The sequence below is a fragment of the Nonomuraea sp. ZG12 genome, assembly GCF_052068115.1.
In the GTDB taxonomy this organism is placed as follows: domain Bacteria; phylum Actinomycetota; class Actinomycetes; order Streptosporangiales; family Streptosporangiaceae; genus Nonomuraea.
The window spans coordinates 54275-108966 of sequence record NZ_JBQHCW010000019.1; the positions used below are offsets into that span (position 1 = coordinate 54275).

Below are 54692 nucleotides of genomic sequence, written 5' to 3' on the forward strand. Positions count from 1 at the left end.
GCCGTCCCGTGACCGCTCGACGAAGCCGTCGTCGATGAGCCGGTCGACGTACGGCCTGCCGTGGCTCCTGCTGACCTGCGCGCGCTCGGCCAGCGACTGGGCCGAGACCCAGTCCTCGCCGCCCAGCCTGGCGATGATCCACACCCCTTCGGGCGACATGCCCTCCAGCCCCGCCAGGTCGCCCATCCGCGTGTAGTACCCCTTACGCAGGTTGGCGTCGGCGAGCCGGACGAGGCCTCGCTCGACCTCCGCCAGCGACGACCGCTCTGCGGACGTGGCGCCCAGCCCTTCGCCGATGTCGGCGGCCTTGGTGGTCTGCCGCAGCCGCTGCTGCGGAATGAACCAGGTCAGGACGAACGCGGCCAGCATGATGGGCGCCGCCACCCGGAACACGGTGGCGACGGAGTCGGCGTACACATGCAGGAACTCCGCGGCCAGATCGGACGGCAGCCGCTGGATGACCGTGGGGTCCTGCTGGACGGTCGCCGGATCGAAGCCCGCCGGCAGCGTCGTCCTGGTGAGCACCTCGCTGACGTCGGCGGCGAGGCGCCCGGTGAAGACCGCCCCGAGCGTCGCCACCCCGAACGAGCCGCCGATCGACCGGAAGAACGTGGCGCCCGAGGTGGCGACGCCGAGATCCTTGAAGTCGACGGCGTTCTGCACCACGATCACCAGCACCTGCATGGTCATGCCCAGGCCCACTCCGAGCACCAGCAGGTAGGCGCCCAGGGCCGCCAGGCTGCTGAACTCGGTGAGCGTGGACAGCAGGAACATGCCCACGGTCGCGAACGCCGTGCCGGCGATGGGGAAATAGCGGTATTTGCCGGTCTTGGAAATGACCTGCCCGCTGATGACGGACATCGTCAGCATGCCCGCCATCATCGGCAGCAGGTACACCCCGGACAGCGTGGCGCTCACCCCGTGCACGATCTGCAGGTAGAGCGGGAGATAGGTGAGCGCGCCGAACATGCCGAACCCCACCACGAACCCGACGATCGACGACATCGTGAACGCCCTGGTCCGGAAGAGCTCCAGCGGCAGCACCGGCTCCCGCGCCCGCCGCGCCACGATCACCCACCCGGCCAGCATCGCCACGGCCGCCACGGCGAGCCCGGCGATCACCGGATCGCGCCACGGATAGACCGTGCCGCCCCAGGTGGCGATCAGCACCAGGCATGAGGTGGCGCCACCGAGCAGCACCACGCCGGCGTAGTCGATCCGGTGACTGGTGTGGGTCCTGTCGCCCGGCAGCACCGCGACGATCACGAACAACGCGACCGCCCCCAGGGGCAGGTTGACGTAGAACACCCAGTGCCACGACAGATGGTCGACGAACAGACCGCCGAGCAGCGGCCCGACGATGCTGGAGACGGCGAACACAGCACCGAAGTAGCCTTGGTACTTACCCCGGTCGCGGGCCGACACGACGTCGCCGACGATGGCCTGCGCCAGCACCATCAGCCCGCCGCCGCCGAGCCCCTGGATCCCCCGGAAGACGATGAGCTGCGCCATGCTCTGGCTGAGCCCGCACAGCGCCGAACCGGCCAGGAAGATGACGATCGCGGCCAGGAACAGGTTTTTGCGGCCGTACTGGTCGCCGAGCTTGCCCCACAGCGGGGTGGAGACCGTGGAGGCCAGGATGTAGGCCGTCACCACCCACGACAGGTGCGCCAGGCCGCCGAGGTCGCTGACGATGGTCGGCAGCGCCGTCGACACGATGGTCTGGTCGAGCGCGGCCAGCAGCATGCCGAGCATGAGCGCGATGATGATGAGCCCAAGACCCCGATGCCGCATGCGCCGATCATACTCTCTGTGCCGGAACGATCACTTTACGGAGTGAGGGTTGTCCACAGGCTGAAAAGTCGTTATCCACAGAACTCCGCTCGGCCCCTCCTGGCCCGACCACGATGCGGCTACCCTCTGCGCCATGGTTAATCGCGCAGATATCGGCGTCATCGGCGGTTCCGGCTTTTACTCCCTGCTCGACGACGCGGAGGAGGTCGAGCTCAGCACCCCTTACGGCCCGCCCAGCGATGTCGTCACCGTCGGGCGCATCGGCTCGCGCTCGGTGGCGTTCATCCCCCGGCATGGCCGCGACCACCGCTTTCCCCCGCACCGCATCCCCTATCGGGCCAACCTGTGGGCGCTGCGCTCCCTCGGGGTGCGCCAGGTGCTGGCGCCCAGTGCCGTCGGTTCGCTGCGGGCGGAGGTGGGTCCGGGCGCGATCGTGGTGCCCGACCAGCTGGTCGACCGGACCTCGGGGCGCGTCCAGACCTATTACGACCTGGGCGGGGCCGTGCACGTCTCGTTCGCCGACCCCTACTGCCCGTCGGGCCGCGCGGTCGCCGTGGCGGCCGCCCGCTCAGGCGAGTGGGACACGGTCGACGGCGGGACCCTGGTGGTCATCGAGGGCCCGCGCTTCTCCACGCGGGCCGAGTCACAGTGGTTCCAGGGCAACGGGTGGACGATCGTCGGCATGACCGGCTTCCCCGAGGCGGTCCTGGCCCGGGAGCTGGCCCTGTGCTACACGTCGCTGTCGCTGGTGACCGACCATGACGCCGGAGTGGAGGCCGGGCAGGGGGTCACCCACGAAGAGGTGCTGGAGTTCTTCGGCCGAAACGTGACCAGGATGCGGACCCTGGTGGCCGAGGCGGTGCGGGCGCTGCCCGAGCACCGGACGTGCGCCTGCGGCTCGGCGCTCGACGGCGTCAAGCTCCCCTTCGAGCTGCCGTGATCCGAATCTGGCTACGACGGTGCGAGCGGCGGCGCCGGCTCATCGCCGCCGCGCTCGCCGCCGTCGCCGTCATATCCGGATATTTGGCGCTACGTCCGGCGGTCGGCCCTGCGGTGCTGGTCGCCGCCCGCGACCTGTCCCCCGGCGTACTCCGCCCTGGAGACCTCCGCGCTGCCTCCCTGCCACACCCGCCCGACGGCGCCCTGCGCACCGGCGCCACGGGCCGTGTGCTCGCGACCGCGATGCGGCGCGGCGAGCCGCTCACGGACGTGCGACTGCTGGACTCCCTGCGGCTGCCGCCGGGGGCCGTGGCGACGCCCGTACGGATCGCCGACCCCGACGCGGTGCGCCTGATCTCCCCCGGCTCGACGATCAGTGTGCTCGCGGCCCACGAGGGCCGGCCCGCCAGGCCGGTGGCGGAGCAGGTCACCGTGCTCACCATCCCGGCCGCCAAGGACGACCACGGCGCCCTGGTGGTGCTCGCCACCACCCCGTCCCAGGCGAACGAGCTGGCAGGCGCCCAAGCCGGCGGCCACCTGTCGATCACGATCCAACCACACTTAAAGTGATCGATCATTTACCATCTGTAGCCATGAGTGGTTTCAAGAAGTTCCTCATGCGCGGAAACGTCATCGACCTCGCCGTGGCGGTCGTCATCGGAGCGGCCTTCACCGCCGTGGTCAGCTCCTTCGTGAGCAACCTGCTGACGCCCCTGATCTCGGCGTTCGGCGGGTTGCCCGACTTCTCGTCGCTGAGGCTCACCGTCGGCCGGTCCAACTTCATGTACGGCGACTTCATCAACGCCATCATCTCGTTCCTGCTGGTGGCGCTGGTGCTCTACTTCCTGATCGTCAAGCCGTACACACACTTCAAGGACCGCACGCAAGCCCAGGAGGAGCTCACCCACCGCGACTGCCCGGAGTGCCTGTCGGAGATCCCCCTGGCGGCCACCCGCTGCGCGTTCTGCACCACCGAGCTCGACGCCGCCGCCTAGGGCAGCTTGTCCATCTTCGGGTCATACTCCCAGTGCCACGGCTCGAACGGGCTGCTGTAGGCCCAGTCCGGGTGGAACCAGCCATACCTCTTGCCGTTCTTCTCCATCCAGTTGAACTCCGCCGACCGGAATCTCTCCACCCCACCGCAGAGGTCCACGGCCAGCCCCAGCCCGTGGTTGCTTCGCCCGGGCACGGCCGCGAAACCGGGCCGCCGATAGTAGATCGACTGCTGCTCGGTCAGGTTCCGGTAGGCGTCGGTCACGCAGATCGGCCGCCCGAAGGTCTGCTTGTAGGCCTCGTTCAGGCTGACGAACGCGATCGTGGCGTCGGCCCGCAGGCTGTGGCCCTTCTGCTGCAACGGGCAGAGCATCGCCCGGGGAATGAGCCCGTTGGGATAGTTACCGGCTGTCGCCGCCCTCAGCGGATTGCAGCCGAGCGCCGCCCGCCCCACCTTGTCAATCTTGATCCCCAGCTTCACCAGGGCCGCGGTGAGCGACTTGACGATCTTGTCCGACTGCTTCCTGAGCAGGTCCACCTCGGCCGCCAGCTGCGCCTCGGCCAGCAGGTTGCCCGCCCTGAGCTCCTGCGCCTCGCCGGCCAGGATCTCCGTCTGCTGAGCCAGGGCACTGGTCCGCTCGACCGCTTGCTGGCGGACCGACAACATGTAATTGACGCTGCCCATGGCCGGCAGCATGTCGGTGTCGGCGTCACCCGACAGGAAGGGCACGACCCCGTCGGCTCCGACCGGCTGCTCGTAGAGGAGCTCGGCCAGCTCCGACACCGGCTGGCGGATCCGCCCCAACTGCAGCTCGGCCTCCCGGAGGAGCCTCAGCTTGGTCGTGAGCTGATCCCGGGCCGCCTTGGCGGTGGCCTGCCGCTTCTCCAGCGCCTTGGTCGCGTCTTCGAGCTTCTTGGCGGCCTGCTCGGCCTCCTTGCGGAGCTCGGTGAGGTTCGAGGGGTCCTGCCGGCGCTGCTTCGCCGTCTGGCTCCGATCCTCGGCCTGGGTGTCGACCTGAGCCTGTGCCTTGTCGGGCAGCACGAACAGCGAAGTCATCGCCATGACGACCGCGATCAGACCTGCTGATCGAGGGGCTGGCACGTTCGACTCCTCCGTTTGCAAACTCGTGACCCGGGTCCGGCACGCACGTTACTACAGCCCTCCGAGTGTCCGGACCGAACTCCGAAGAGCCGTTAGGACACGAACGACGCTTTTGTACGGCTCGGCCGTGAAAGCTCCTTGTCTGCGCCCGTGGGGCCCTCTCGGGGGCTCGGCGCGGTTCATGTCGGCTCTTACATGGTCAGTACGGCTGGGAAGGTGGCCGGGTTCGTTCGCCCACTCAAGCTTTCGCTCGCAGGGCGGCCCTGACGGCGTATCTCTGACCCATGCCGCAGAGCAGGACGGCGTCTCCCTCAAAGCCCACCGAGCAATCCCCCAGACTCCCCCCGCCCGGGCCGCTGCTCATTCTCCCGGCACAACTCCCAGAGCCACGTGTCCTCCCACGCCCCCGGACACTGAGGCCGGGAGGTCGCAGACGCATCGGGACTCGCCTCCACGGTGGGAGTCGGCACAGACTCCCGCGCCGGCACGGACGGCTCAGCCTGCCGAGGCGCCGCGACCACCCGGACCACCGGTGCCTCCACCACCGGCGCAGGCACCGCGGCCACATACCGCCGGCTGGGATGAGCAGGCGCGGGCACGAACACGGGCTCGAACGCCACCCACCCCTCCCCCCTGGAGTCCAGCCGCACCTTCGAGCCCTCGTACCGGCCCGCCTCTCCCGCCATCAGCCCACCGGCGAAGATCGCCGGCGCCAGCAACGCCGCAAACAGCACGACGGGCCGCCTGCGCACCTGTGTACGTCGCCTCGCATCCACGGCGCCGACGGTACCCACCGGACACACACCGGAAGGTGATCACTTGTCATGGCTTTACCGCAGCTCACACCACCCATAACCAACGCCCTGGAACTCACCCCAGCCCGACGGCACACGCACTGCCGAACTTTCGCTAGGCTTACGTCGTCCGCCTCCGTAGCTCAGGGGATAGAGCACCGCTCTCCTAAAGCGGGTGCCGCAGGTTCGAATCCTGCCGGGGGCACCAGGTTCCATCAGCAGAAGTAAGCCCCTGACCAGTGGGAACGCCGGTCAGGGGCTTCGTTGTGTGTCCGACTGTGTCGGGCTATCACCGATCGTTCGCGGCCAGTCTTTCCCAATACCTTCCCGCAAAACCCAAGCACATCCGACCTAGAACCGGCCCGGCTGCACGGCATGGAAGGAGATCCCAGACAAAGAAGAGTCTTCTTCTCGTTCGGCTCATCCCTGATGTCATCACGACACGGTGCAAGCCCCCGGTAGGACAGGGTCTGAATGGCCTCGAAGAAGGGGCAGCGCGCTAGGGACATCGCGACGGGAGACCAGAACGATCTGCTGCTCGGCTCGCAGTGTGGCAGCCGGCGTCACCTTTCCTGCCACCATCGGCCACAGTGAGATAGCACCCGAACGCCGCGGCCGCAGCGAACGGGACACCCATCGGAAGCCCCGAGGCCGACCCCACCGCCTGGGCATGACCATATCCCCCCACTTTGTTGCTTCAGTAGGCGTACTGTCCTCGGACAGAAATAGCGGGAGGCTGTGAGAGAACCGACCGGCACAGATGGCAACGAGGTCGCACGATCACACTCTTCGCACACAGTTCTTACTAATCAGTCCGGCTCTTCCCGATCAGCACGAATCCACACCTGCAAGCCAAGTGTGCGCCGGTTCTCGTAAGAGTACTTCTGCACTTTGGGCACCAGATCTTATCCCACAGATCCAATACCACCTGCGCAAATTGCTGTGATTCCGTAAGAGTTACACTCTGGGCCCACTCGTTATAGTGGGCTCCTATGAGATTACGCAACGGGAAGTAAAGATCTACATTTTCGGCGAGCGTCGACGTGTCAAACCGGCGCAGGACCTTCAGAATTCCAGGCCAAGTATCACCGAGAGTATATTTATCGTCAGGCCTTCTGGTGACCGATGTTCCTAGAGACTTACTCAACCAATCGCATGAAGTCTCGAGCAGTAGGCCTGCTTGAGATGCAATAAGGGAGGGGGAATCGCTGCTCATGACCGATCTAGTGGCCATTGATATATCGGCCCCTACTTGAACCAGAATTGGTCCTTGACTAAACTCCCACTTCGTGATGTCGCGAACTGTTACTCTATGACCCTTCTGTGCACAGAGGGTACGAAATTGCTCACGCCAGAACCGATCATGAAAGGTAAGGATTAGTTGCCAATCACCAAACTCATCCAGTAGATATCGAGCTACTTGAAGCCTGATAGTTCCATCAACACTCTGCAGCACATCGTCGAGTATTAGTATCTTGGCCTGACCTCTACTCGCTGCCTCTCTCAGGAGCCCTAGAAATAGCAGGAGTGCCAGCAAATCCAGGCTGGCCTCACTAAGATAGTGCTCAACGGGAACGATCGAGCCATCGCCCAACCGCGCCTCAAGTATGATCTCATCCTGATTATCGCCAAGCGAAATGACTATGTCGCTAATAAAGCTGCTACTTGGGGATAGTCTCTTGAAATCACGACTTACCGTGCCGCTGATCTTTGCTACAAGGCGTGCAACCGGCTTGTACTGTGCTCGCTTTATGGCGTCGCGAACTGCAGCGACTGCGGCCTGGTGCTCCTTTGCACCTGCCGTGAGCTTATTCCTCAGATCGAAGAGTTCTTCTTCTTCTGGTTTGAGTCGAAGGCTTCTACGACGACGTTGTAGGGCATTGCGAATCAGGCCGCGCTCGACGAAAATCGAGTCAAGAGGGCTTTTGGGGTTTAGCGGCTGCAGGGTCTCTGCGTCAACCTTGAGAACCATAGATAGCTGCTTGGCGATCGCGAATTGCTTTACCCTAAGCTCTTCCGCTTTTATCTTGGCTGACTCTATAAGCTCCTCGTCATCCGCACTGTGTCCCTCAAGTGAAGCAACAGACCGAAGGAACGCGGCAAACATTTGGGTCCTTCGATCTGCAGATGCCCTCAGAAAGCTCAGAATGTCCTCGCGTCGAAGCGCAAAGCAAGCTCCTTGAAAACCTGGAATCGCGTCGGGCGACGATGACGCCCAGTGCCCCCGCGAAGGATCCCACTTAACTTCCCTCATGACTAGGGATTTGTCGGAAAGCCGAACCTCCGCCATGCATTTCCCTGATGCTTTGAATGCCAAATTTGGGAGGCGACCAATGTTTGTTCTTGTCGAGACCCCAAAGAAGGGATGCACGCGACCCTGCAGAGCGAACTCAATACCATCTACAATGGATGACTTGCCAGTCCCATTGTCTCCAAGAATCAGACAGCTCGAAGGCCTCTCACCGTCCGCATTCGAGAAGCTGATACGCAGCTCCAGCGGGACTGCCCGGAACGATCTGAGCCTCAACTCTGCAATCCGAAAATCCACCATGGCCTTTCTTTTCCCGGAAGCCTTAGCCGTGTATAGATTCCCAAGTATAGTGCCGCAGGCACCCGACACAATCGACTTAACCAAGGAAGTTCGCGATCGTACAGTGTCGCCACACAGCTGCACTGGCCTGCTCGGGATGCCGATCCCGAGCAGGAGAGATATACCTGTGTCGACTGCGCGCCCAAGCAGACTGTGACTACCACGCCCTTGACCTTTCCACGTTCGCCGAGCGATTCGGTCCGCCACAATAGTTCGCTCGAACATACGTGCTACCGGAGAAGGTCGACGGCCGCGACGCCGCGAAGCCTCTCGCAAGCGGCTTAGAAGGCACCGCTGGTCGGCAGCTCTGCCTTCGACGACTCCTACTGCCGCAAGCGCGGCGAGCACCTGTTCATTCCCGCGCATGCAGTTGGGTTCGAGTTCAAGTTGCGCCGTATTTCTCGGTCGCTGCTTACCAGAGGACCGTACTCCACCTGCGTGACACTCCGCACGAGGTGTACGGGTAGTCACATGCAGTGTGGATCGTTTAGGTTGGGTGAAGTTCACGGCAGGGCAGCTCGACGATGAGTACGCCAACGACGCCTACTCTGGAACACGCGAATATGGATCTCGAAGACCTGTTTCGACTCATCAAAGGGCTTCGAACAAAAGGACGAGTCACAGCCGATAGAGACGACGGCTTGAGGAGGACCTCATGGGCGCGCCATGGGACTGGGTCAACGATCGCTCGCATATAGAGCTACTGTCCGAGATAATTGGTATTAAGCTTGGCCTAGCAGCCACCAGCGATCAAATAAAACAAGCCACCAAAGAGAACTTACATCGAATAGAGCCCCATCTGGGGACCAGTGCTGAATATAAGGCCGTGAACTCCACACTAAGGGCGGCGGTGCTGGAGAAATTTGGATACCACGGTGCCCTGCGAGCAACCGGCCAACCGATAGTCACTGGGATTAATGAAAGGCTAAATAACCTCGATCTAGCTATCCAAGCTGCGGAGTTCATGATTGGGCGCATTTATTACCCTGTCGGGCAGCCTCACCCAGTAGACCTGGGCCCATCGCCGCTAGCTGCTTACATTACTCCGATCCATGTCGAACCGGACCGCACTCGCGAACTCGTCGAAGAAGCCCGAAAACTTGCGGGTCAAGCGCTGGCGGATGCGGTCGCGGTGGCACTGGACGAGATAGCGTTTCGATACGCAAGAGGAGTGATCCCATTAGGTGCCTCTGAAAGAGCTTGGGAGAACTCGCTAGAACTTGCCGAGCTATTCAAATCAGAATCCGCCACAGCAACGTATGGGCGATTCTTCGATCAGCGCTTTATAGATTACCTGGCCGCCAACTTTGACCAGCTCGGGCAGATCAATTGGAGGAAGTTTGAGGCCCTCACGGCCGAACACTTCCATCGACAGGGCTTTGAGGTTGAACTCGGTGCGGGAAGAAATGACAACGGCGTTGATTTGAGAATATGGGAATCCGGGGCACAAGGGGAGGATGCAGCACCAACAATCATCGTGCAGTGCAAGCGCGAAAAAAAGAAAATTGAGAAAGTTGTCGTTAAAGCACTAGCGGCGGACGTGGCATGGGAAGGAGCTAGGCAAGGACTGCTGGTGGCTACGGCTGAATGGTTACCCGGAGCGAGGGAGGTCGTAAAGACCAGACGCTACCCAGTTAGAGAGGTCAATCCAGCTGCTCTGAAGGAGTGGCTGATGACAATGAGAAGTTCCGGCAGTGGTATCTGGTTGCCGTGATGAGCGAGAATGCGACATTTGTAGGCGTGAGCGAGGCGGGGAGCCCGAAACTTCCATCGGACTCCCCCTCCCCCAGCCTCATTCGGCAAGGGCAACAGCGATTCGACACTTGGCCGCCTCAGCCTGGCCGACGATACACTTGGCGTAGATGCGCAGGAGTACATCCACGCTATGTCCCGCCCATTCGGCTACTTGAGGTGCGGGAACTCCGACGTTGAGCCACATGGACACGCAAGCGTGGCGCAGGTCATACGGCCGAGCGGCCAGCGGTGAGGCGATCTCCTTCTCTGTTAGGACTGTCTTGCGGGCGGCCTTCCAGGCGCGGCGGTAGGTGATGAACGGCAGTTCGCCGGCCTTAACGCCGTAGAAGAGGCGTCCTTGCGATCCCTTGTCGAACATTGCGAGGTGAGCTCGCAGGATGCGCACCAGGGGTGGCGGGATCGGCACACTCCGGCTGTGGCCGACCGCCCGGTGCTTGAGCGCGCGTTCCTCTCGGGCCTCGCCACTGTCCGTCCAGTCCCGACCGGCGTACGGCGCGGCCTTGAGGAGGTGTAGTTCTCCCCAAGCGTTGGTTGGTTCCTCCATGTGCCCGGTCTCTGTGTTCTTGCGCAGGGGTGGAAGGGTGACGTTGTCTCGGCGTAGGTTGACGACCTCCTCGGGGCGCAACGCGGCGTAATACATGAGGGCGAAGAACGCCACGAGTCGCTCGCCGCTCGGCTTCTGGGCAGCTACGGCCGCGAGCAGGGCTTTGGCCTGCGTGTGGTTGATGACGCTGCGCCGGTCCACCTCGTAGGCGTTGGCCGGCGGCTTCCACTTCAGCGTCTTGAGCGGATTTGCGGGTAGGAGCTTGAGTTCCACGGCGTAGTCGAGGGCGTTGGACAGCAGCATGCGGTGCTTGCGCACGGTGCTGGGAGCGGCGCGGGTGCCGTCCAGCAAGGACGTGGCGGACTCCAGCAGGTCACGAACAAGGCCAGCGTCGTCAATGAGCGCCGAGACGGGCTTGGTGTTGTCGGCCAGCCAGCGCAGCATGGTGTCGGTCTCCTCGGGTGCCTCCTGGCGTTGCTTGGTGTTGAAGCCCCAACGGTGCATAGCTGAGCGCAGCGCGCGGTCATCAGGCTTCCCACGTGTGCTGGCGTACATAGCGGGTGTGGCGGCGGTGAGGGCGCGGGCGATGTCCTGGCGGTACTTGGGGGCGGCGTTCTTCCATTTCATGTCGGCGAACTTGCAGGCGAATTCGTACCAGCTCATCTCCCGGCGGTCGGTGCGTCCCCAGGAGACGGGCTCACCCGTGAGCGTGCTGAAGGCTTCGCCGCTCCGGGCAGCGGTGAGCAGGGAGCCGCGGAAGGTGTCGGCCTGGGCGGCGTTCTTGAACGAGCGCTTCCAGGTCTTCGTGGTGGTCTGCCAGGCCACGCGGTAAGAGGTGACCTTGCCGGCCGCGTTCTTGCGCGTCTCGATCGCGTAGACGCGGACGTTGTAGGTGATGTCCTTCATCAGGCGGCCTCCTCCATCGTGGCGAGCCAGCGGTCCAGGTCCGTGCGGCGGATACGGAGATCGCCGTTGGGCAGCTTGAGGCAGCGCGGGGCGCGGCCCTTGGCTCGCCAGTCGTAGAAGGTCGAGCGGGAGATCTGGAGTTCGGTGCAGAGGTCGGCGAGGGTGAGCATTCCTCGTTGGGTGGTGCCGGTGGCCAAGTGCGGCTCCTTGCGGATCAGGACGGTTGGGTGTGTTCGGCCCCGTGCTTGGTGGCTGTGGGCCGGATGGTGATCAGGACGAAGAAAGAAGAAAGAACGGGCCGGTACGTGCTGGGGCCGGGATGGTGGCGATCGGCTTTGTTTGTTGTCGACGAAAGAAGATCGGTCCTGCCGCGATCGCTTCTCTCCCGCTGAACGCTGGGCTGTGCCGGTCATGAGAGCTTGTTTCTTCTTTCTTCGTCAGGGCTCGTGCGGCGGTAGCGGACGGACGGGCGTCCGCCGGTGGGCGTGGTGAAGGTCTCGTACTGGCCGGTGGCCGTCAGGCTGGTCAACAGCTCGTCGAGGGTCTGCTTAGGCACGTTGCGCGAGAACAGGGCGGAGAGCTCCGAGCGGGTCAGGCCGGTGTCGGCGGCCTGGTCGAGGGCGCGGCGGATGCGGTCGATCTTCGGGTCGCGCATCTGCTTGTCCAGGACGAACACGGCTGAGGCGATGGAGTAGCGAACCAGCGCGGCGGCGGCGCCGAGGTCGGTGGTGGTGATGTGGGTGCGGGCGTCGAGGGCGGCGTACAGGGCGGCGATGCGCAGGCAGTACGGAGCGGAGCGGCGGGTGAATTCGGTCCAGGCGTGGTCTTCGTCGTCGGCAGCGGTGAACTCCTCGTACAACTCGGCCGACCAGAAGGCGCGGGCGTTCTCGTCCAGGGCGATGCGCCTGATCTGACGGGCTGCCTTGACGGCGTCGTGCAGCCTGCCGCTGAGGCTGGCCAGCAGGTCGGGGGCGACGCCTTCCGGGATGGGCAGGCGCTTGGACCGCTCGACGTAGACCGGGAGGAAGCGGTTGTAGGAGCCGCCGGCCATGTCCGCCTCGGCCACACGCAAGCGGAATTCTTTGGGCGTGATGTGGCCGATGATCGCGATGTGTGGGTTGGATGCTCGATAGGCGTTGCGGGTGAGCACGGCGAGCGTGCGACCGTCCCATGCCTGGCGGAGCATCGTGCCGAGCGTGGAGCCCTCGCGCTTGGCGCGGGCCATGACGGTGGAGAACTCCGGCTCGGTGACCGATAGGCGCTTGTCCATGGTGCCGCCGGGGTCGTCCGGGCTGTCGGGGTCACGGATGCGTTCGATCAGCCCTTCGCCGGATGACAGGCCGGTGACGCAGAGGTCGCCGTAGCCGATGCCTGCGTGGTGCAGGAAGATCTCGGCGGTGTCGGTGGCCTGTCCCTTACGACCAGAGCCGGTGCGGCCGAAGAGAAGCGGCCAGATCAGCAGCGGGTGGCGGGTGTTGCCGATCTGGACGAACGGACCGGGGCCGATGACCGCGCCGCAGGCGGACAGGGCCGAGACCAGGACACCTACGGGATCGGCTTCGGTGGACGGGTCGGCGGCTTTCACCAGTTCGCCGGGCAGGCCGTAGAACATGGCGGGGTCGGCGGCCGGTGGCGGGACCGGTAGCCCGATGGTCAGGTCGCCGGACTGGTCGCGGTGCAGGCGGGTGATGGCGGCATGGGCGTCGAGGTTCTCCAGGATGGCGTGGGCGTCGAGCGGGTTGGTCATGCGATCCCCCGGCGTGGCTGGCGTGCTCCGGCGGTCAGGCCGGAGCGGATGGTGGCGGTGGCCTCTCGGGGGGACAGGCCGATGGCGCAGGCTGCGGTGTGCAGGGCTTCCTCGGTGAGTCGGTGCGGCAGCAGGCCCGTGGCGATGAGTTGGCCGAGGGCGAAGGCGGCGGCGTTCAGGGTGTGGTTGCGGGTGCCCGGCGTGGCGTCGAGGACGTGCTGTAGCTCGTTGTGGAGTGCGGTCAGGACGTAGCCCGTGGACTGGTTGCCGAGCGTGGCCAGGACGTCGTGGACGGAGGCGCGGACCGGCTGATGGTCGTGGTCGGATCGTACGAGTCGTTCGGCCAGCCACGCCGGCAGCAGCGCGGGTGCGGTGGTGTGGATGGCGTCATACGTTCCGGTGCCGTCCGGGAGGTCGACAAAGCTGCCCGGCGCGACGACGTAGCCGCCGCTGGCGCGGGTGTCGATCAGCCATCCGAGTCCCTGGCCCTTGGCACCGGACGTGTTGCCGAGCGTCATGCCGTGAGGTGCGGTGAAGTACAGATGGGTTCCGCCGCGCCGGGTGCGGACTTGGAAGGTCTCCAGGGGCAGCGACTGGCCGGCCTGCTCGCAGAGCAGGGCCAGAACGTCGGCCCCGTCGTTGACTCCAGGGCGGTTCCACGGTGGTGGAGGCTGCTCGCCGTTCTTCGGGGTGTCCAGGTCGATCACGACCAGGCTGGACGGGCCGGTCGCGATGCCGATGTTGTACGGGGTACCACTCCAGAAGCGGCGGATGGTGTCGGCGTCGGTGGTGTGGTGCTCTTTCCACTTCCAGCCCTTGAGCGGCACCTTGTCCCCCGGAGTGAGCGGGAAGACGTGCCAGCCTCGGGCGGCAGCGGCCAGCGCGTAGGACAGCGTCTGGCGGGGTGGATGAGGTGTCATGCTGATGGTTGCTCCTTGAGTCGGCCTTGCGGGGCCGGTGATCGGTTGGGGCAGGGCCCCGGCGTCGTGCTTGGTGACTGTGCGCCGGGGCCGTTCTTGGTCAGCGGCCGTCGTGGTGCAGGCGGCGGACGTAGTTCCAGGCGTGACGACCGAGGCGCAGGCGCAGGCCGGTGGCGTCGCAGCGGCGGCAGTATCGGGTGCCCCGACGATGCGGGATGCGGCCCTTTCCCTGGCACTTGCGGCAGCGTCCGAACGGGCTCGCGTAGCACTGCGAGGCGTAACAGAGAGTTCCGATGATCGTGGCGATAGCGACGAGCAGGGCAGGGTGCACAACAGCCTCCTGGGCTGGATTCCGGGCGTGGTCGATTAAGGCCGCTAGCGCGCTAACGGCCTGGCCAGGGCTTGTTTCTGGTGCTAGCGGGGGTGCTAGCGATAGCAGGGTCGGCTGCTATCGCTAGCACCCTGTGACGGGTCAGCCGGAGCGCTTCTGACGGTTACGTTCGGCGATGGTCTCGGTGAGGTCGTCCAGGCGGATACCGCGCCGGGTGACGGGCTTGCCGTCGATGCGGCGGCCGATGTCGCTAACGCGCAGGCCGTGCGGCTTGAGTGCGCTGGTGAGCTGTTCGGACTTCCAGCCGGTGTAGACGTCGGGCCGTAGTTCGGCCAGGCGGTTGCACAGGGTCTCGTTCCATGCCGCGTTCTCCCCTGCGGGCCAGACCTCGGCGAGGTCGGCCAGGACGTCGAAGACGGGCGCGTCCTCGCGGGCCTGGGTGCCAGGCTCGGGCAGGGTTCCGGCCAGGCCGCGGAGCCGCTTGGCGCGGGCGATGACCTTGTCGGCGTCGTTGGTGTCGAGGTAGTACGAGCGGCGGGCGGCGGGCTTGCCGAGGCCGGCCAGGATGCCCCATCCGGCTTCCACCACCGGCTGGAACACCGTGGCGCGGTAGCCCTGCTTGTACATGGAGGTGCCGAGGATCATGTCGTTCGCGGTCTGGTCGGCGACGCTCATGCAGTAGCGGGTGTTGACATTGCGGGTGATGCCGGTCGGCAGGCTGTCTTTGTCCGGGATCTGCGTGCCCAGGAGCAGGATCACGCCCAGGGCACGGCCGAGCTTGATGACCTTCTCGCAGATCTCTCCGGCTTCCTTGCCGTACTGCGGGTGCAGGAAGAGCTCTTGGATCTCGTCCACGGCCACGATCAGCGGGTGCAGTCCAGAGCCTTTGAGCGAGGCCAGCTCAGGCGTGACCTTGTTCTCCGGGGCCTTGCCGAGGGCGTGGTAATGGGCGATGCGCTTGGAGCGGCGTTCGCACTCCTTGTACAGCCAGGCGAACATCGCGGCGCAGCGGGCGATCGTCTCGTCATCGAAGCCGTTGCCGTACTCGGTGCAGACCGGTTCCAGGACCTTGAAGTCACCTACTCCCTTCAGTTCGTAGATGCGTAGCTCGGCGCGCGGGTCGAGGGCAGCGGCCAGGACCGCGAGCCTGAGCCCGAACGTCTTGCCGGAGCCGGGCTGTCCGCCGACGAGCCAGTTACGGAACACCAGCTCGGCGTTGACGGTCTCCATGCGCGGGGTCGTAGCGAACGGGAACGGCTTGAACACGTCCACCTGGCCGTCGCGCAGCAGCGGCCAGGGCGGCTGCTTCATCTGCGAGGCGGGCTCGTACCCGACCCACAACGCGAGGCGTCCTGGGTGGCCGGCGGCCGGTTCCGGCCAGACCTGGTCCAGTGGGAGCCGCATGGCCGAGGCGAGGCGGCCTCGGCGGGCCACTACCTCGGCGGCCTCCACACCGAACGGCAGGTCGATGATGGCCAGGTGGCCGGGACCGTCGCGGTGGATCTCCTGCGGGAAGCTGATGGCGTTCGGGTCCTTGCCCACGGCCTGCGTGATGCCGGAGATGCCGCAGGACAGCAACGCCCGGCGCACCAGCTCAGCAGTGAGTTTGCGATAGCGAGGGGCCTCGCTCACGCGGTCGGTGATCGGCCTGTCGGTCGGACGTCCAGCACGGGCCAGCAGCGGGACGGCCAGCACGAGCGCGCCGAACCGGACCCAGACGGGGACGTCGGCGACCAGGAAGGCCAGCAGACCAACGAGGGCGACGATGGCCAGCACCAGCACGACCGACCAGCGCCAGCGGGACTGGCGTTGGCGCTGCCTGTCGAGCTTGAGCCAGGTCTCGGCATCGTTGCGGTCGGCGGCGTGCTGACGCAGCGCCCAGTTGCCCTCTTCCGCCGTCGCCCAGAGCAGCAGCCGGCCGATGGACTTGAAGACGCCGGGGATCGCGTACCAGAGCGCCTTGGCCAGGTACTTCGGTGAGCGCACGGCGTGGTAGCCGAGGACGTACGCGACATCGCGGGCCTGCCAGGCGACCATCGCGCGGACGGACTGCCACGTGCGCAGCCACGCCGGGATGATGGGCGCGCGGCGGCGCGCGGTGCCGGTGGTGACCGGTACGGCGTCCTCGTCGGGCGGATCGACCGGCGGACCGATGACCTTCTCCTCGGCGGCGATGGTCTCGCGGTCAAAGTAGTCGTCATCCAGGTCCGTGGGCTCGTCGCCCTGGCGGGCGCGACGGCGGGAGTCGAGCGGTACGACTTCGGCGTCGCTGCCCTCCTCCTGGGCGCGCTCGGTCCAGTCGAAGCCGTCGAGTTCTCGTCCGAGCGCCGGACGGCGGTCGGGCTCGTGGGGGTCGTGGGTCATGATGAGTACACCTCGTGTGCCTTGGCGGTAGCGGGGTGGCGGGGCGCGGCCACTGTTCTTGGCGGAGTGGAGGCCGTGCCCTGCTCGTGCGACAGTGCGCGGTCGGATCGCGCTTCGTCCGGTTGTTCGTCCGCGGTCGCGTCCTGCGGTCCGTCCGTCTCGGTGATGGCGGTCGGCCCGGTGGTCGCGGTCCGGTCCGGTGGTGCTTCCGTCCGCAGGCGGGCCAGGAGCGCTCCGGCGCGGTCGGTGGAGACGGACTGGCCGGTCTGCCTGATGGCGTCGCGGAGCCGGTCGCGGGTCAGCGGGACGTTGCGTGTCTTGTGGTCGGCGACGATCCGCCAGCCGAGCGGCATCAGGTCGTCCACGTCGACGCGGGGTCGTTGAGCGGGCCTCTTCGTAGCTCTGCGCTTGGGTGCCGGCAGCAGAGCGGGGCGCTCGGGCGGCGGTGCGAGCTGGACGCGGTCAGGAGCCAACTCGCCGAGCCGGTAGAGCGCTCGTTCGCGGCGCGTGGCCTTGAAGCGCCACAGCCAGCCGTACCGGTCCTGCAGATCGGTACGGGCGAGAATGCGGTCACGCTCGCGGCCAAGAGCGTTCGGGTAGGAACGGATCTCCCACAGCACCATCCGGCGCCACAGGGCGAAGGTGGACGGGAGGGCCAGCAGCCACCGGGAGAGCCGGATGGACTCCATGCGGTCGGGCTTGGTCAGGTCCGCGCGCTTGCGGATGGCGTACGCGCCGACCTCCACCGCCACCACCCACAGACCGGGAAGCATCGCGTGAGCGACGATCCCGAACAGGGTGTCCTCGCTGGCCACGTTCAGATAGACCGTGGCGGCCGTCAGTGACCAGGGCACCACCCGGAGGAGGCGAAGGCGCATGCCGAGCCGGGCCAGGACGATATCGAGCGCCGAGAAGACGGCGATGCCGAGGTCGATACCGAGTGGAACGATCCAGGCGAACCAACCGAAGGATGGTTCGGCGGCCTTCGCCACCGTGGCGAAGCTGATGACGAAGCCGAGCAGGCCGAGGCCCGCCACCGCAGCAGCGGTGACTGAGACGGCGGTCTGCTCCCCTTCGGTCAGGGGACGGGGTCCGTAGATGGCGGCGGTCATCGGCCCCACCGTCCCCAGCATCGCGGGCAGCCGGGACGGTCGCACCAGTTCGCGCGGCGGCTGGACCAGATGCGGAGCACCATGTCCGGTGAGCCGGCGGCACCGACGGAGAGGCGTACGGCCTGACGGATGCGGAAGCGCTCTTGGGCGATCCGCACCAGGTCGCAGGCGAGGAACCCGGCGGCGAACACCACCAGGTAGAGCAGTACGGCGATCATGCGGTCCTCCTGAGCGGGGCGTGGGTCTCGTGGTCGAGTTCGGCGGCGAAGACGGTGCGGCGGCACCGGGCGCAGAAGTACTGAACAGGGCCCCCGTCGAGCCGCGCCTTACAGCGCGGGCAGCAGGCGAACGGCCACGGCGATGGGTGAGCGACGATCTTCATCTGACCTCCCTTCAGGTACCGGACTGGGAGCGGACGAGGATGCGGCACACGCGGCAGTCGGACAGGCAGCGAGTGCCGTGCGCCGAGCAGATTTCGACCTGGCGGCGGACGCCACAACCACGGCACCGGAACGCGCTGCGCGAACGCTTGCCACAGTCGGAGCACTGGAAGCGGGCCATCAGGCGGCCACCTCCCGCATGTCGTGCAGTTCGCCTGCGGTCAGGCCCGCCCAGACGCCGGCCTCGGGCAACACCGCCAGGGCGTAGGCCAGGCATGCGGCGCGAGCAGGGCAGCCACGGCACACGACTTTGGCCTTCGCCTCGCGTGCCGCCCGTTCGTCGTCCGGCTCGTGCTCGAACAGGTCAGGGCCGGTAAAGAGGCCGGCGTCGCCGCTCTCACAGGCCGGGTTGGCGTTGAGCAGATCATCGCGGAGATCGGACAGCGTCTGGTCGCTCAGGACAACGGCGGACGGCTCGTTCATCGCCGCACCGCCCGCAGGGTGGAGACGGCCTCGGCGACAGCGAGCTGGTGGCAGGCCGGGCAGATCGGCGGAGTGGGAGCCTCCTCCTCCGGGGCGATCTCCTCGGCCCCACCGCAGACGAGGCAGAGCCACTGCACGGACGTCCACGTCACCGGGCGTGCGGGCAGGCCGAGGTCGTGGCTGGACTGGGTGTTGCTGGACCCGTGGGTCATGATAAAGACACCTCTTCTAAGGGGTGCCGGGGCGCGGATCAGGTTTGGCGACTTTGGGCCGCACCCCGGCTTGTTCTGGTTGGCGGGTCAGCCGAGACCGTTGCTGAACGTGGTCAGGGCTTGGGTGATCTTCTGTACGGCGTCCACGGCGGTGTTGACGGTGACCGCGGCCTTGTGCGGCTGAGTGACCACGAAGAAGGCCACGAGGATCATCAGCACCGTGGGCAGGAAGCGACGGGGTCGGAGAGCAGGCATGGGGTGGTGATCCCTTCTGGTCGTCATGGGGCCTGTCTCTCCTGGTGGACCGGCTCTCTCGCGAGAACCTGTCCTGTACAGGTATAGAACAGGCTTGGCGGCTCCGTCAAGCTCCTTTCGGGAGTCGCCGTGTTCGTGGCACCAGAAAACCGCGCAGGTCAGGGGGTACGGCAGCGTTCAAAAGACGGTGCAATTGAGCGGTTGGGGGTGCACGGCGGCCGGGAGGGGGTGCAAACTGTCGGCGACATCTTGATCACCTAGGGTCACAGACCCGTTTGCGCGCCGGGAGTCACATGAAGCTCCAAGAGCCGAATCACCAGCTCGCAGCGGTCATGACGAGAGCCACATGCTCCAACAAGGCACTCGCCCGGCGCGTACAGGACGTAGCCGCGAGCCACGGCGCGGACGTTCGCTGCGATCACGTGTCGGTGAAACGCTGGCTAGACGGAATGCACCCCCGCGGATTGACTCCGCACTTCATCGCTGAGGCCCTGAGCCGCAAGCTCGGTGAGCGGGTGAGCGTCCGCGACATCGGCATGATGTACGCCGAAGCGACGCCGTTCGCCCCTAACTCGCGCAAGCAGCAACAGGCCGACTGCCTGGCCGGCGGGGTGACGGCGCTCGTATCAGGCGACCTCTCGGCCAATCCTCAGGTGGTCGAGAGCGACGTCTCGGCGGACTCCTGGAACGACTCCATGGTCACATGGCTGGTGAACCCCGTACCGATCCCGAAACTGACGTCAGAGGGACGACTGGTCACCGCTTCGGGCGTCGAGGCCGTACGCGAGACGACGGCGATGTTCGCGAAGCTGGACTACCGGTTCGGCGGCGGTCACGCCCGATCCACCGTGGTCCAGTACATCGCCATGGAGGTGGAGCCACTTCTCAAGTACGTCAGGCCGGACACCGCACTCGGCAAGCAGTTCCTCTCCGAGACGGCTGCCATGCTGCGCCTGGCGGCTTGGATGGCGTACGACACCGGTCTGCACGGCCTGGCCCAGCAGTACATGACGAAGGCCCTTCACCTGGCGCGCGAGGCCGACAACCGAATGCTTGGCGGCCGCATCCTGGCCGGCATGAGCCACCAGGCCAACTACCTGGGCCACTACGGCATGGCGGTCAACCTCGCGCGGGCCGCCCAGATGGGCGCCATGGGTGCGGCCACGCCTACGGCCATGGCGCTGTTCAGCGCCATGGAGGCGCGGGCCCTGGCTTCCCAGGGTGACGAAGCCGCATGCAGTCGAGCGCTCGGGGAGGCCGAGCGCTGGTTCGAGCGACGGGCACCCGAGGACGATCCGGTGTGGCTGCGGTACTTCGACGAAGCCGAAATGGCGGCGGAGTTCGCTCACTGCTTCCGCGACCTCGGCCATCACCACCGGGCCCGCGACAGGGTCCTGGAGAGCGTGCAGCTCTCCGAAAGCCTGTACGTCCGCAGCCTGTCTTTTGTGCGGACCATCCTGGCCACGAGCCACGTGGCCGGCGGCGAGTTGGAGCACGGGCTCGCCATAGCGCGCGAGGTCGTGACCACGGTGGCCGACCTGCGATCGGCCAGGACGCGGCGCTACATGCGGGACTTCGTCAAGCAGCTCGCGCGCTTCGGGAACGATCCAAGGGTGCGCGAGTTTCGGTCGTTCACTGAGACACGGCTCGCCCGAGCAGGCTCAGAGGCGAGTGCGACGCGGTAGCCGCTCAGAACGGACTCCAGACGCGCGGGAGAACGTCGTGCCGCAGCGACGCCACACGCCGATCGAACTCCGCGCGGATCTTCGGACCGTGATCCACGTTCTGCATGAGCCACGTGGTCATCGTGGTCTCTCGGATCCTGCGCAGGGTGTGGAAACCTGGCCACTCGGTGACATCGAAGCCGTACGCGTCCACAGCCTGTGCGTATTCATCCGGCGCGACCCACCGGAATCCTCTGAACGGGATGCCGATCCCCGTGCAGAGATCCCACTCACGCGGCCCCCAGGCGAACGCCTCGAAATCGAGCAGGATCACACGCCCATCCGTACGGCGGAGGAGGTTGCTCTTGTGCCCATCTCCGTGGATGTGGCCGGCGGGCAGAGCGAAGTCGAGGGCGCTGTACTCGGCGTAGAGGTCCTTGACCCGCTGACGCAGGAACTCGATGTCCTCGTCCGCGACACTGGAGGCGCTGTTCAAGCGATCCTCCACGCGGGCCAGCGGGTCGAACAGCGGCAGCAGCAGGTCCATGGGCTTCGGGACGTCGTGCAACTGCCTGAGCATGGCCGCCATGTCGGCGAACCCAGGAACCGGCCCACCGCTGTCCGTGTACAGCCAGAACGTCACCACGCGACCGTCACGGACGATCGCCTGGGGGCAGTCCGGGAACAGGCGCACACTTGGAAAGTCGGCTTCTTCCAGCCACCTGGCGACCCCCACCTCCTTCTGGACATCGGACAGGCGATCCGCACTCCGCGCGATCCGCACCACCACCGGATCCGACACGAGCCGGTACAGCGCGTTCTCCCCTATCCGTATCGGCACGGCCGCGCGGCTCTCCAGCCCGGCATACTCGCAGGCTGCGACAAGCGCTCGGTGCGCGTCCTGCTGGCGGAAGCCTTGCGTGGTGGGGGTCTCGGTCATGGATCAGCCCTTCTGCTCGTGTTGCTCGGTGGCGAACTGGTGGCCACGAAACGGCCCTTGCTGGGGATGACGGTGATCAGGCCCTCCTGCTGAAGCACTTCCAGGGCCTTGCGTACCGTGATGCGCGCCGTACCGAACCTCTCGGCGAGGACAGGTTCACCAGGCAAGCGCACATCGGGAGGGAACTCGCCGGCCTCGATGGCGGCGCGAAGCTGGTTGGCCACGTCCTCGTAGCGGGTGGCCGGCTTCGCATCCGCTGCGGCCTGCCCCTGCACTCTGCGACCGCGGCCCATCTGGCTGACGACCAGGCCCTCTTGTTCCAACTTCACGAGCGCCTGACGTACGGTGCCGCGAGCGACGCCGTACGTCTGCATCAGAGCCGTCTCTGACGGGATCATCCCGCCTGGCGGATACTCGCCGGCAGCGATCCGCTGACGGAGGTCGTCTGCCAAGGTGGCGTAAGTGGGCTGAGCTTTGCCGCGAGTCATGAGGCTCCCTTGCCGAGCAACAACGGACTCAAGGCTAAGACGAGCGCTCATGAGCGGTGACGTGCGCAACCTAGATGAGCGGCGATATCTGACGCTCGTTCGGCCGCCGGCCCGGGGCCGGAGGCGATGAGACTGTGGCTTCTGCAGTCCTCGTAACCGAATAGTTTGCATGCGAGGCGACACCATCAGCGCGCCTCGCCCTTGAGGAGCAGGCGCCACATCTCCTCAGCTATGGCGCGCTGCCATGGACCGGCGTAGGCGACGACCTTGGGCGTGCTCCTGCGTATGCGCCGGAAGTGATACTTGCCTCCGATGCTCAGCAGCTCATACGAGGTCTCGGAGCAGGCGCACGTGTAGGCGAGGACTCGCTGCCGCTCTGAGCGATGGTGCGTCGAGCGGTCCTCGTGATCCCAGGTAAGAGAGACCTTCGGAGGTCCGGCCTGGTCGGAGGGATGAGCAGTGAATCCAGGACATGGCCACTCCTCCCTCTCCCGGTCTGCCGCTTCGGCCATTGACCTGCCCTCCTGCCTAGCGATGTGGCAACGTTCCTGCACGTAATCGCTTATGAGCATATGCCTACCAGAGCACATGAGGTAGTGAGGTTGTGATGATGATCTGCTGTGATCGACTTCGGTTCCGATCGACCGGTGCACCGCCAGCTCGCCGACATCATCCGCGCGGACATCGCAGCGGGCCGGCTGAAGCCTGGTCAAGCACTCCCTTCAGAGACTCGGCTGATGCAGCAGTACGAACTTGGCAGGGTCGCCGTACGGCAGGCGCTCGGGGTGCTGCGCAGCGAGGGACTGGTCGTCACCGTGAAGCGTGAAGGCACCTACGTCCGTCCACAGGTGCCTATTGAGCGGGTTGCCGTAGAGCGCGCGGCAGAGGTCACGGCTCGCATGCCGTCACCCGACGAGCGCAAGGAGTTCCACATTCCCGAAGGCGTGCCCGTATTCGTCGTCAAACAGCCAGGTAAACGCAACCAAGTCCTGCCAGCCGATCGAACAATACTCGTCTGGGCGGTAGAAGAGCACTAAAGCCCGCCCAACTGCGCTACTACACGCCCCAAGACGGAAATAACCTGCCGCAGAACGATATCCGATGCTTCAGGCCACACCAGCAGCATCAAAGTACGCAGGGTCGCCCATGGCCGTCTAGAACAATATGCGGTACGGCAGCAGCGTAAATACGAAGAAGATAATTGCCGTTGCCACCACAGCCCAGATCAGATGAATCGGACGCGGCAGTCCGGCTCGCTCAAGACGTCTGACCCCGAAGGCAAACCACACGGGAATGACAAGCCCTACCAGAGTGGCGATACGCAGCGGCACACTATTTGCCGAAACCATCTGAAACATCAGGCCCAAGTACGCAGGCCAGGCATACAGAATCAGTGGCCCAATGCACATTCCAACTATGCCTCCCCATCGCAGCCTACGATTATCTACGTAGGCAGCTATGCTTTGCGGCAAGTTGAGATCCGGCCTGCCTACCATATCAGCTACCAGGACATACACTCGCTGCGCCTCTACGAGCGCGCCCTCGAGCTCCTGGCATCTCTGTTCTGCGACTTCCTTGGCCGCTTCTGCTTCTTCCAAGTTGGCCCTCAGGCGATCAATCTCTTCCCTGATGTCCTCCTCCGTGCGAACGAGTGCTTTTCTGTCGACTTCGAAACGAACGAGTTCAGTCCGAGGAGCAGCCCTTATGGCTCTCTTTGACCACGAACTTTCTAGCGCACGGGTCTCCCCTTTCACAAGTCCCATTTCGTCATCGAGAGCTTCCATTAGATCGACCACATTTTGAATGCGTTCGTCGATCTCCGTCTTCTGAGCTTCGGCGATTTCTGCCTGGGCCTGAATTTCCTCTACCTTCAAACGAGCGTGCTCCACAGCCCGGAACGCCTCAAGCCTTACGTTTTGAGCCGCCCTCACTTCGTCTAGCCCTAGAGCTCTGCCTTGCTTCTCCGCCGCATGTGTGAGCAGCTTCGTAACAAAACCCGAAGGAGGGATCTTTTCCCCATACAAGTAGCGGCGAATCATTTTTGCATCTGTGCCAGATAGCCCAGCATAGTTACGTATGGAATCTTCCACCTCCGCGAAACGCTCCCTAAGATAGATCGCCAGTAGCCGCACTTCCTCCGGAAGATCATCGGTAAGAGGCTTCAATCGCGCAGGAGGCATACTTCACTCTGGCATGTACTCACATGCACTGCTAGAGGCGATCTCACTCGCCGCCCCAACCGCCCCAACTGGAACGGACTTCACACACATCCCATCCACAATGAAACATATGCCCCTTGCGCCATACAACAGGCTTCCCTCAAGACGCAAGCTTGCTAACTATCTTGATCTTTCGGACGATGTACGTGTGGTCGCGACTCCCGCCCCTCAACCGACCGTCACAGTTACGGAGACTGTGGCAGTGACACCGCCGGCACCCGTGATCCATGTCCAAGTTCCAGCCGAGCCATTCGACCTATGGAAGGACATCATTTTCAATGACTTCGGAGGAGCCTTCCTCGGCGTTCTCGGCGCAGCAACCGTTGCTTGGTGGCTAACACGCCGAGAGCGAGAAGCCCGGTTGGACGAGAGAAGGCGAGATCAGACAGCCCAACTATCTACCGGGCTACGCAACCTCTGCCATGCGACAAGTGAGGCCAACCCCGAAGTCGTGGTGCCAGCGTTAGAGGTTGTTGCAGGGGCTGCGGCTCCCCTACTTGCTCGCGTCAAGAAGGCCCCACATGCCGATTTCCAGCACTGGCTCGCCGCACAGATGGCTCTGTTACCAACGACATGGTTCGAGGAACTCCAGGCAACCAAGCGGCTAGAAACTCAGGGAAGAGCCAACAAGCGTAGAGAACTAGCAAGGCAGATCATCCGCCTGCAGGTGACCGTCGAACGGTGGGGCGTCGATCCCAAAGGCTGGCGCCCTGCGACGACAGATGACGACCTTCCTCGTACTGTGGGAGGCCGCCCCAGGAAGGGGCCTCGTCGTTGATCAACCACACCCATGGTGCTGTCACGTACCCGTCATCTCGTACTTGATCGTTCCCAATACCTTCCCGCGAGCCCTGGCTCGTCGCTCGACGTAACGCCAACACCCCTGGTCAGCAACACGAGGAGCGCTTCATGCTCATCTGACTCCTAAAGCGGGTGCCGCAGGTTCGAATCCTGCCGGGGGCACTCATCTCCACCAGGCTTTCGTACGCTGACCTGCGGTTTCTTGGCCGCAGGTCTTTGCTTTGTGTACCTTGATAGGCAGCCGACGGTGCCCGCATGCAGCCGTGTCACTCAGCGCCTCGCGCTATCGGGACCGGCACACGGTCTCCCGCAAGAAGTCCGACCGGCAAGACGCCGTCGTCCTGACCAACATCCTGCGCACCGACATGGCGTTGCACCGGCCGCTGCCCGCCGACAGCCATCAGGCTCAGGCCATCGCGGTGCTGGCGCGCGGCCACCAGGACGCCGTCCGGCGCATCCACCGCGTCGGCAACGAGCTGCGCTCGCTATTGCGGTAGTACTACCCGGCCTTCCTGACACTGTTCGCCGACCAGGAAGGCGGCATCACCTGCCGTGAAGCCCGCGCTGTACTCACAATCGCCCCCACCCACGCCTCGGCGTGCTGGCTCAGCATCGCGGAGCTGGGGGCCGTGCTGAAGATCTGCGGCCGCATCTACCACCTGCGGACCTGGGCCGAACGTCTACACGCCGGCTTCCACGGCCACCAACTGCGCCAGCCAACCCCGATCGAGGAGGCGATGGGCCGGCAGGCACTGGCGTTGATGGTCGTTCTCGATGCCGCCTGCCAAGCCGCAGCCGACCTGCACCAGGCCACCGTCACAGCCTTCCGCGACCACCCCGACCACGACATCGTCACCAGCTTCCCCGGCCTGGGCGAGCTCACGGCGGCCCGGCTGGTTGCCGAGATCGGCGATGACCGCACCCGCTTCGCCGACGCCCGCGCCCTCAAGGCCTACGCTGGAGCCGCCCCGATCACCCGCGCCAGCGGACGCAGCCGGGCCGTCGTCCACCGCCGGGTCAAGAACCGCCGCCTGACCGCCTCACCCGGCGCCCGCGTTCACTACGACCGACGCAAAGAACACGATGATCGACATTCAGCCGCACTGCGCAACCTCTACAATCGCTTCCGCAGCTGCCTGTTCCACTGCCTGACCACCCGCCAGCCCTACAGCGAACCCTTCCTTTCCCGCCGCAGACCCTGGGGGCTCCATCGCGGGCCCCGAGCTCGTGGGCGTCGCCTCCCACATTCAAAAGTCGTTTCCCGGTGGACCGGCCACGCCGAACTGGCCGAGGCCATACGCGCTGAACGCCTGATGGTGGCACATCTGCTGGAGTCGCTGGCGGACCCTGAGTCCCGCATGTGACCTCGTCGCTGCTGCGGGCGGCGAGACATGCCATGAGGGCCGGGTCACCCATGGGTGACCCGGCCCTCCTTGTTCTGTCTGTGATCTAAGTAGGGCACGCTAGGTCGCTGATCGAAGCGATCGGGAGGCGGCTGTGGGGTGGCGTATCGCAGTCCTGATCGGCGTGGGTCTGGCTGCACTTCCGACGATTCCGGCAGCAGCACCAGTCGGCGTATCCTGCCTGATGTCGGTGTCATATACGGACAAGTTGATAGATGCCTGGATCGCTGAGAATGCGCCAGCGACAGTGCGGCAGCCCGCCCCTGAGATCACCCCGACGTTCTCTCCCTACAGCGACGTGAAGGTAATGGAGGGGCCGCCTCCCATGGGGGAGGAAAGCGTCACGACGGAAGAGTTAGCGCGTTACGTGGTGGCGCTGAAGGGGTGCAACAACGACACATGATCCTGCTAGCAGGCAATCGTGAGCGGCAGGTTCTCGGGCGCTGACTCCTAGGTCCAGCGGACTGGAGGAGCGGGTGGACAGCACGACCCGCCCTGCCAGCCGAACAAGCCCCGAGTTCAGATCACAATTGTCCGGGGGCTCGGCCCGCCAGGAACATGTCGAGCACGGGTATGAGAGCCGCCGCGGCCGCTGGTGGCCGAACCCAATGCCCCGGCAGAGGAACAGCCTCCCGCCTGGGTCTTCAACGAAGCGTATCGTCAGGTCCAGGTCCCTCCTTCCTGCGCCTCGTCTGAATGATCCTCTCCTCATCCTCCGCCTTCTCCGCATCGGTCGGCCTGAAGATAAGGCGGGCCGCTTCCGTCAATGCCTGGTAGGACACCGCGGCATGGTCAGAAATGTCGCCCATGAAATAGTCGGCGACCTGATCGACCTTGCTCGTCATGATCCCCGTAGGGGTGAACTGCGGGTCGTAATTCCCCATGGCGGTTCCGTCGCTGCCGCTGTAATACAGGTCACTGGTGTCTTCTGGAGCGGCTTCGGGAATCCACGAGAAGAAGGAGGTGAAAGCGGATCTGGCATCAGAGCCCGAATCCGCAGTCAGCGACCTGATCTCGAGGGTGTAGAGGGCCCTGCGGCAGTCGTCGCCCGGAAGACCGGCGAGGAACGCGTCGTGGGACGAGGAGGGGTGACGATTCTCGGAAATCGTCACCATCGTCGTCAACCCGGTCGGCGATGCGACGCAGCCAGGATCAGGACGCGGTCCCGCCCCCGGCCCGTCTGTGCAGGTCGGACCACGCCGGGCTGGAGGCGACCTTCTCCGTCGCTTCCGCCAGCGAGCAGCCCAGCAAGTCAATGACCGCGCGGATGCAATCGACCGGCGTAAACCCGTTCCTTCTCATGGACCCGATCAGCACGTTGACATCGACGCCCGCCTCCAATTCCTTCTTCGCGTTCGCGAGGAATTCGGCATGCTGTTCCTTGGAGAGCATTCTCTTCGCCTAGCTGTCTGCGCCCGACACCTTGAATTCGAGATCCGACCGGGCCCGTGACGCGTACTCCGCGAATTGGCAGGGACTTGAATCCCTGAGCGCCCAGCGCCGGATGGAGGACCTTGCGTACTTCACGGAGTAAGAGGGCCGCGTCTCCCGATCCGAGCGATCCACGTGCCATTTCACTCGTCATGCCAAAGATCGCGATGTCCGACGCCCATTGTCGATAGTTACCGTCGCCAACATCTCGATCTTGCCTTGAGGCGTGTCGATGGTGTGGTACAGCATCTTGCCATGGGCGAGGTTGCCGATGCCGCGAAGATCGTCCTTGTGGACGAGTGCGTCGGCGCCTCCGACGGCTACGTGGTAGGTGGGGGGCCGGCGACATCGAGATTGTAGACACGCTGACCGCTGTTGGAGCTCTTGGAGACGGCGCTCACCTGCACGTACGTACCGGTGCTGGTACGCAGCCACGAACCGGCCAGCAGATCCCCCGCCTCGACCCGGACGTGCAGGATGAATTGGGTTCGGGCGCGTGGGTTCGTCCGGCACCGATGTGGTGGAGCCGGCCGCCCGCATCGTGGGCAGCGGGAGGTGGCACCCAGATCGGCGTCACTAACTTGATCAGCAAAAGCAAGCGGCCCTGAGCCACTTGTGGAGCCGTGTCAGCGGTCGCGTCAGCCCGGCGACGGCCCGGTATCAGAGCGGTCGGCGATCGTAAAGGCCATGAACGGCGCAGCGCCTGCCCGTTCCACCGAAACGCTAAGGAGCACCCCCATCATGGCCATCACCCTCTCCGACCAGGACCAGCTCACCCTCCGCATCGGCGGCTGGGGCGCCGTCTGGCTGATGTCGGCCGCCGGCGCCGCCGGCTCGGCCCACAGGGCCGCCACCGGCGGCTCCATCGCCCTGACCTCCGCCACCGGCCTGGCCGGCCACGTCCTCGCCAAGGCCCCCAAGGGCCTGACCGGCAAGACCACCGCCGCGCTGGCCGACCGGGTGCTGCCTGCCCTGACCGCCTCCATCACCCTGCTCAAGCAGCAGGCTCCAGAAGAGGCCGGCAACTTCCGCCGCACTGTCACCGTCGCCGTCGACGCCGCCGTTCAGTCCCAGAAGGGCGAGCCCAGCCCCACCATGACCGAGATGGCTCGTAAAGTCACCGAGGCCCTCGACGCCGCCTGATGCCCCCCAAACTCCAGCACGCCACGGGGTCCCCTCCGGACCCCGTGGCACTCCTTGATCTCGACCCGGCCGGTACACAAGCGTGAGAGCTCAGTTGCCCACGCCGAGGTCGGGCAACCTCGAGCCTGAGGGCTTCGCCTGGCCGGACCCCGCCGGCTTCTACATCGACGTCGTCACCGTCCCGGACCCTGAAACGGTGAAGTACCGCGTGCACCTCGATCTCGCCACCACCTCTGCCGCACATCAGGCGGAGTTGGTCGCGCGCCTGAGGGAGCTCGGTGCGACGCCGGCCGATGTGGGCCAGAGCGACGTCCCGTGGACGGTTCTGGCCGACCCGGAGGGCAACGAGTTCTGTGTCCTCGGACGGGGCTGACGCAGAGCTTCTCACCGCCGCGAACGGGCGTCTCCACGTGCGCCTCGCGCAGCCCCGGGCGCAGCGTCGAGGTTGAGGCGTCCACCGCGACACGAACACCAGCAGGGCGCCCGCACCCTGGAGAGCGGAAGCATCTCGCGGCTCTTCCACCGCAGTGTCGTTCTGACCAAGCGAAACAGCAGTCAAACGGTGGATCACCAACGATCATCGACTCAGGGGCGGCACGCACCGAACGACCGCTACACATCCCTTGTTCCTAGGCGTACTGGAACCTATTCAGCTCGAGCTCTCCTGAAGAGGTCCTAACAGATGATCTGTGTTGTGCATTGATCGCACGAGAAAAGGCCTGCTGCGCGTTCTTCGCTTTCGACGTCACCGCTGAGGGCGACCAGGTGATCTGGGACTCCGTCCGCTTGTGGACTGGGCCTCAGTACGTGTGCGGTACTCCCGGACGGTCAGGGCGGCCGAGATCGTCGGGGCGGCAGCCTGCAGTTACGACGCGGGCGAGTCACGGCTTAGACCGCCGCGCCACCTGGACGCGGTCGCCCACGGCGCCGGCAGGGCGCTGACGTTCACCTGTTCCCGCGCGATGCGCACCGCGCCCATAAACGGCATCAGGTATGCGAGATGACCAGCACACCAGCCACGGTCATACGGAATCGGGCACCGCAAAAAATAGCATTTCCGGAAGGAGGTAGAGCAAGACATTATCGATGGCTATTGACGGCTCTCCTTCCCCTCGTCCACACTCCTGATGGATTGTCGAACGGCGTCGGCGCGCGCGTTTTCGTAACTCACCGTTAAAGCAATTGAGCGAATATCCGAACCGATGCGGAGCAACACCGGAACGCCTAATAGAGGGAGGATAAATGCGATTACCGACAGCCGTACGGCGGAGATCAGGAAACGCTCCACAAAGGAGCTGGTGGTCCGTTCTCGCGGCGGCTCTACTGGTCTGCGCCATCGTCCCGGTTATCGGGTCACCCGCCTGGGCCCGGACTGCAACCACCGGATACGCCTACGTCTGGGCAGACCAGCCCACAGCGTCCTCCTACACTCCCGCCGCCGCCTACAGCGCCAACTCCACGAACGCCACCAACACCGTGACCCGCACCGACGTAGGGCGATACAGCGTCACCATGCCCAATCTCGGGCTCAACGGGGGGATCGCCCATGTGACCAGTGTGGGTTTCGACGCGACCACCTGCACCGTGCAGGACTGGGTCCCCTCCGAGACCGCCCAGCTGGTCCGCGTGCAATGCTTCGACCCCGGCGGGGTGTTCGCGGACTCGATGTTCACCGCCTCCTTCGTCAACCTGGCGAGCGCGCAGCGCCACATCGCCTACGTCTGGGCGGACCAGCCCAGCGCAACCACCTACACGCCCAGCCCGGCGCACCAGTTCAACTCCACGGGGGCCACCAACACGGTGAATCGGGTGGGCCCCGGCTACTACAGTGTCCATCTGCCCGGCATGAAGGACGTCGTGGGCTACCTCCAGGTGACCGCGCAGAACACCACCGCCGGCCGGTGCAAGGCCCACTCGCAAGGGCCGTCGCAGGACTCCGACGCCATGGTCGTGGCCATCTTCTGCACGAACCTCAACGGAGCCATGACGGACACCGCTTTCACTTTTTCCTACAGCAGGAACGCCGGTTTCACCGACACGTTGCCGGCGGCGTACGCCCTTCCCAACCAGATCGACGCGGTCACCCCGTACGCCCCCACGCACCGGTTCAACTCCACCGGGGCCACCAATACCGCCACCAGGTTGGCGCCGGGGATCTACCGGCTCGCCACGCCCAACATGCCTCTGGACGGCGGTCACGTCCAGGCCGTCGCGTACGGGCCGGGCGGCGACGGATTCTCGAACTACTGCAAGGTGATGTTCTGGACGCCGGACTACATGCCGGGCAGCGGCCTCTACGTCGCCTGCTTCACCGTGGACGGCACCCCGGCCAACGGCTCGTTCAACGCCGTCTTCCTCGAGTGAGGACATGAGGTCGTAGGCTGCGGCTCCCTCGAGGCGACTCCGTCGAGAGCCGTGCGTCGCCGACAACGTCATGGGAGGAGGGGAGTTCGCCCGCGTGATCTCCTCTCCTCCCGGCGTTCAGCTCATGATCACCCAGTCAGGTGCGGGAGACCGCGTGGACGCCGGGTGGAGTTGTAAGAGCACGAGTCCACCAGGCGGCCGTTCGGGCGGCGCCAAAGCCTTTCGACAGCAGGCTCTAACCGGTGGCCGAGACCCGCCTGGCCGCTGCCATGACCGCGGCCGCGGCCAGGGTGGTGAGGGACGCCAGGAGAGCGGCGGCGGTCAGAGTCAGGGCGTCGGGGTGGATCAAGGGCTGGGCGCGCAGGGCCTGCCAGGTGACCAGGGCGATCAGGCCGGTGTAGCCCGCGGCTGCCACGTCGATCAGGCGAGCGCGGGTCCGGTCGTCACGTAAGAGGGGATAGCGAGCAGCCAGCGCGGCCAGGAGCAGGGCGGCGATCAGCATGACCTGCAAGCCGTGCAGGCCGACGAAATGGGGGATCCTCAGGTCGCCGCCGGTGGTGCTCCACTGCGTCAGCGGGAGGCCGGGGCCGCCGTCGGGTACGCCCACGCTGTGACCGCTGCTCAGGACTACCCTCTCACCGCTGGTGGTCAGCGCTGTCTCCGCCTTCCCCTGTATGGGGATGAGGAAGCCCAGGGCCATGCCGGCGACGGCCAGGGCCAGGCCTGTGTGGATCGCCCGGCTCATCGCACGGTCGGCGTGGACCCGCTGGCAGGCCAGGATGATGGCGAGCGCGAGGTTGGCCAGCACGATGCAGAGCACGGCATTGCCGAAGATGACCAGCATGATCTTCTCGGCCGCAGCGGTGGACTTGTTGAAATGGCTGAAGGTGCCGCGGGCTGCCTGGATCGCGACGATGACGGTGTCGACGAACCCGGTGACGGCGAAGACGGTGGCCAGGCCGGAGGTCCACTTCCTTCCTCGGTGAGGCAGAGACAGCATCCAGGCGAGGGTGGTTCCGTAGACGGCCATCGACACCGCGAACTTGAACGGCTTGAGCCAGACGGGGGCGCCGAGAAGCACCCGGTCGTCGAGCACGAGCCCGACCGCCGAGACGACCAGCAGAAGCAGCATCGAGGCGACCATCAGCATCAGCGGTCGATGCCACCCCATCACTCGGCGACCCGACGCACCAAGAACACTGGACACGGAACCTCCTGGAAACGACCGGAGCTATGGCCCAGACTCCCGGTCGCCGGCCGCGGCCACATTGCCGCACACCCCCTTGTCACAGGGAGGTCAGCCCTACCGCCCCTGCGTGTGCTCGCCGTAGTCGCCACCCATGCGCCGCCGATGAACAGGTCTTGGAACGGTTTCAGCCCATTGAACCTGTTTCGCCGTGGACGCGCCGTTCATCCTCTACGCACCACTTCCGCGATCGACGCCCAGTCGCGGTCGGCCATGCCCTGGTCGATCGCGGTCTGGAACGTCCGCTGCAGGGCGGGCATGGTGGGCAGTTCCAGTCCGATCTTGTCGGCGGCGGCCGCGGCCAGATTGAGGTCCTTGTCGCCCAGGACGGTGCGGAAACCGGCCGGCAGATACTCACGGTCCACGATCGCCTTGCCATAGCCCTCGTACACCGGCCCCGTCAGCAGGGTCTCCGTGATGAGCTCGTGCAGCTGGTGCGGGTCGATTCCGTGCCGTTCCGCCAGGGTGAAGCCCTCGGCCATCGCCTCCAGCGCGTGGATGATCAGCAGGTTCATGGTGATCTTCACGATGTTGGCCTGCCACGGCGGTTCGCCAACCCTCCAGGTACGCCGGCCGAGCGTCGAGAACACCGGCTCCAGGGACTCGATCACCCCGCTGTCACCGGCGGCGAGCAGGTTCAGCTGTCCCGCCTCCGCGGCGGACGGGCGCCCCAGCACCGGGACGGCCAGATAGCCGATGCCGGCGGCCTCGTGCCGCTCGGCCATGACGCGGCCGGCGTCGACGGAGATCGTCGACATGCTGACGTGGATGCCGTCCCGGCCCGCCGCGGCGAGCACCGCGTCGTCGAAGACGGCGGCGACGGCAGCGTCGTCGGCCAGCATCGACAGCACCGGCCCGGCGGCGAACAGGTCGGCGACGGACGCGGCGCGCTCGGCGCCCAGCGCGACGAGTTCGTCGACGGCCGCGGGAGACCGGTTCCAGACCGTGACGCCGTGTCCCTCCGCGAGCAGGCGGCGGACCATGCTCTTCCCCATGTTGCCGAGACCGGCGAAAGACACTCGTGCCATGCGATGCTCCTTCCTGATCGTTCACATCAAAGGGCCAGGTACGCGGCCCGCTCTGGGCGTACCCAGCGGCAGTGAGCAGCACCGAAGGGCCGTTCCCGGTCAAGGGCAGGAACAGCCCTGGGTTAGGTGTACTGACCACGGCCGGCGCGCGGCACATCGCCGATCCGGACCTGACGGTCTGCCTCAAGAAGGGCGCCGACCGAAGCCGAATGACAGCTTTGCCGGAAACCGGATGCTTCCTATTAATCCCGGCAACACTGTGGGCTTTTGTTATGAATGGCCGATAAAAGTACGCCCATAACCCTGCGAGGGCGGCAGTTGATAACTCTGCAAACGCCTGTTGATCGGGCCGCTGAGCTGGCGCGTGTAGACGAAATGTAGCTGGAATGAAGCCCGCGAGCACTGAAGCACACGAGACGGCACAGCACAAGAGGTTGCTTGCCATTCATCAGCGTGAGTAACTGTCGGTCAACGCCCGGCAGAGCCGGGAAGAAGATCCATGAGCTGCACGGACGGGTGCCGCGACCAACGATCCCCGTCCGTGGAGCACCCTTCGATGCAAAGGGAGCCTACCTGCAATGTTGCTGAAACGCACGCTCTGCGCATCCGTGCTCATGGCGCCACTCACGGCGCTGGGCGCGACTCCGGCCTTCGCCGACGACCCTCAGCCCATTCCCGATAATCCAGACATCGTCATCGGCTACGAGAACGAGACGGAGACTTTCCGCGCCAAAGTCACCCCTCCCCTGGTGACCATGGCCTGCCGGCCGGGAAACGTCTCCTACCGGGTCTCCAGTTACAGCAACAGCCACAAGGCGGTGGGCCCGACACAGTCCAATCACAACGGGACTTCCCGCACCGCGACATCGACCTTCAGCGCCACCGTCTCGGGAACCATCTCGATCGCCTGGAACGTCTCCGGCAGCCTGAAGGTGGACAGGCTCGTCGCGGGCGCCGAGGTGGCCACGGGCGTCAACCTGTCCGCCAGCCTGACGGCCTCGTTGGGCAACAGCATCGCGGTCCCGACGCCGGCCCGCAGAACGACCACCGCCACGTACGGCGTCTGGCGAAAGAAGACCAAGGGCAGCTACCACGTCTGCCCCCAGAAGCCGAGAAAAGTGACCGCGTGGACTCCGTGGCGCGTCGGCTGGTACGTCAAGCAAAGGTGATCTCAACATGACAATCCGACGGGTGGCGCTTCTCCTGATTTCCACCGGCCTCTTAACGGTGGCCTGCACGGCCGGGCCACCGGCCGACCCGGTCACGGAGCCGCGAGGCGCCACCTCGTCGGCCGCCCCGACGGAGCCTCCCACCGTGGTCCCCACCCAGACCCCCACCGAGACCCCTGCCGAGACCACGGTGGCCACGCCATCACCCGAACCTTCACGACTCCGCCTGCCGGGCATGGACGCCGGCACGAAGACCGTCCTCAAGGCGGGGCCGAGGAAAGGGTCCATGGTCGTCGGGGATGTCCCACCCGGCAAGGACGAACTGTGGGTCCTGTTCAAGTGCCGTGGACAGGGCAAGGCGGAGATCATCCTGGAGCCGGGCATCAACATGCCCTTCACCTGCCTCGACGACGTGATCAGCCCCATCATGAACCGCCTCGACCTCGGCGAGCGAAAGACCCTGACGGTACGCGTCCAGGCCCCGGACACGGTCGAGTGGGCCCTTCGCGTCACTCGCTGAACGGCGATATCAGGAGCTACGCGGCACGACCAGACCGGATTCGTACGCCAGGATCACCAGCTGGGCGCGGTCACGGGCATGCAGCTTGGCCATGGCCCGGTTGACGTGGGTCTTCGCGGTCATCGGGCTGATCAGCATCCGGGCCGCGATCTGGTCGTTGGACAGGCCCTGGGCGACCAGGGCGACGGTCTCGCGTTCGCGGTTGGTCAGCTCTTCCAGGCCCCTGCCGGTGCCCATGGTGAGCGGCTGGGTGACGTACCTGTTGATGAGTTTGCGGGTGATCGACGGGGCGAGCAGCGCGTCACCGCGCGCGGCGACGCGTACGGCGTGCAGGAGGTCTTCGGGCACGATGTCCTTGACCAGGAATCCGGCCGCGCCGGCGCGCAGGGCGTTGAAGACGTATTCGTCGAAGCCGTAGTTGGTCAGGATGACGACGTGAACGGCGGCCAGGGCCGGGTCGGCCGCGATGCGCCGGGTCGCCTCGATGCCGTCGACGACCGGCATTTGGATGTCGACGAGCGCGACGTCAGGCAGATGTTTCCTGGCCAGCGCCACGCCCTGCAGCCCGTCGCCGGCCTCGGCCACCACCTCGATGTCGTCCTCAAGGTCGAGAAGCGCGCGGAATCCGCTGCGGATGAGCGGCTGGTCGTCGACCAGCAGGACCCGGATCACGACGTCCGGTCCACGGGGAGTTCGGCCTGGACGGTGAAGCCGCCCTCGTCGCGCGGCTCCGCGCGCAGGCGGCCGCCGAGTGCGGTGACGCGTTCGCGCATCCCGAGCAGCCCGACGCCGGGCACCGGGGCGGTGTCCGGGCCGGCCTTGCCGTCGTCGTCGACGCGGATCGCGAGGGCGTCCGGTCGGCAGTCGATCCGGACGGACGCGGTAGCGGCGGCGGCATGCCGGGCGACGTTGGTGAGCGACTCCTGAACGATCCGGTAGACGGTCCGGCCCACCGCGGCCGGCACGTCGTGTGTCTGGCCCTCGATCGTCAGCGTCGCGTCCAAGCCGATGGCACGCGCGCGTTCCACCAGTTCGGGGACGTGGTCGAGCCCGCGTGGCGGAGTCGTGTCGTCGTCGCGCAGCGCCTGCAGGGTGGCGCGCAGCTCCCGGGTCGCCTCGCGCCCGGCCGCCTGAATCGCCAGCAGGGCCTCGGGGACCTGTTCGCCACGCCTGCGGGCCACGTGGACGGCGACTTCGGCCTGCACCTTGATGATCGAGATCTGATGGGTGAGCGAATCGTGCAGTTCGCGCGCGATGTGCAACCGCTCCTCGTCGGCGCGGCGGCGCGCGGTCTCCTCCCGGGTGCGCTCGGCCTCCTCCGCCCGCCGCTCGGCCTGCCGCAGCGCTTCGCCCGCGGCGCCGGCCGCGACCAGCCAGGCGATCTCCAGAGCACCTCGGGCCTGCGCGAACGCCTCGCCCGTGTCGTGCAGGCCCGAGGCCAGGGCCGCGAGCGGGAGGGCGGCCAGCATGGTCACGCTCGCGGCCACCGTGATGACGCGATGCCCGGCCCGTACGGCGGCGTAGACCGCGAACAGGTACGCGACGGCGGGCACGTCGAAACCGGCCGCCTGGTAACCCACCGCGCACAACCCGGTGACGATCAGGACGGGGACCGGAGCCCGGCGGCGCGCGGCCAGCGCCAGGCCGCCCGCCGCCAGCAGCGCGTACCCGAGCGGGCCTAGGTCCGTGCCGGAGCTCTGCCCGGACAGCCCGGTGACCAGCAGGACCGCCGTCACGCATGCGGCGATCGCGCAGTCGACGACCCAGGCCCGTCCTGTGCTCATGCGCGCACCTTAGCCGGATGCCCGCGCGGGCGAATCCTGCGGACGGATGACGGGCCGGATACCGCACCCGCGGTACGTCGGCGGATCATGCGGCGTTCGCGGCAGCCGGCTACGGCGTCGGCGGCAGCCCGAATCACCCACGTCCGCCGGACGACCGGCGACGGGTCCGCGGACATGCTCAGGTGCAGTCCCCCAGACCCCCAGACCCCCAGCACTCCAGCACTCCAGCACTCCAGCACCCCAGTCCACCAGCACAGCAGCCAGCAGCCAGCAGCACAGAAGTCAGCAGTCCAGTCGCAGGAGGAGAGCCTCATGTCAGTCAAATCAGTGCTTGTCGCAGTCGGTACCGGACCGGTGGTCGCGCACGTCCTCGCCCAGCCGGACCCGGTCAGCGCCTACTCCATGACCGCCGGCCGCCTCTGGTCCCTGGTGGCCGCGGGGCTGGGGCTGACTGGCGCGGTGATCGGCGGGCTGGCCCTGGCCCGCGCCGCCCGGCGTACCGGCCCCGGCAGAAAGGGAGCCGTCGCGGCCCTGGTGGCGGGGCTGGCCGGCGCGGTCATCGGCGCGCTGGTCGTGGCCGCCGCCGAGGGTGGCCCCGGCACCGGCTACGGCATCGTCGGGGGCTACCTGGCCCTGGCGGTGGGGCTGATCTCCATGGCCCTCGGCGGGCTGACCCTGGCCCGCTCGCGCCGCACCGGCTGAGGCGCAACCCTTCGCCAGTCCGTATCATCTCGGCATGGTGCTGCTGAACCCGGAGCCCTGGCTCAGCCGGCGGGCGGTGCTCCTGGCCGCCGGCGGGTTGCTCGCCGGTTGCTCCCAGCGGTCCGAGGTCGGCGAGGTCCGTCTGCGGCTGGCCACCGGGCCGGCGGGGGCGGTGTACCGGCGCATCGGCGGTTCGCTGGCCGAGCACATCTCCGAGCAGGTGCCGGGCGCCACGGTGAGCACCGTGCCGAGCGGGGCGTCCACCGACAACATCCGGATGCTGCGGGCCGGCGAGGTGCATCTCGGGCTGACGAGCCTGGACGCGCTGATCACGTCCGACGGCAGCGCGCCCGAGGGGCTGTCGGCGATCTGCCGACTCTATGACAGTCACCTGCATCTCGTGGTGATGGCCGGTTCGGCGATCGACGCGTTCGGGGACCTCAAGGGCAAGCGGGTCTCCCTCGGCGCCCGCGACTCGGGCACGGAGTTCACCTCGCTGCGGGTCCTGGAGCTCGGTCTGCTGGACGCGGACGGCCGCTACCTCAGCCAGGCCGCGTCGGCGGCGGCCCTGCGCGACGGTGAGATCGATGCGATGTTCTCCCTGACCGGCGTCCCGACCCCCGCCATCACGGACCTGGCGCAGCGGCACCTGATCCGGCTGATCCCGTTGGAGGAGCAAGCGGACGGGCTCTTCATCGCGTTCCCCGGCCCTTACACGCCGGCCATGATCCCCGCGACCGCCTACTCCGGCGTCCCGGCCACCCGCACCGTCGCGGTGCCGAACGTGCTGCTCGCGCGCAGCGACCTGCCCGACGATCTGGTGTACGCCGTCACCGACACGATCTTCACGCACACCGGTACGATCGCGTCCGCCTGGCACGACGAGACCGCGGCCGAAGCCGTTCCCGAAGCGGTTCCGGAGGCATGGCACATCAATGTCCGCACCGGGATCTCCACCGCGTCGATCCCGCTCCATCCGGGCGCGGCCGCCTGGTTCCGCGACCGCAAGCACTGACAGCACTGACCCCGAGCCGGGTCCTCAGTCGGGAGCCACCGGTAGGACGACCACCGCGGCGAATCCGTGCCCGGAGCCGTCCGGACGCGGCAGCCCCTCCTCCAGCCGAAGCTCGCCCCCGGCCGCCCCGACCAGGTCGGCGCAGATGGCCAGCCCCAGGCCGGTGCCGGACACGTTCTGGTGCCGCGGCGACCGCCAGAACCGCTGCAGCGCCTGGGCCCGCTCGGACGCGTCGATCCCCCGGCCGTCGTCCCGCACAGAGATCATGACCACGCCCGGACCGTCGGGGACCCGGGCGGACACCTCCACCACCTCCGCGTCCGACAGCCGAAGCGCGTTGCTGATCAGCTCGTCCAGGATGCTGCCCAGCCCGCCCGTCGGCTCCAGCAACCGCAGCCCCGGCGGCACGCCGACCGCCAGTGTCTGCCCGGCCGTCGCCGTCAGCGCCCGCCACCGGTCCACCCGGGTCGCCAGCACCGCGTCGAGATCCACCGGCGACGCCGTCCGTATGCTCTCCATCCGGGCGCTGGCCTGCAGCGCGTTCAGCAGCCGCTGCATCGCCTTCAGCTCGTCGACGGCGACGTCGTACATCTGCCGCCCGTCGCCGGCCGCGCGCAGATGCGGCTCCAGGCTCTCCACGGCGAGCCGGAGGCTGGTCAGCGGGTTGCGCAACTGGTGCGACGCGTCGGACACGAACGCCCGCTGCCGCTGCACGGCGTTCTCGACCGCGTCCATCATGGTGTTGAACGACCCCGCCAGCCGGCGCAGCTCGACCGGGCCGGCCTCGGCGTCCGCCCGGATGGTGAGGTCGCCCTGGGAGATCCGCGAGCTCGCCGCGTCCAGCTCCCGCACCGGCCGCAGCACCCAGGCCGACACCGGCCAGGCGACGGCCACCAGCGCGATCAGCGGCAGCAGGCCGAGCGCGGCGAGCCAGGCCCACAGGACGAGGATGCGCCGGCGCGTCTTCGACAGGTCGGAGATCGTCACGACGGCGCCGACGACCTCGCTGTCCCGGCCCACCGGCTCCGCGACGACGAGCGCGGAGTCGTCCCACGGCGCCCATTCCCCGGACGGTTCGGGCCTCGTGCCGGCCAGTGCCGCGGTCACGATCCGGGGCAACGCCGGCTCGTCCCGCGCCGCCCGCTGGTAGGCGCCTCCTGGTCCGAGCAGCACCGTTCCGGAGGTGTCGATCACCGCGACGGGGATGCCGTACAGCTCGTGATAGCGCGCCAGCTCCTGCTGGAGCGCCTCGATCCGCCCGGTGGACAGCGCCGTCTCGGCCAGCGACGCGAACCGGCCGACGTCGTTGAGCCGGTCGACGTACGTCTCCTGCATCTCCCGCTCGGCCACGGTCACGCTGAGCGGGACCCCGAGCGCCGCGACGAGCAGCACCGCGAGGGGCACCAGGACGATGAGCAGGCGACGGTGCACGGCTGCGTCAGCCGATCAGCTCCGGCCGGTCGGCCAGGAGCCGATAGCCGACCCCGTGGATCGTGCGGATGAGCACGGCCGGCCCGAGCTTGTTCCGTAACGCCGCGATGTGGGTGTCGAGGGTGCGGCTGGAGGACTCCCAGGTCGCGCCCCAGATCTGGTCGAGGATGACGTCGCGGCTGACCACGTTCGGCGCCCGCCGGGCCAGCAGCAGGAGCAGTTCGAACTCCTTGCGGGTCAGCGTCACGGGCGTGGTGTCGACGGTGACCTCGCGGGTGCCGACGCCGATCCGCATCGGGCCGAGGACCAGCGGCTCGTCCGGGTGGCTCAGCGCCCGGGCCGCCCGGGTGCGCCGCAGGACGGCGTCGATCCGGGCCAGCAGCTCCGGGACGCCGAACGGCTTCACGATGTAGTCGTCGGCGCCGGCGCGCAGGCCGCGGACCCGTTCGTGCTCCTCCGAGCGCGCGGTCACGGCGATGACGGCGGTCTCCGGGCGGTCACGCAGCTTGCGGATCACGTCGAGCCCGTCGCCGTCGGGCAGCCCCAGGTCGACGAGGACCACATCGGACGGGGCGGCACGTACGGCCTCGGCGGCGGTGGCGAGGCGGTGGACCTCGAAGCCCGCCTGGACCAGGACGCTCACCAGACCCCGCGCGACGCGGTCGTCATCCTCGATGATGGTGATCCGCATACCGGATTGTACGACCCGGATCGACGCGCGCGTCACCCCTGGAGTTCTTGGGATTTCTCTGACGTTCAGCGCATTCCTTGGGATTCCTCTGACACTATCCGCGCCGCCGCCAGCCCAGACTTAGGCCGCGCACACACGAGGAGGCCGCGATATGAGAACGCCCAGCAGGTACGGGACCACCGCGCGGATGATCACCGCGATCGGCGTGGTGTCGCTCGTCGCCGCCTGTGCCGGAAACGGCGGCACGACGGGCGCGGGCCCCACCGGCGAAGGTTACCCGGACCAGAACATCACGTTCGTCGTGCCGTTCAGCGCGGGCGGCCCCACGGACACCGTCACCCGCATGATCGCCGCGCCGATGGCCGCCAAGCTCGGCGGCAAGGTCGTCGTCCAGAACGTCGAGGGCGCGGGCGGCACGGTCGGCGCCGGCGAGGTCGCGCGGGCCGATCCCGACGGCTACACCGTGCTCATGCACCACATCGGCATGTCGACGGCGCCCTCCCTGTACCAGAACCTGGGCTTCAAGCCGCTGGAGAACTTCGAGATGGTCGGGCTCGTCACCGAGGTGCCGATGACCGTCATCGCCCGCAAGGACTTCGCCCCCGCGACGCTCCAAGACCTCGTGACCCACGTCAAGGCGAACGCCGCCAAGGTCACGATGGCCAACGCCGGCATCGGCGCCGCGTCCCACCTGTGCGGCCTGCTGTTCCAGACCGCCGCCGGGGTCAAGCTCCAGGAGGTCCCGTACGAGGGCACCGGCCCCGCGCTGACCGACCTCGTCGGCGGCCAGGTCGACTTCATGTGCGACCAGACGACCAACACCAGCGGCCAGATCGCCGCGGGCGAGGTGAAGGCGTACGCGGTCACCACTCCGGAGCGGGTGAAGAGCCTGCCCGACCTGCCCACCACGACCGAGGCGGGGCTGCCCAAGCTCCAGGTCAGCGTGTGGCACGGCCTCTACGTCCCGAAGGGCACGCCGCAGGACGTCGTCCAGAAGCTGTCGGAGGCGCTGAAGGTGGCGCTGGCCGACCAGAAGGTCATCGACCAGATGGCCAAGCTCGGCACCGCGCCGGTCCCGGCCGAGGACGCAACGCCGGAGGCGCACCGTACCAAGCTCGAAGAGCAGCTCGTCACCTGGGCGAAGGTCATCGCCGACGCCGGTGTGAAGGCCTCCTGAGGTGGAGCGCCGCCGGTCCTTCCCGGACGTCCTGGCCGGGGGGCTCTTCATCCTGATCGGTGGCGCGTTCGTGGTGGGGTCGCTCGGCTACGAGCTGGGCACCCTGCTGCGGATGGGCCCCGGCGCCTTTCCCCTGCTGGTCGGCACGCTCGTGGCCGGCCTGGGGCTGGCGATCGTCGTCAAGGGACTCGTCGCCGGCGAGGTGATCACGTTCGGGCCGATCCCCTGGCGCGCGGTCGCCGTCATCGTGGTCGCCGTCCTGTTCTTCGGATTCACCGTACGGGGCCTCGGATTCGTCCCGACGTCGGCGGTGACCGCCCTGCTGACCACGCTGGCCAGCACCCGCGTACGACCGCTCATGGCCCTGGCCGTGACCGCCGGGCTGACCCTGGCGAGCACGCTCATCTTCGTCGTCGGACTGCAGCTGCGGATCCCGCTCTGGGGCCCTTGGCTGGGGTTCTGACACGGCATCTGACACGGCATCCGGATTGAGGCATGGAACTTCTCGACAACCTCGCGCTGGGCCTTTCGACCGCCCTCCTCATCCAGAACGTCCTCTACTGCTTCCTTGGAGTGCTGCTCGGGACGGCGGTCGGCGTGCTGCCCGGCATCGGGCCGACGGCGACGGTGGCGATGCTGCTGCCGATCACGTTCAGCTTCGAGCCGGTGACGGCGCTGATCATGCTGGCCGGCATCTATTACGGCGCGCAGTACGGCGGCTCGACGACCGCCATCCTGATCAACCTGCCGGGTGAGTCGTCGGCGGCGGTCACCGCGCTGGACGGGCACGAGATGGCCCGGCAGGGCCGGGCCGGCGCGGCGCTGGCCGCCGCCGCGGTCGGCTCCTTCATCGCGGGTACGATCGCCACCGTCGTGCTGGCCGTCGCGGCGCCACCGCTGGCCCGCGTCGCGTTGCAGTTCGGGGCGGCCGACTACTTCTCGCTGGTGCTGCTCGGCCTGATCGTGTCGATCGCGCTGGCGCGGGGCACGGCGCTGAAGGCCCTGGCGATGATCTTCCTCGGCGTCCTGTTCGGCACGGTCGGTCAGGACATCTACACCGGCACACCCCGGTACACGTTCGACCAGCGCGAGCTGTACGGCGGCATCGACTTCGTGTCGGTCGCCGTCGGCATGTTCGGGTTGGCCGAGATCCTGCGCAACCTGGAGAACGAGCAGACCCGCACGGCGATCGTGAGCAAGGTGAAGAACCTCTGGCCGACCCGCGAGGACCGGCGCCGCATCGTCGGCCCGATCCTGCGGGGCACCGGTCTCGGCGCCGCGCTCGGCATCCTGCCCGGCGGCGGCCACGTGCTGGCCTCGTTCACCTCCTACGCCGTCGAGAAGCGGATCTCCAAGCGGCAGCAGGAGTTCGGGCACGGCGCGATCGAGGGCGTCGCCGGCCCCGAGTCGGCCAACAACGCCGCCGCGCAGACGTCGTTCATCCCGCTGCTCACCCTGGGCCTGCCCGCCCACCCGGTGATGGCGCTGATGGTCGGCGCGTTCATCGTCCACGGCATCACCCCCGGCCCGAACGTCATCACCGACGAACCGGAGCTGTTCTGGGGCCTGATCGCGTCGATGTGGGTCGGCAACGTGCTGCTCGTGCTGCTGAACCTGCCGCTGATCGGCATCTGGGTCCGCATGCTGCGCATTCCGTACCAGATGCTGTTCCCGATGATCATCCTGTTCGCCTCGATCGGCACGTACTCCCTGGGGTTCAACGCCTACGACGTCTACGCGATCGTGTTCTTCGGGATCCTTGGCTACATTCTGATCAAGTGCGGCTGTGAGCCGGCGCCGCTGCTGCTCGGCTTCGTCCTCGGCCCCCTCCTGGAGGAGAACCTGCGGCGGGCGCTCATCATCGAGCGCGGCGACGCGTCGGTCTTCTTCACCCGCCCGATCTCCGCGGTCCTCCTGGCCCTGGCCGCGGCGGCCCTGGTCGTCGCCGTCCTCCCGGCGATCCGCAAGCGCCGCGAGACCGTGTTCACCGAGGAGGAGTAGGAGGCTGTGCGGACACGTGGTGGGCCGGTCAGTCTCCGTGGCCGGTGATGGCGGTGACGCGGATCTCGACGCGCATGTTCGGGGCGCCGAGGGCCGGCACGCCGATCTCGGTCCAGATGGGCGAGCGGCCCCCCATGCGCTTGCGGAACTGCTCCACCATGACCCGGTTGTGGACCTCGCCGATGAAGTCGGCGGAGGTGGGGATGTGGTACGAGTTCACGGCGATGACGTCACGCCAGGTGGCGCCGGCCTCGGCGAGGGTTCGCTCGACGTTCTCGAAGGCCTGGACGATCTCGTCCTCGAGGGACTCGGGGAAGTTCCAGTCATCGTCCCATCCGCCTTGACCCGAGGTCTCGACGCGGTCGCCGACTCGAACCGCCTGGTTGTAGTGCATGTTGGCTAGCTGCGTCTCGCCGTAGCCAGGTGTGGCGAAGAACTCCGGCTCGCTCATGCCGATCCCCTCAGGTTGACTTCATACTTGAAGTCAACGTATCAGGCTTTCACTTCACGCGTAAAGTCACGAACGCTCGGTAGGGTGAACCCATGGCCATCGCCGCGACCCCGAACCCCGGCGGGAATTCTCCCGAGGAGACGTTGTGGCTGACCTCGGACGAGAAGGATGCCTGGACCGGGCTGGTCTCGCTGGTCCTGCTCCTGCCGGGGCGGCTGGAGTCGCCGCTGCAGCAGGAGTCCGGCCTGACCCTGTTCGAGTACCTGACGCTCAGCCACATCTCGGAGGCCCCCGAGCGCCGCCTGCGGATGAGCGAGCTCGCCTACCTGGCCAACGGTTCCCTCTCGCGCCTGTCCAACGTCGTCAAGCGGTTCGAGCAGCGGGGCTGGGTGGAGCGTTCGCCCGACCCCGACAACGGCCGCTACACCATCGCCGCCCTCACCGACCTCGGCTTCGAGGTGGTCGTCGCCGCCGCGCCCACACACGTGCGCGCGGTGCGGCAGTTCGTGCTCGACCCGCTCACCGCCGCCGACCAGCAGGCGCTGGCGCGCATCGCCGCCAAACTTCGGATACGGCCCGTCGACCTGGCCTAGACGGACGGCCCCCTACCGAGCATGCGCTGGACAACAGTGCTGGGCACGCCGAACAGCTCGGCCAACTCGGTGACGGAGAATTCTCCCGTACGGTGCATCCGTACCAACTCCTCCTGCCGGATGTCCGTCGCGTTCGAGGACCTGGCGCGGGCCGGCCCGTCCACCTCGGCGAAAGTCCTCAGCACGTCCAGGATCTCCTCACCCGAGGGCCCTGCCACGGTCATGCGCACCGAAAGCTGGATCCGCTGTGGGGATTGGTCGTCCGGCGGGGGTGCGGTGTCGCCAGGGGGCTGGATGGTGAAGGGCGTCTGACTGTCGAAGGCGGGCCACGCGGTCCCCAGCCTCAGAAGGTTGGGGCTCTGGGTCGGGGGCAACTCCTGCCGGATGGCCGCATGCAGGGCGGTGTAGTCGCCGCTGAACGCGCCCTTGTCCCAGTGCTGGAGCAGGGCCGCGGTGAAGACGCCGTGGCCGTCGAGTTCCATGGATTCCTGGTTGTCCTGGCAGCCGGAGATCAGGATGACGCTCGCCCGCATGGTCACCGTGTCGCGAGCCGGCGTGCCGGCCTTGATGCCTTCGTACAGGGCTCGATGGTTGGCGAGCACCTTTCGCTGGATGATCGCGGGCGCGCCGCGGAACCGGGGCGTCCTGGTCGCCCGTTTCCGGGCCCGCCCCCTGCTCGGCAGGCTCGGCGCGACGCGCTCGTACGCTTTCCGCACGTCCGGAGCCTCCTCAAGGCTTCGGAGGTAGAACGCGCGGACCACGGTCCCACTGTGGCAACTGTCCGAGATCACGATGACTCGCACCCCGGCCCCGAAGGCGGAGAGGGCGACGTGGATCTCGTCGTCGAGGACTTCGCGGTCGAAGAGCAGCCAGGTCTCGTCCCTGCTGTCGGACTCGTCCGCGCCGAGGTCGTCGAACTGGCCGCCGTGTCCGGCATAGGTGATCACGCAGATGTCGCCGTCCCGCAGGGAAGCGGCCGCCGCGGCGATGGCGTCGAACACCGCTTCGGCGGTCGCCTCCGTGCTGAACAACGTTCTGGTCTCGTAGCCCAGCGCGCCGGTGATCTCCTCCATGGAACGGGCGTCGTTCTCGCAGGCGTCGAGAGCGCCGTCCCAGCCCACGTACGCGCCCGGGTCGACGTGGTTCAGCCCGATGTGGATGGCGATTCCCCTGGCCATGTCCCGCCTCAGGCGAACGTGTCGGTGACGATGCCCGGGCAGCGCAGGCACGCGGCCGCGCCCTCCTGCCGGTGCCATCGGCACGTCGGCCGGATGGCACAGTCCGGCAGGGCGTCACTGACGGCAGGCGCCTCTTCCACGATCCGGCGGGCGAGTTGGCAGGACTCCTCCGCGAAGTGAACGCATGCCGTTCTGGCGCATGGTGCGGCGAACCGGAGGAACTCGGTGAGACGCGCAGGACGGGACGTGTCGTCCAGTCCGCGGATCTCGGGAGTGACTGGAATCGGGTCCGGCAGGAAGGTGACCTGGCGCTTCCCCTGGTCCTCCCCGACGATCCCGATGACGGCGCTCCGGGCGATCTCTGGACGGGAGCTCGGACAGGTGGGCTTGGCGGGACGCACGGCCGGCCTCAATCGAACTCGAAGACGAGCGTCGCGGCACCCGATGTGTGGGTTCCCTCATGATCGGATCCCACCTCGAATTCCAGCTCTAATTTGTCCGGAACGTACCACGGATTGCGCGAACGCCGACCATCTCGTGATCTCCTGGAATTGATCACGAAGTTGATGGAGCCGAGCTCGTCACGGAGTAGTTCCAGCTTCTGGACGACCTTTCCGAACGCCTTCAGGGATTCCGGGTCGACTTCGCGGAGAGATTCGCGCCGCTCATCATCGAGCTCGAACAGGGCATCCCAGGTGTCCGGCCGCTGCGAGAGGGACTTCAGCAGCCGGAGTGCTTGGGGGACGTCCGAGCCCACTTCGTCGTTCAGCCGGCCGATGCTCTCCCGCGAGATGCCCGAACGAGAACCCATGCGCTCAAGATCAGCCCTGGGCAGCGGCGTAACGGAGGACCTTGACCTGGTGGAATACTCCTCGGATAGCGCGATGACCTCGGGCCGGTCCGGATTGATCACGATGCCGACGGTGATCGCCAGATTGTCCTCCGGCCCCTCGGAGCGGCGCGCCGGGCGGGCGTCCATGGCCTTGACCAGCGCGACGGCTATCTCCGACGTGAATCGGGCGAGCTCACTATCGGAGGATGACTCGGCCATTCTGCTCCCCTTTCGCCGCCTGCGGATTTTTGACACACCAAAATGGCGCTTAGGATATGGCGAGAGATCGGATCAAGAGTGAGAAAGATCGGGACTCCACGAAAATCGTCCTTATCTTCCACCGCCCGAGCGCCTTAGGCAACAGAATTATCGGAACAGAATAACGCTCGAAGGATCATTCCGAGACAGCCGAAACGTCAGGGCTCGATGAGGACCTTCAGGGCGGCGCGGTCGTTCATCGCGCGGTAGCCGTCGGGCACCTGCTCCAGGGTGACCGCACGGTCGAACACGCGGCCCGGCTCCAGGGTGCCGTCCAGGACCTCCGGCAGCAGCTCCTCGATGTAGGCGCGGGCCGGGGCGACGCCGCCGGTGACGGTGAGGTTGCGGAAGAACTCGCCGAAGCCCATCGGCATCTCCTCGTACTGGGGAGCGCCCACCCGGCTGATCGTGCCGCCGTCGCGGGCCACGGCGAACGCCGTCTCGATCGCCTGCCTGGTGCCGACGCACTCCAGCACGGCGCGGGTGCCGTCGCCGCCGGTCAGCTCCCGTACCCGCTCGATGCCCTCCTCGCCGCGGTCGGCGACGATGTCCGTGGCGCCGAAGTCGCGGCCCAGCTGAGTACGCTCCCGATGGCGGCCCATGAGGATGATCTGCTCGGCGCCCAGCCGTCTGGCGGCCAGGACCGCCGACAGTCCCACCGCGCCGTCGCCGATCACCGTCACCGACGCGCCCTGGTCGACGCCGGCGGTCACGGCACTGTGGTGGCCGGTGCAGAACACGTCCGACAGGGTGAGCAGGGACGGCAGCAGCTCGGAGTCCTCCCCGACGGGCAGCTTGACCAGCGTGCCCTGGGCCTGCGGGACGCGTACGGCCTCGCCCTGACCGCCGTCCACGCCGTCGGCCCCCCACAGGCCGCCGTGGCGGCAGGAGGTCTGCAGGCCCTCGCGGCAGAAGTCGCAGGTGTTGTCCGACCAGACGAACGGCGCCAGCACGACATCCCCGCGCCGCAGCCCGGACACCTGCGCGCCGAGGTCCTCCACGACGCCGAGGAACTCGTGCCCGATCCGCTCGCCCTCCTCGGTGGCCGGCCGGGACTTGTACGGCCACAGGTCGCTGCCGCAGATGCACGAGCGGAGCACGCGCACCAGGGCGTCGGTGGGCTCCCGCAGGACCGGGTCGGGCACGTCCTCCACGCGCACGTCGCCGGCGCCGTAGATCAAGGTTGCACGCATGAGAGCCTTCCGTCCTTCGGGTAGTCATCGTTGGACTACCCACGGCCGGTCGAGGCTGGGTGACCGGTATACCTGGTCGAGGCCCGCTATCGGTAAATATGCCCCAGGGATCGCCTACCTGCGTAGTACGCAGTAGCCGAGCAGTTCGTTGCCTTCCATGCCTCTTCAGTAGTTCCTCTCGACGAAGGACCAGGCGCCCTTTATCGTCACATTGATCCCAGGGATAGCCGTCTCAAAGATCCGAAGGATCCGAGGATGATGGCGACACAGGAACAGATCAACGCTGCTCGACGCACCATCGAACAACTACGTGACCAGCACGTCAACGACGTGCGCAAGATCATCGGCCTGCTCGAGAACGGCGCGATGAAGGGCAAGGCCGCGGACGAACTCATCGAGGACTGCAAAGGCTGGCAGGCGGCCTACAACAGCGTCTTCACCCGAGCGCTCGCACTGGTCGACTCCACAACCGCCGGCGCTGAGACCGGTACATCGCCCCAGGACCCGCTCGCGCGATCGCAGTTGCCCTTCACCGGGAGGGCCTAATGATGAGCCCCCCGGACCGCATCGGCATCGACCCAACGCTGATGACCCAGCTCATCGGTGAAATCAAACGCCTACAACCCGCCTGGTCCGAAGTCGACGCCCAGATCAACAACGCGTTGAGGACGATCGGCGCCAGCATGTCCGGGCCCGGCCTGCTGAGAGACATCGGCTACCAGATCGCCGGGCGAGCCCCCGACTTACAGCGCCGCCTGGACCTCATCATCGCGACCCAGAAGATCGGCCTCGACAAGGGCCTGGTCTGGGCGGACGAGTCCCTGTGGGTATCGAACTCGCCGGCAGGCGGCGCGACCGTCGCCACCTCCATAGCCGACCAGCTCCGACAAGCATGGAGGCAGCGCGACTTCAGCGACAGAGCCGTCACCGAAAAGGTGCTCGACCTGCTGGAGAAGCACCAGCACGACCCTTACTTCGCCGTTGCTTTCGCCAAGGAAATGCGACCCAAAGAGCTCATAGCACTCGTAGCCGACCTCTACCGCACCCTGCCCGGCAATCCCCGCGACAGCCATAGATGGAAGGATCCAGCCACCACCGAGGTAGATCGGCTGGTGCAGGCGCTGAGCGTGACCCTGGGAACAGCCTCGCGAGGCGTGGGAGACATGAGGTTACCCAAGGGCTACACCGATGAATTGATCAGCGTTCAGGGCGAGGCGCTGACCGGCTTTGTGATCAACAGGCTGCTCAGACACGGCGCCTTCGACGACGCGTTCCTCCGCGACCTGGTGAACAAGGTCTACGACAACGCGCAAAGACCACCCGGCGAAAGTCAGCAGTTGGGCGGGCTCGGCCCCGGATTCGCCGCGGCCCTGGCCAACAACCCCAGAGTCGCGCAGGACTTCTTCACCGACCCCGCACGCAAGCCCCTCGACTTCCTGATGCACAAGACGCAATGGAGTGGCGGCAACCACGAGCTCGGCCGGGCGATCGAGGCCGCGACCACGACCTACCGCGACAACGCCCAGCCTCCAGGCAGCTCACGCGGATACAAGTCAGCCCTCATCGCCTCCTGGGCCATCCACTTCTGGGCAGACCCACGAGTACAGCGGGCCATTCCCGACACGGGCCAAAGCGCCGCCCGCATCTTGGCCACCTACATGGGCGATGTCCATCGCATCGCGGGGACCGGTACTTCAGAGGGAATGGGGGTGAATCCGCTGCCAGATAACGACTCGAACCTTCCAGGCGCCCAGCCGTACGGAGCTCTTTTCGACCATGATTCAGTCAAGAGCACGATGACGTGGGCGTTCAAGGATCCGCAAGCGCTCAAGACCGTGGTCGAAGGTCACGGCGAGTACAGCGTGAAGGTCTTCGACGCCCAAGGAATGCAGATCGACAACAAGCTTGATACCAAATTCGCGGAATGGAACAGCGACCATCCGAATGCGACGAAGGCAGAACAGGCTGCACAACGTCAGAAGATCCTGGAAGATGGGATGGCGGGCAATGTCGGAGAACTTTTCAACGCTCGGGTGTACGACCTCAGCAAGTCACTCCACTTCATAGTTGACGCCGGAAACCTCGCGGACATCAACGAGGCGGACAGGAAGGACGAGGTCAACAAGGCCTTCAAGGATGCACTCACCAGGACACTCAAACTTTCACTCGCAGGCAGCGGTGATTGGGTCGTCGGAGGCTACGAGTTCATAGAGAGCAATGTCAGCGATCAAGTCAAGTTCAACGAAGGCCAGACCGCCCGTAGCGAGGCAGAAGCAACCCTGCACGAGAGCCAGAGCCTCTTCAAAGACCTTACGGCCAACGCGATGATGCGCCACGGCTTACTCGGCGACGGATCACCGGCCTCTACTCACCCACACGCGTTCGAGAACTATGCCAAGGGGTCACAGGGAGACTTCATCGCCGATGGTCGCATCATTCCGCGCAGCGCGATGTCAGCGACCCAGCAGCTCGCATACAACGAGTGGTTGAAGAACTCGCCGGCCTCGGCTATCTTCCGCGCAGCTGACAGGTCCGTCTGGGAAGGTTTCCAACGACCGGTTCCCACGTATCCGGAGGCAGACGAATGAGGGCACGGCGAACGATAGCGCTGCTGACCGCGGCGCTGGTCACGGTGACAGCGTGTTCTTCTCCCCCTCCAGTTGATCGCAGTCCACTGGGTAGTGTGACGGCGCCCCCCGTGGAATGCGGTCTTATTTCGAGCCAGGCCATCACCCGGGCCCTCGGGCTGGAAGATTTTTACGCGAGCGGCTCAAACTCAGCGTCCGACTTCTCGCACTGTATCATCGGCAGGTCCCCGGCAATCGAGGACAAAGCACGGATGTCGGTCGAGCTACACGATCCATTCAACTCGACACTGCAAAGTCTGCAACACACCAAGGCCAGTGACATGGGAATCGATCTTCCGAGCGATATTGGCCCCGGATACAGCGCTTCCATCAAGGATGGAAACGGAAAGACCATCGGGGTTAAAGTGCTGACGTGGACACAGGACGGCAGCAAGATGCTTTCCATTCAGATCGTTCAGGGCGCGGCAGGCCGTGATCAACAGTCGGACGCCGTCGAGTTCGCACGGCAACTCAAGCCGCTCCTATTCACATGAAACCCTGGCCCGCTGAGGCCGTAGAACATCTATGGGCTTATGAAAATGCTTTGTTGCACATCCGGAAAGCATGGTGAGAAGGGGGAAGAACTCGTCCTTCGGACACAGGCCGCCCTGTGGTCAGCGCGCCCGACCACTGAGGATCTGGAACCACAGGTTTCGCGCAGCGCGAACGGACATCCACTCACTTTCACGGATTTCCGCAGGGTCCTCGTCCGGGTGGTACCGGATGAACCCCAGGCCGGCGGCCGTACAGAACTCGAACATCGGCGACGCACACGAGCACGTATGATCCCGGACCCAGACCCGCTCAGCGCGGGGCACCGGTAGTGCTCATCGCACCTGAACGGCCTGCGCACTGACCGCCGGCACGTGCACGCCGTGATATCCGAAGTGCGGCGGCGGACAGCCATTCATGACCTCACCGCCATCCGAGTCTGGTCCTGGAGCAACGACACGAAGATCTCCGCGTCGTCCGCGCTCACAGTCTGTCGCAGTCCCTTGTCGATGTCGGCATCACGGAGATGGACACCGCGCCGGGTCGCGTAGAACACCCCCGCGTCACTACGGAACAGCGCCCAGGCCGGGAACGCCGCGCGAAGGACGTCAAGGTCATAGCGCTCGTAGGAACTCTGTTCAGGTGACATGCGGCGACCGTAGAAGCCGTAGCGTGAGCGAAGGGACACACTGTGTATCCCCTCTCCCGTCAGGCCATCAAGCCGATCTGGTCCGCGAGTTCCCGCGCCTGCGACCGCAGCGTGGCCGGACCCGTCTCACACAGGTCGAGAGTCATCCGCCGCGCGTAGCCGTTGTAACGGATCGTTTCCGGTGCGGCTTGGTGCGCGAGCTGCAGCGTGCCGAGGACAGCCGGGTGGTCTCGCTGCAGCAAATGAGCCCGAGCTACCTCGATCAAATGCCGGCCGCGTCGCGGACGGGACGGGATAGGCACAGACTCGGCGTGATCGCTCTGCCGCGCCGACTCTCCACCCTGGTGGAGCTCGACCGCGATGGTGACGGCGTGCGGGCGCATGATCACCTGCGAGAACGAGGTCCATGGCTGGTAGTAATCGTCAGGGAGCCGATCCGCGACCCGCGCCGCCTCATCCCAATGCCGCCACGCCTCACCGATGTCGCCGGTGCGTGCCGCGGTAAACGCCAACTCGAACGACAACGCCCCCCACATGGCGAGCAGGTCCGTACTCGGGTCGTCCATGTACGACTCGATGGCCGCCATGCCCTGCCGGTTGATCTCGTGTGCGGCGTCGAAGTCGGCGGCATCCCGGTGCGCCTGGGCGAGGAACCACACCGCACACGACAGCGCCAGCGGATCCTCTGACTCCTGCGCGGCGATCAGCGCCCGATCGGCCACCCGCCACAGCAGGTCCGGCGCGGGCTGGTAGGCGACGAACATCTGGGTCAGGCCGTACGTCTCGGCGAGCAGCGCCTGGGCCTTGCGCCGATGTTCGCCTCGGTACATCGAGGCGGCCAGCTGGGTGTCGCGAATCAGGTCGGGGAGCAGAGCACCGAGGGCGGTGCGGTGATCGGGTGAGGCATGCCGCACCCGCCACGCCGCGTCGAGTCGTGCCCGAAGGGTGGTGAGCGGTTGCGCGGTCCCGCTCGGTTGGATCGGTACGGCGTTCACGGCCTCTCGGACGGCGCTCAGCGCCGGATGGCCGGGACCGGTGAACATCCGGACAGGTATGGACTGGTCGCCGGTGAGCTCGCTCAGGTCACGGACGCGCAAGGCCTCGGCGAGCTGCAGCAGGATCGGCAGCCGGGGATTCTGCTGACGGCGGCCGTGCTCCACGGCCTTCAGCCAGCTCTCAGACTTACCGACCAGGCCGGCGAGGACTTCACGGGTCATGCCACGACGCTCACGCAGGTATTGAATGCGCTGGCCGATGGTGCGTACCGGTGCACTCGAACTGTTGTCGTCGTCCACAGCCTGCCTCCCGGAAGGTGACGGCTTCAGGCTACGACGCACGCCCTTCGCCTGCCAGGGAACGACCGGCAGCGCTTGCGTTCGTCTCCTCGATGGCTCGCCAGATGAGCACCGGCCCGTCCTGCTCCCCAGTGCCGCCCAACCGCACGGCTGCTCGCTGCAGGGTCAGTAAGGGACCTTGACGGAGGTCGCGATGCTCCAGGGGCCGCAGTCGGAGCTGAAGGTGCCCCGGTCGCAGCCCTGGACGACGAAGGCGGCCTTGACGAGCCCGCCGTGGCCATTGGAGGTGATGCAGGTGTCGCCGTTGCACGTGGGGTCGACGGAGTAGGCGCCGCTCCACGGGGTCAGCCGGGCGACTTTCACCTGGGTGGCCTTGCCGCCGTCGACGCTCCAGCGGACGTTGAAGAAGTCCCAGTCGCGCCCGAGGCCGCTCCAGCGGAAGACGGCCTTGCCCTTGGTGTAGTAGGCGCGGACCAGCGTGCCGCCGCCGAGGTTCGGGGACCAGACGATCTTGCCGTTGCGGAAGGTCTGGTACGAGCCGCGCTGGCTGGCGTAGCCGTACTCCTTGGTGGTCGGGCAGCCGTAGACGCTCCGCTCGCCGCCGTTGGAGCGCCACAGGTCGCCGACGAGGCTGCCGGCCGGCGCCACCAGGGCGGGGTCGCAGGCGGCGGCGTTCGCGGGGGCGG

At 66.4% G+C, this 54692-nt stretch carries 56 protein-coding genes, 1 tRNA gene and 1 pseudogene (2 of these 58 running past the window's edge); 24 read left to right on the top strand and 34 right to left on the bottom strand.

Features of this window, described 5'->3' with window-relative positions; genetic code table 11:
* Positions 1-1794: the 5' portion of an MFS transporter gene (locus ACTMTF_RS35895; RefSeq protein ID WP_441114643.1), read on the bottom strand. It extends 174 nt beyond the left edge of the window; the window shows 1794 of its 1968 coding nt (coding positions 1-1794); its start codon is at positions 1792-1794; its stop codon lies off the left edge, out of view.
* A 133-nt stretch (positions 1795-1927) separates the two neighbouring features.
* On the opposite strand from ACTMTF_RS35895, the gene ACTMTF_RS35900 reads away from it, so the two are divergent.
* Genes ACTMTF_RS35900 through mscL form a run of 3 tightly spaced genes read left to right on the top strand, consistent with a single transcriptional unit; the run spans position 1928 to position 3728 of the window.
* Positions 1928-2734 (top strand): S-methyl-5'-thioadenosine phosphorylase, encoded by an 807-nt coding sequence (locus tag ACTMTF_RS35900; RefSeq protein WP_441114644.1) that lies wholly within the window; start codon positions 1928-1930, stop codon positions 2732-2734.
* Entirely contained in the window at positions 2731-3303 is a 573-nt protein-coding gene (locus ACTMTF_RS35905; protein ID WP_441114645.1) for an SAF domain-containing protein, read from the top strand. Before ACTMTF_RS35900 ends, ACTMTF_RS35905 begins: the two co-directional genes overlap by 4 nt.
* Before the next feature lie 23 nt (positions 3304-3326).
* Positions 3327-3728 carry a large conductance mechanosensitive channel protein MscL gene (gene mscL, locus ACTMTF_RS35910; RefSeq protein ID WP_441114646.1) on the top strand — a complete coding sequence of 134 codons (402 nt, stop codon included), beginning with the start codon at positions 3327-3329 and terminating at the stop codon, positions 3726-3728.
* Here mscL and ACTMTF_RS35915 read toward each other — a convergent pair.
* A complete protein-coding gene (locus tag ACTMTF_RS35915; RefSeq protein WP_441114647.1) occupies positions 3725-4789 on the bottom strand; it encodes a D-alanyl-D-alanine carboxypeptidase family protein in 1065 nt (354 codons plus the stop codon). The two genes, mscL and ACTMTF_RS35915, sit on opposite strands and share 4 nt — an antisense overlap.
* A gap of 965 nt (positions 4790-5754) precedes the next feature.
* Between ACTMTF_RS35915 and ACTMTF_RS35920 the strand changes: the two genes are divergently transcribed.
* Positions 5755-5830, top strand: a tRNA-Arg gene (locus ACTMTF_RS35920).
* Positions 5831-6427: 597 nt separating this feature from the next.
* On the opposite strand, the gene ACTMTF_RS35925 is transcribed toward ACTMTF_RS35920, so the two are convergent.
* Positions 6428-8257 (bottom strand): AAA family ATPase, encoded by a 1830-nt coding sequence (locus ACTMTF_RS35925; protein WP_441114648.1) that lies wholly within the window; start codon positions 8255-8257, stop codon positions 6428-6430.
* 610 nt (positions 8258-8867) lie between these two features.
* Between ACTMTF_RS35925 and ACTMTF_RS35930 the strand changes: the two genes are divergently transcribed.
* Complete coding sequence (locus tag ACTMTF_RS35930) at positions 8868-9926, top strand: restriction endonuclease (RefSeq protein WP_441114649.1); 1059 nt, start codon at positions 8868-8870, stop codon at positions 9924-9926.
* A 78-nt stretch (positions 9927-10004) separates the two neighbouring features.
* On the opposite strand, the gene ACTMTF_RS35935 is transcribed toward ACTMTF_RS35930, so the two are convergent.
* The 12 genes from ACTMTF_RS35935 to ACTMTF_RS35990 form a co-directional block, all read right to left on the bottom strand.
* Entirely contained in the window at positions 10005-11417 is a 1413-nt protein-coding gene (locus ACTMTF_RS35935; protein WP_441114650.1) for a tyrosine-type recombinase/integrase, read from the bottom strand.
* Positions 11417-11614 carry a helix-turn-helix transcriptional regulator gene (locus ACTMTF_RS35940; protein ID WP_441114651.1) on the bottom strand — a complete coding sequence of 66 codons (198 nt, stop codon included), beginning with the start codon at positions 11612-11614 and terminating at the stop codon, positions 11417-11419. Before ACTMTF_RS35940 ends, ACTMTF_RS35935 begins: the two co-directional genes overlap by 1 nt.
* Before the next feature lie 212 nt (positions 11615-11826).
* Positions 11827-13164, bottom strand: a complete 1338-nt coding sequence (locus ACTMTF_RS35945; RefSeq protein ID WP_441114652.1) for a hypothetical protein — start codon at positions 13162-13164, stop codon at positions 11827-11829.
* The gene (locus ACTMTF_RS35950; RefSeq protein ID WP_441114653.1) at positions 13161-14084 is read right to left on the bottom strand and encodes a bifunctional DNA primase/polymerase; all 924 of its coding nucleotides are present in this window, start codon (positions 14082-14084) and stop codon (positions 13161-13163) included. Before ACTMTF_RS35950 ends, ACTMTF_RS35945 begins: the two co-directional genes overlap by 4 nt.
* Positions 14085-14184: 100 nt before the next feature.
* Positions 14185-14415 (bottom strand): hypothetical protein, encoded by a 231-nt coding sequence (locus ACTMTF_RS35955; RefSeq protein WP_441114654.1) that lies wholly within the window; start codon positions 14413-14415, stop codon positions 14185-14187.
* 141 nt (positions 14416-14556) lie between these two features.
* A complete protein-coding gene (locus ACTMTF_RS35960) occupies positions 14557-16779 on the bottom strand; it encodes a cell division protein FtsK (protein ID WP_441114655.1) in 2223 nt (740 codons plus the stop codon).
* Positions 16776-17891, bottom strand: a complete 1116-nt coding sequence (locus tag ACTMTF_RS35965) for a DUF2637 domain-containing protein (RefSeq protein ID WP_441114656.1) — start codon at positions 17889-17891, stop codon at positions 16776-16778. Before ACTMTF_RS35965 ends, ACTMTF_RS35960 begins: the two co-directional genes overlap by 4 nt.
* A complete protein-coding gene (locus ACTMTF_RS35970; protein ID WP_441114657.1) occupies positions 17888-18109 on the bottom strand; it encodes a hypothetical protein in 222 nt (73 codons plus the stop codon). Before ACTMTF_RS35970 ends, ACTMTF_RS35965 begins: the two co-directional genes overlap by 4 nt.
* On the bottom strand, positions 18106-18273 hold the full coding sequence (locus ACTMTF_RS35975; protein ID WP_441114658.1) for a hypothetical protein: 168 nt from the start codon (positions 18271-18273) through the stop codon (positions 18106-18108). Before ACTMTF_RS35975 ends, ACTMTF_RS35970 begins: the two co-directional genes overlap by 4 nt.
* A 178-nt stretch (positions 18274-18451) precedes the next feature.
* On the bottom strand, positions 18452-18754 hold the full coding sequence (locus tag ACTMTF_RS35980) for a WhiB family transcriptional regulator (RefSeq protein ID WP_441114659.1): 303 nt from the start codon (positions 18752-18754) through the stop codon (positions 18452-18454).
* Positions 18751-18966, bottom strand: a complete 216-nt coding sequence (locus tag ACTMTF_RS35985) for a hypothetical protein (RefSeq protein WP_441114660.1) — start codon at positions 18964-18966, stop codon at positions 18751-18753. Before ACTMTF_RS35985 ends, ACTMTF_RS35980 begins: the two co-directional genes overlap by 4 nt.
* Before the next feature lie 87 nt (positions 18967-19053).
* Positions 19054-19221, bottom strand: coding sequence for a hypothetical protein (locus ACTMTF_RS35990; protein ID WP_441114661.1), 168 nt, complete (start codon positions 19219-19221; stop codon positions 19054-19056).
* 464 nt (positions 19222-19685) lie between these two features.
* Here ACTMTF_RS35990 and ACTMTF_RS35995 point away from each other — a divergent pair, with 464 nt between their 5' ends.
* The gene (locus tag ACTMTF_RS35995; protein WP_441114662.1) at positions 19686-20906 is read left to right on the top strand and encodes a hypothetical protein; all 1221 of its coding nucleotides are present in this window, start codon (positions 19686-19688) and stop codon (positions 20904-20906) included.
* 4 nt (positions 20907-20910) lie between these two features.
* Here ACTMTF_RS35995 and ACTMTF_RS36000 read toward each other — a convergent pair whose 3' ends face one another.
* Both ACTMTF_RS36000 and ACTMTF_RS36005 read right to left on the bottom strand, forming a co-directional pair.
* Positions 20911-21825 (bottom strand): phosphotransferase enzyme family protein, encoded by a 915-nt coding sequence (locus ACTMTF_RS36000; protein WP_441114663.1) that lies wholly within the window; start codon positions 21823-21825, stop codon positions 20911-20913.
* Positions 21822-22313, bottom strand: coding sequence for a GntR family transcriptional regulator (locus tag ACTMTF_RS36005; RefSeq protein WP_441114664.1), 492 nt, complete (start codon positions 22311-22313; stop codon positions 21822-21824). Before ACTMTF_RS36005 ends, ACTMTF_RS36000 begins: the two co-directional genes overlap by 4 nt.
* Positions 22314-22933: 620 nt before the next feature.
* Between ACTMTF_RS36005 and ACTMTF_RS36010 the strand changes: the two genes are divergently transcribed.
* A complete protein-coding gene (locus tag ACTMTF_RS36010; protein ID WP_441114665.1) occupies positions 22934-23350 on the top strand; it encodes a GntR family transcriptional regulator in 417 nt (138 codons plus the stop codon).
* A 117-nt stretch (positions 23351-23467) separates the two neighbouring features.
* Here ACTMTF_RS36010 and ACTMTF_RS36015 read toward each other — a convergent pair whose 3' ends face one another.
* On the bottom strand, positions 23468-24478 hold the full coding sequence (locus tag ACTMTF_RS36015; RefSeq protein ID WP_441114666.1) for a hypothetical protein: 1011 nt from the start codon (positions 24476-24478) through the stop codon (positions 23468-23470).
* A gap of 1118 nt (positions 24479-25596) precedes the next feature.
* Between ACTMTF_RS36015 and ACTMTF_RS36020 the strand changes: the two genes are divergently transcribed.
* The 3 genes from ACTMTF_RS36020 to ACTMTF_RS36030 all read left to right on the top strand — a co-directional run bounded on the left by ACTMTF_RS36020 (position 25597) and on the right by ACTMTF_RS36030 (position 27139).
* The gene (locus ACTMTF_RS36020) at positions 25597-25830 is read left to right on the top strand and encodes an IS110 family transposase (RefSeq protein ID WP_441114667.1); all 234 of its coding nucleotides are present in this window, start codon (positions 25597-25599) and stop codon (positions 25828-25830) included.
* Between the two features lie 132 nt (positions 25831-25962).
* A complete protein-coding gene (locus ACTMTF_RS36025) occupies positions 25963-26697 on the top strand; it encodes a transposase (RefSeq protein ID WP_441114668.1) in 735 nt (244 codons plus the stop codon).
* A 133-nt stretch (positions 26698-26830) separates the two neighbouring features.
* Positions 26831-27139, top strand: coding sequence for a hypothetical protein (locus tag ACTMTF_RS36030; RefSeq protein WP_441114669.1), 309 nt, complete (start codon positions 26831-26833; stop codon positions 27137-27139).
* 241 nt (positions 27140-27380) lie between these two features.
* Here the strand turns inward: ACTMTF_RS36030 and ACTMTF_RS36035 are convergent, their stop codons facing one another.
* A complete protein-coding gene (locus ACTMTF_RS36035; RefSeq protein WP_441114670.1) occupies positions 27381-27851 on the bottom strand; it encodes a hypothetical protein in 471 nt (156 codons plus the stop codon).
* Between the two features lie 37 nt (positions 27852-27888).
* Positions 27889-28128, bottom strand: a complete 240-nt coding sequence (locus ACTMTF_RS36040; RefSeq protein ID WP_441114671.1) for a hypothetical protein — start codon at positions 28126-28128, stop codon at positions 27889-27891.
* A gap of 780 nt (positions 28129-28908) precedes the next feature.
* Between ACTMTF_RS36040 and ACTMTF_RS36045 the strand changes: the two genes are divergently transcribed.
* The 3 genes and pseudogenes from ACTMTF_RS36045 to ACTMTF_RS36055 all read left to right on the top strand — a co-directional run bounded on the left by ACTMTF_RS36045 (position 28909) and on the right by ACTMTF_RS36055 (position 31674).
* On the top strand, positions 28909-29310 hold the full coding sequence (locus ACTMTF_RS36045) for a hypothetical protein (protein WP_441114672.1): 402 nt from the start codon (positions 28909-28911) through the stop codon (positions 29308-29310).
* An 82-nt stretch (positions 29311-29392) separates the two neighbouring features.
* Positions 29393-29671: pseudogene (locus tag ACTMTF_RS36050) on the top strand (VOC family protein); the annotation flags it as partial.
* A gap of 881 nt (positions 29672-30552) precedes the next feature.
* The gene (locus ACTMTF_RS36055; protein WP_441114673.1) at positions 30553-31674 is read left to right on the top strand and encodes a hypothetical protein; all 1122 of its coding nucleotides are present in this window, start codon (positions 30553-30555) and stop codon (positions 31672-31674) included.
* Positions 31675-31909: 235 nt separating this feature from the next.
* On the opposite strand, the gene ACTMTF_RS36060 is transcribed toward ACTMTF_RS36055, so the two are convergent.
* Together ACTMTF_RS36060 and ACTMTF_RS36065 are read right to left on the bottom strand one after the other, a co-directional pair.
* Complete coding sequence (locus ACTMTF_RS36060) at positions 31910-32806, bottom strand: hypothetical protein (RefSeq protein ID WP_441114674.1); 897 nt, start codon at positions 32804-32806, stop codon at positions 31910-31912.
* 278 nt (positions 32807-33084) lie between these two features.
* Entirely contained in the window at positions 33085-33948 is an 864-nt protein-coding gene (locus tag ACTMTF_RS36065; protein ID WP_441114675.1) for an NAD(P)-dependent oxidoreductase, read from the bottom strand.
* Positions 33949-34529: 581 nt separating this feature from the next.
* Here ACTMTF_RS36065 and ACTMTF_RS36070 point away from each other — a divergent pair.
* Positions 34530-35117, top strand: coding sequence for a hypothetical protein (locus ACTMTF_RS36070; protein ID WP_441114676.1), 588 nt, complete (start codon positions 34530-34532; stop codon positions 35115-35117).
* 7 nt (positions 35118-35124) lie between these two features.
* Positions 35125-35637 carry a hypothetical protein gene (locus tag ACTMTF_RS36075; protein ID WP_441114677.1) on the top strand — a complete coding sequence of 171 codons (513 nt, stop codon included), beginning with the start codon at positions 35125-35127 and terminating at the stop codon, positions 35635-35637.
* 9 nt (positions 35638-35646) lie between these two features.
* Here ACTMTF_RS36075 and ACTMTF_RS36080 read toward each other — a convergent pair whose 3' ends face one another.
* Both ACTMTF_RS36080 and ACTMTF_RS36085 read right to left on the bottom strand, forming a co-directional pair.
* Entirely contained in the window at positions 35647-36309 is a 663-nt protein-coding gene (locus tag ACTMTF_RS36080) for a response regulator (RefSeq protein ID WP_441114678.1), read from the bottom strand.
* Positions 36306-37421: a sensor histidine kinase gene (locus tag ACTMTF_RS36085; protein WP_441114679.1), complete on the bottom strand. Its 1116-nt coding sequence runs from the start codon at positions 37419-37421 to the stop codon at positions 36306-36308. The genes ACTMTF_RS36080 and ACTMTF_RS36085 overlap by 4 nt, the downstream gene beginning before the upstream one ends.
* A 312-nt stretch (positions 37422-37733) precedes the next feature.
* On the opposite strand from ACTMTF_RS36085, the gene ACTMTF_RS36090 reads away from it, so the two are divergent.
* Together ACTMTF_RS36090 and ACTMTF_RS36095 are read left to right on the top strand one after the other, a co-directional pair.
* Positions 37734-38123: a DUF6223 family protein gene (locus ACTMTF_RS36090; RefSeq protein WP_441114680.1), complete on the top strand. Its 390-nt coding sequence runs from the start codon at positions 37734-37736 to the stop codon at positions 38121-38123.
* Positions 38124-38157: 34 nt separating this feature from the next.
* Positions 38158-39138, top strand: coding sequence for a TAXI family TRAP transporter solute-binding subunit (locus ACTMTF_RS36095; protein ID WP_441114681.1), 981 nt, complete (start codon positions 38158-38160; stop codon positions 39136-39138).
* Positions 39139-39162: 24 nt separating this feature from the next.
* Here the strand turns inward: ACTMTF_RS36095 and ACTMTF_RS36100 are convergent, their stop codons facing one another.
* Entirely contained in the window at positions 39163-40569 is a 1407-nt protein-coding gene (locus tag ACTMTF_RS36100; RefSeq protein ID WP_441114682.1) for an ATP-binding protein, read from the bottom strand.
* Positions 40570-40576: 7 nt separating this feature from the next.
* Positions 40577-41260, bottom strand: coding sequence for a response regulator transcription factor (locus ACTMTF_RS36105; protein ID WP_397014199.1), 684 nt, complete (start codon positions 41258-41260; stop codon positions 40577-40579).
* 151 nt (positions 41261-41411) lie between these two features.
* On the opposite strand from ACTMTF_RS36105, the gene ACTMTF_RS36110 reads away from it, so the two are divergent.
* From ACTMTF_RS36110 to ACTMTF_RS36120, 3 genes are read left to right on the top strand one after another with little or no spacing between them, the layout of a single operon-like run.
* Positions 41412-42437, top strand: a complete 1026-nt coding sequence (locus ACTMTF_RS36110) for a tripartite tricarboxylate transporter substrate-binding protein (RefSeq protein ID WP_397014201.1) — start codon at positions 41412-41414, stop codon at positions 42435-42437.
* A gap of 1 nt (position 42438) precedes the next feature.
* Positions 42439-42900: a tripartite tricarboxylate transporter TctB family protein gene (locus ACTMTF_RS36115; RefSeq protein ID WP_441114683.1), complete on the top strand. Its 462-nt coding sequence runs from the start codon at positions 42439-42441 to the stop codon at positions 42898-42900.
* A 32-nt stretch (positions 42901-42932) separates the two neighbouring features.
* Positions 42933-44438, top strand: coding sequence for a tripartite tricarboxylate transporter permease (locus ACTMTF_RS36120; protein ID WP_441114684.1), 1506 nt, complete (start codon positions 42933-42935; stop codon positions 44436-44438).
* 28 nt (positions 44439-44466) lie between these two features.
* Here ACTMTF_RS36120 and ACTMTF_RS36125 read toward each other — a convergent pair whose 3' ends face one another.
* Positions 44467-44889 carry a Rid family hydrolase gene (locus ACTMTF_RS36125; RefSeq protein WP_441114685.1) on the bottom strand — a complete coding sequence of 141 codons (423 nt, stop codon included), beginning with the start codon at positions 44887-44889 and terminating at the stop codon, positions 44467-44469.
* Between the two features lie 92 nt (positions 44890-44981).
* On the opposite strand from ACTMTF_RS36125, the gene ACTMTF_RS36130 reads away from it, so the two are divergent.
* Entirely contained in the window at positions 44982-45482 is a 501-nt protein-coding gene (locus tag ACTMTF_RS36130) for a MarR family winged helix-turn-helix transcriptional regulator (protein ID WP_441114686.1), read from the top strand.
* Here ACTMTF_RS36130 and ACTMTF_RS36135 read toward each other — a convergent pair.
* From ACTMTF_RS36135 to ACTMTF_RS36150, 4 genes are all read right to left on the bottom strand, one after another.
* The gene (locus ACTMTF_RS36135) at positions 45479-46660 is read right to left on the bottom strand and encodes a caspase family protein (RefSeq protein WP_441114687.1); all 1182 of its coding nucleotides are present in this window, start codon (positions 46658-46660) and stop codon (positions 45479-45481) included. The two genes, ACTMTF_RS36130 and ACTMTF_RS36135, sit on opposite strands and share 4 nt — an antisense overlap.
* Positions 46661-46668: 8 nt before the next feature.
* A complete protein-coding gene (locus ACTMTF_RS36140) occupies positions 46669-47061 on the bottom strand; it encodes a hypothetical protein (protein ID WP_441114688.1) in 393 nt (130 codons plus the stop codon).
* Between the two features lie 8 nt (positions 47062-47069).
* Positions 47070-47711, bottom strand: a complete 642-nt coding sequence (locus tag ACTMTF_RS36145) for a hypothetical protein (protein ID WP_441114689.1) — start codon at positions 47709-47711, stop codon at positions 47070-47072.
* A 197-nt stretch (positions 47712-47908) separates the two neighbouring features.
* Positions 47909-48943, bottom strand: coding sequence for a zinc-dependent alcohol dehydrogenase family protein (locus ACTMTF_RS36150; RefSeq protein WP_441114690.1), 1035 nt, complete (start codon positions 48941-48943; stop codon positions 47909-47911).
* Between the two features lie 255 nt (positions 48944-49198).
* Between ACTMTF_RS36150 and ACTMTF_RS36155 the strand changes: the two genes are divergently transcribed.
* The 3 genes from ACTMTF_RS36155 to ACTMTF_RS36165 all read left to right on the top strand — a co-directional run bounded on the left by ACTMTF_RS36155 (position 49199) and on the right by ACTMTF_RS36165 (position 52064).
* Complete coding sequence (locus ACTMTF_RS36155; RefSeq protein ID WP_441114691.1) at positions 49199-49489, top strand: hypothetical protein; 291 nt, start codon at positions 49199-49201, stop codon at positions 49487-49489.
* Positions 49489-51531 (top strand): hypothetical protein, encoded by a 2043-nt coding sequence (locus ACTMTF_RS36160; RefSeq protein WP_441114692.1) that lies wholly within the window; start codon positions 49489-49491, stop codon positions 51529-51531. Before ACTMTF_RS36155 ends, ACTMTF_RS36160 begins: the two co-directional genes overlap by 1 nt.
* A 95-nt stretch (positions 51532-51626) precedes the next feature.
* Entirely contained in the window at positions 51627-52064 is a 438-nt protein-coding gene (locus ACTMTF_RS36165) for a hypothetical protein (RefSeq protein WP_441114693.1), read from the top strand.
* Positions 52065-52477: 413 nt separating this feature from the next.
* Here the strand turns inward: ACTMTF_RS36165 and ACTMTF_RS36170 are convergent, their stop codons facing one another.
* The 3 genes from ACTMTF_RS36170 to ACTMTF_RS36180 all read right to left on the bottom strand — a co-directional run.
* Entirely contained in the window at positions 52478-52711 is a 234-nt protein-coding gene (locus ACTMTF_RS36170; RefSeq protein WP_441114694.1) for a hypothetical protein, read from the bottom strand.
* Positions 52712-52770: 59 nt separating this feature from the next.
* Positions 52771-54006 carry a helix-turn-helix domain-containing protein gene (locus ACTMTF_RS36175; RefSeq protein WP_441114695.1) on the bottom strand — a complete coding sequence of 412 codons (1236 nt, stop codon included), beginning with the start codon at positions 54004-54006 and terminating at the stop codon, positions 52771-52773.
* 165 nt (positions 54007-54171) lie between these two features.
* A protein-coding gene (locus ACTMTF_RS36180) for an LGFP repeat-containing protein (protein ID WP_441114696.1) crosses the window boundary here: on the bottom strand, positions 54172-54692 show its 3' portion. 73 nt of this gene lie beyond the right edge of the window; 521 of the gene's 594 nt are visible here — the last part of the coding sequence; the start codon falls outside the window, past its right edge; it ends in the stop codon at positions 54172-54174.

What these genes read in the sequence shown, in the direction of transcription:
- ACTMTF_RS35900 (WP_441114644.1), top strand. Translation starts at nt 1,928, where the DNA reads ATGGTTAATCGCGCAGATATCGGCGTCATCGGCGGTTCCGGCTTTTAC.
- mscL (WP_441114646.1), top strand. Translation starts at nt 3,327, where the DNA reads ATGAGTGGTTTCAAGAAGTTCCTCATGCGCGGAAACGTCATCGACCTC.
- ACTMTF_RS35915 (WP_441114647.1), bottom strand. Translation starts at nt 4,789, where the DNA reads ATGGCGATGACTTCGCTGTTCGTGCTGCCCGACAAGGCACAGGCTCAG.
- ACTMTF_RS35930 (WP_441114649.1), top strand. Translation starts at nt 8,868, where the DNA reads ATGGGCGCGCCATGGGACTGGGTCAACGATCGCTCGCATATAGAGCTA.
- ACTMTF_RS35935 (WP_441114650.1), bottom strand. Translation starts at nt 11,417, where the DNA reads ATGAAGGACATCACCTACAACGTCCGCGTCTACGCGATCGAGACGCGC.
- ACTMTF_RS35945 (WP_441114652.1), bottom strand. Translation starts at nt 13,164, where the DNA reads ATGACCAACCCGCTCGACGCCCACGCCATCCTGGAGAACCTCGACGCC.
- ACTMTF_RS35950 (WP_441114653.1), bottom strand. Translation starts at nt 14,084, where the DNA reads ATGACACCTCATCCACCCCGCCAGACGCTGTCCTACGCGCTGGCCGCT.
- ACTMTF_RS35960 (WP_441114655.1), bottom strand. Translation starts at nt 16,779, where the DNA reads ATGACCCACGACCCCCACGAGCCCGACCGCCGTCCGGCGCTCGGACGA.
- ACTMTF_RS35965 (WP_441114656.1), bottom strand. Translation starts at nt 17,891, where the DNA reads ATGACCGCCGCCATCTACGGACCCCGTCCCCTGACCGAAGGGGAGCAG.
- ACTMTF_RS35970 (WP_441114657.1), bottom strand. Translation starts at nt 18,109, where the DNA reads ATGATCGCCGTACTGCTCTACCTGGTGGTGTTCGCCGCCGGGTTCCTC.
- ACTMTF_RS35975 (WP_441114658.1), bottom strand. Translation starts at nt 18,273, where the DNA reads ATGAAGATCGTCGCTCACCCATCGCCGTGGCCGTTCGCCTGCTGCCCG.
- ACTMTF_RS35980 (WP_441114659.1), bottom strand. Translation starts at nt 18,754, where the DNA reads ATGAACGAGCCGTCCGCCGTTGTCCTGAGCGACCAGACGCTGTCCGAT.
- ACTMTF_RS35985 (WP_441114660.1), bottom strand. Translation starts at nt 18,966, where the DNA reads ATGACCCACGGGTCCAGCAACACCCAGTCCAGCCACGACCTCGGCCTG.
- ACTMTF_RS35990 (WP_441114661.1), bottom strand. Translation starts at nt 19,221, where the DNA reads ATGCCTGCTCTCCGACCCCGTCGCTTCCTGCCCACGGTGCTGATGATC.
- ACTMTF_RS36000 (WP_441114663.1), bottom strand. Translation starts at nt 21,825, where the DNA reads ATGACCGAGACCCCCACCACGCAAGGCTTCCGCCAGCAGGACGCGCAC.
- ACTMTF_RS36005 (WP_441114664.1), bottom strand. Translation starts at nt 22,313, where the DNA reads ATGACTCGCGGCAAAGCTCAGCCCACTTACGCCACCTTGGCAGACGAC.
- ACTMTF_RS36035 (WP_441114670.1), bottom strand. Translation starts at nt 27,851, where the DNA reads ATGGTGACGATTTCCGAGAATCGTCACCCCTCCTCGTCCCACGACGCG.
- ACTMTF_RS36040 (WP_441114671.1), bottom strand. Translation starts at nt 28,128, where the DNA reads ATGCTCTCCAAGGAACAGCATGCCGAATTCCTCGCGAACGCGAAGAAG.
- ACTMTF_RS36045 (WP_441114672.1), top strand. Translation starts at nt 28,909, where the DNA reads ATGGCCATCACCCTCTCCGACCAGGACCAGCTCACCCTCCGCATCGGC.
- ACTMTF_RS36055 (WP_441114673.1), top strand. Translation starts at nt 30,553, where the DNA reads ATGCGATTACCGACAGCCGTACGGCGGAGATCAGGAAACGCTCCACAA.
- ACTMTF_RS36060 (WP_441114674.1), bottom strand. Translation starts at nt 32,806, where the DNA reads ATGCTGCTTCTGCTGGTCGTCTCGGCGGTCGGGCTCGTGCTCGACGAC.
- ACTMTF_RS36065 (WP_441114675.1), bottom strand. Translation starts at nt 33,948, where the DNA reads ATGGCACGAGTGTCTTTCGCCGGTCTCGGCAACATGGGGAAGAGCATG.
- ACTMTF_RS36075 (WP_441114677.1), top strand. Translation starts at nt 35,125, where the DNA reads ATGACAATCCGACGGGTGGCGCTTCTCCTGATTTCCACCGGCCTCTTA.
- ACTMTF_RS36085 (WP_441114679.1), bottom strand. Translation starts at nt 37,421, where the DNA reads ATGAGCACAGGACGGGCCTGGGTCGTCGACTGCGCGATCGCCGCATGC.
- ACTMTF_RS36090 (WP_441114680.1), top strand. Translation starts at nt 37,734, where the DNA reads ATGTCAGTCAAATCAGTGCTTGTCGCAGTCGGTACCGGACCGGTGGTC.
- ACTMTF_RS36095 (WP_441114681.1), top strand. Translation starts at nt 38,158, where the DNA reads ATGGTGCTGCTGAACCCGGAGCCCTGGCTCAGCCGGCGGGCGGTGCTC.
- ACTMTF_RS36105 (WP_397014199.1), bottom strand. Translation starts at nt 41,260, where the DNA reads ATGCGGATCACCATCATCGAGGATGACGACCGCGTCGCGCGGGGTCTG.
- ACTMTF_RS36110 (WP_397014201.1), top strand. Translation starts at nt 41,412, where the DNA reads ATGAGAACGCCCAGCAGGTACGGGACCACCGCGCGGATGATCACCGCG.
- ACTMTF_RS36120 (WP_441114684.1), top strand. Translation starts at nt 42,933, where the DNA reads ATGGAACTTCTCGACAACCTCGCGCTGGGCCTTTCGACCGCCCTCCTC.
- ACTMTF_RS36125 (WP_441114685.1), bottom strand. Translation starts at nt 44,889, where the DNA reads ATGAGCGAGCCGGAGTTCTTCGCCACACCTGGCTACGGCGAGACGCAG.
- ACTMTF_RS36130 (WP_441114686.1), top strand. Translation starts at nt 44,982, where the DNA reads ATGGCCATCGCCGCGACCCCGAACCCCGGCGGGAATTCTCCCGAGGAG.
- ACTMTF_RS36135 (WP_441114687.1), bottom strand. Translation starts at nt 46,660, where the DNA reads ATGGCCAGGGGAATCGCCATCCACATCGGGCTGAACCACGTCGACCCG.
- ACTMTF_RS36145 (WP_441114689.1), bottom strand. Translation starts at nt 47,711, where the DNA reads ATGGCCGAGTCATCCTCCGATAGTGAGCTCGCCCGATTCACGTCGGAG.
- ACTMTF_RS36150 (WP_441114690.1), bottom strand. Translation starts at nt 48,943, where the DNA reads ATGCGTGCAACCTTGATCTACGGCGCCGGCGACGTGCGCGTGGAGGAC.
- ACTMTF_RS36155 (WP_441114691.1), top strand. Translation starts at nt 49,199, where the DNA reads ATGATGGCGACACAGGAACAGATCAACGCTGCTCGACGCACCATCGAA.
- ACTMTF_RS36160 (WP_441114692.1), top strand. Translation starts at nt 49,489, where the DNA reads ATGATGAGCCCCCCGGACCGCATCGGCATCGACCCAACGCTGATGACC.
- ACTMTF_RS36170 (WP_441114694.1), bottom strand. Translation starts at nt 52,711, where the DNA reads ATGTCACCTGAACAGAGTTCCTACGAGCGCTATGACCTTGACGTCCTT.